Here is a 56657-nt window from a genome sequence, read left to right as displayed (position 1 = left end):
CCCTGCAGAAAAAGGACGAGCGGCAACGCCCGCGAGTTTTTCTCAGCGTAAGCGATAAATAACCGTAGTGAAAAATCGAAGGGAGACAAAGCAGGATGGCGAATGCGCTAGTAGGGGTCATCATGGGAAGCACCTCCGACTGGGAAACGATGAAAGAGACGTGTGCGATTCTCGATGAACTGGAAGTTCCTTACGAAAAAAAGGTTGTGTCCGCACACCGGACGCCGGATCTTATGTTCGAATATGCCGAATCGGCGCAGGGTCGCGGGCTTGAAGTGATTGTCGCGGGAGCGGGAGGGGCTGCTCATCTGCCAGGGATGGTGGCGGCTAAAACATCACTTCCCGTTATCGGAGTGCCGGTTAAGTCCGCCGCCTTAAACGGTCTGGACTCGCTTCTGTCCATCGTCCAAATGCCTGGAGGTGTGCCGGTCGCAACCGTTGCGATTGGTAAAGCGGGGGCGATTAACGCCGGATTATTGGCGGCCCAAATTCTCGGGATTAAGCACCCGGACATCCGTGAAAATTTTGAGCGCAGGCGGGAAACTATCAAGCGTCAAGTGGTGGAGGCGAGCCCGCTCTTATGAATGATATAATGAACGAAAAAATCAAAGGAAAACATACGGTGATAAAACCAGGTGCGACGATTGGGATTCTCGGCGGCGGTCAGTTGGGCCGGATGATTGCCTTAGCCGGCCGGGAGATGGGATACCGGTTCGCTACTCTGGACCCGGTCGAAGACGCGCCGAGCGCACAGGTTTCGGACCGGCAGATTACAGCAGTGTATACGGATGAAGCCGGCGTACGCGAACTGGCCCGTATCAGTGATGTGATTACGTACGAATTTGAGAACGTGGATGCACGCGTAGCGGCCGTGCTGGAGGAAGAGGCGTTTGTTCCCCAGGGGAGCGAACTGCTCCGCATGACGCAAAACCGGATTCGTGAGAAGTCGACCCTTGCTTCCCATGGAATTCCCGTCGCTCCGTTTCGCATCATATCGAGCGAACAAGAAGCAGAGCAGGCCATTGATGAACTTGGGCTGCCCGCTGTGATGAAGACAGCGACGGGGGGGTATGACGGGAAAGGCCAGCGCGTGATTCGCAGGGCCGAAGAAGCTGCGACCGCTTTTATTGCACTGCAGGAGTTTCAGACAGAAATCATCATTGAGCAATTTATTCCTTTTACCAAAGAAATATCGGTTATTGCGGCACGCAGCCTGTCCGGTGAAATCCGCACGTTCCCTGCCGCCGAGAACATTCACAAAGAAAATATTCTTCACCTTTCCATCGTTCCGGCGCGGATTTCTTCTTTCCTTGCGGAGAAGGCGGCCGACTTGGCTGAAACGATCGCCGATAAACTCGATGTCACCGGTCTGATTGCAGTGGAAATGTTCGTCACGAAAAATGAGGAACTTGTCGTTAACGAACTGGCACCCCGCCCGCACAATTCCGGCCATTATACAATGGACGCGTGTGTAACGTCGCAGTTTGAACAGCATGTCAGGGCCATATGCAATCTTCCGTTAGGTTCAACCCGGCTGCTTACACCGGTAGTGATGGTCAATATATTGGGAGAACACCTTGACCCGCTGATGGAGCAGGTCGCAAATCTCCCGGACTCGGTTAAACTACACTTGTATGGAAAAAAAGAGAGCAAACCGAAGCGGAAGATGGGCCACCTGAACGTGGCGGCCGAATCCGTTGACGACGCTTTAAAAATTATAGATAAAATAGGAATTTGGAAATAGACGGAGGGAATTCGCATGATTGAACGCTATACCCGCCCCGAAATGGCGGCCATCTGGACCGAAGAGAATAAATTTAATGCATGGTTAAAGGTCGAAATTCTCGCCTGTGAAGCCTGGTCCGAACTTGGAGTCATCCCTAAAGAAGATGTAAAAAAACTGTGGGAGAATGCAAGTTTTTCGATTGACCGAATCTATCAAATCGAACAGGAAACGCGCCATGATGTAGTCGCCTTTACCCGCGCCGTATCGGAAACGATTGAAGGCGATGAGAAGAAATGGGTGCATTACGGCTTAACATCCACGGACGTTGTGGACACGGCGCTGTCTTATCTGCTGCTGCAGGCGAATGAAATTATTGAAAAAGACCTTGAACGCTTTATTGCTATCCTGAAGGCGAAAGCGCAGGAACACAAATACACGGTAATGATGGGCCGCACACACGGCGTTCATGCGGAACCGACGACGTTTGGTTTAAAAATGGCGCTCTGGTACGAGGAAATGAAGCGCAACCTCGATCGCTTCCGCCATGCGAAGAAAAACATCGCTTTTGGCAAAATTTCCGGGGCGGTTGGAACATACGCAAACATTGACCCGTTCGTTGAAGAATATGTGTGCAAAAAGCTGGGACTTGAGCCTGCGCCTATCTCCACACAGACGCTGCAGCGTGACCGCCATGCGGAATATATGGCCATACTTGCTCTCATTGCCACTTCCCTTGATAAGTTTGCTGTTGAAATCCGCGGACTTCAGAAAAGTGAAACTCGGGAAGTGGAAGAGGCGTTTGCGAAAGGTCAGAAGGGTTCGTCCGCCATGCCGCATAAACGCAACCCGATCGGTAGCGAGAACATTTCCGGCCTTGCCCGCGTACTCCGGGGCCACATGCTGTCGGCTTATGAAAATGTACCGCTGTGGCATGAACGGGATATTTCCCACTCTTCAGTAGAACGCGTCATTTTGCCGGATGCCACCCAGTTGATTAACTACATGCTGAACCGGTTCGGCAGCATCGTAAAAAACCTGACCATTTTCCCGGAAAATATGAAGCGCAACATGGACCGCACCTTTGGCCTGATTTACTCACAGCGCGTGCTGCTTAAGCTCATCGACAAAGGATTAAGCCGGGAAGCCGCCTATGATACCGTTCAGCCGCGTGCGATGCAGGCATGGGAAGAACAGCGCTCCTTCCGCGGCATTATTGAAGCGGACCCGAAAGTACAGGAACTGTTAACCCCGGAAGAGATTGCGGATTGCTTTGATTATAGCTGGCATTTAAAGCATGTCGATACGATTTTTGATCGTCTTGGTTTGTAAATAAAATAAAAGAACGACCGACAAGCGGGGAGGAAATCAAGGTGAATAAACAAGAAATGTTGTATGAAGGAAAGGCTAAACGAATTTATCGTACGGATGAGCCCGGTATTTTGTGGGTGGAATACAAAGATGATGCCACGGCGTTCAATGGAGAGAAGCGGGCGCAGATCACGGGAAAAGGGAAATTAAACAACCGCATTACCTCGATTTTCTTCCGCATGCTGAAAGAGAAAGGCATCGCCAATCACTTTGTTGAAGAATTGTCAGCCACGGAGCAGCTTGTGCGCCAGGTGGAAATTGTACCGCTTGAAGTCGTCGTCCGCAACATCGCCGCCGGGTCTCTTGCAAAGCGTCTTGGGATGGAAGAAGGAACGCCCCTTTCCCACCCGGTGGTTGAGTTTTACTACAAAAATGATGCGCTGGGAGATCCGCTTATTAACGACTCACACATCGATGTGCTTGGCATCGCAACGGGGGAGGAGCGCAATTCCCTCCGCAGCATGGCTCTCCAGGTTAATGACGTGCTTGTGGAATATATGAAAGAACGCCGCGTGATTCTCGTTGATTTTAAACTGGAATTTGGCCGGCTGGATGATGGAACGCTGCTGCTTGCTGATGAAATCTCTCCGGATACATGCCGTTTCTGGGACGCGGACACAAAAGAAAAACTTGATAAAGACCGTTTCCGTCGCGATCTCGGTTCAGTAGAGGATGCTTACAAAGAAATCTTAACTCGCTTAGGAGGAGACATCCATGTTTAAGGCGATTGTCTATGTTACGTTGAAAGAGTCTGTCCTTGATCCACAGGGGAATGCGGTTAAAAGTTCCCTTCATTCGCTAGGTTTTGATGAAGTTTCCGATACTCGAATCGGGAAGTATATGGAAATGGAACTCAACGCTCCAAGCCTTGAGGCAGCGCAGGAACGCCTGAAAGAAATGTGTGAAAAACTTCTCGCCAATACGGTCATCGAAGATTATCGTTTTGAAGTGACGGAGGGATAAGCAATGAAATGTGCGGTAATCGTATTCCCTGGTTCGAACTGCGATATTGATATGTACAAAGCGGTAGAAGATTGCCTGGAACAGCCTGTCGAATATGTGTGGTATACGCAGACGGATCTGGATGCCTATGATTGCATTCTCCTTCCCGGCGGATTCTCGTACGGCGACTATTTGCGCCCCGGTGCGATGGCCGGGATGGCGCCAGTGATGGAAGCCATCAAAAAGGCGGCACAGGACGGAAAGCTAATCATGGGGATTTGCAACGGGTTCCAGGTGTTAACCGAGGCACGCTTGCTCCCGGGAGCGCTGCGCCGCAATCAAAGTCTAAAATTCCGCTGTGGGATCGTCCCGCTTCGCGTGGAAAACGCCGACACCGCTTTTACTTCTGAATATGAAGCGGGAGAAGTGATTCAAATTCCAATCGCGCACGGGGATGGCAACTACTTCTGTGATGAGGCTGCTCTGGCTGAAATGAAAGCAAACCGGCAAATCGTTTTTCGCTATGAAGGAAACAATCCTAACGGATCGGTTGACGCAATTGCCGGAATAATTAATAAAGAAGGCAATGTACTTGGCATGATGCCCCATCCGGAGCGGGCGATTCATAAGTGGCTCGGCTCAGAAGACGGAAAACGTATGTTTACTTCGATTCTATCCAACTGGAGGGAGAAACACGGTGCAGCACAAAGAGCCTAATCCACAGCAGATTGCAGATGAAAAAATTTATCGTGAGATGGGACTGACGGATGAGGAATTCGCTCAGGTTGTCCGCATACTTGGACGCCAGCCTAACTATACGGAAACCGGGCTGTTTAGCGTGATGTGGTCTGAGCACTGCAGCTACAAAAACTCAAAGCCCGTGCTGCGTCGTTTTCCGACGAAAGGGCCGCGCGTCCTGCAGGGACCTGGCGAAGGAGCCGGCATCGTTGATATCGGTGATAATCAGGCAGTTGTGTTTAAAGTCGAAAGCCATAACCATCCGTCTGCCATTGAACCGTACCAGGGCGCCGCAACGGGAGTCGGCGGTATCATCCGCGATGTGTTTTCCATGGGCGCCCGCCCAATCGCGATGTTAAACTCGCTGCGTTTCGGAGAACTTACGACGCCGCGCATGAAGTACCTTTTTGAAAATGTGGTAGCCGGCATCGCGGGATACGGGAACTGTATGGGAATTCCGACTGTGGGCGGCGAGGTTGTATTTGACCCCTGCTACGACGGGAATCCGCTCGTCAATGCCATGTGTGTCGGATTAATCGACCATGATAAAATTCAAAAAGGAGTCGCGCAAGGAATCGGGAACCCGGTGATGTATGTCGGCGCCGCAACGGGACGTGACGGAATCCACGGGGCGACATTCGCCTCGGAAGAACTGAGTGACGCGTCGGAAGCGAAGCGTCCGGCCGTCCAGGTGGGCGACCCGTTTATGGAGAAGCTTCTTCTCGAAGCGTGCCTTGAGCTGATTAATACCGACGCTGTAGTCGGGATACAGGATATGGGCGCCGCAGGGCTGACCTCGTCCAGTGCCGAGATGGCAAGTAAAGCGGGCAACGGGGTTGAGCTTGACCTTGACCTTGTGCCGCAGCGGGAAAAAGGCATGACCCCTTATGAAATGATGCTTTCTGAATCACAGGAGCGGATGCTCGTCGTCGTTAAAAAAGGACGGGAGCCGGAAGTGGAAGCCATATTTGAAAAATGGGGCCTTCACTCTGTTGTCATCGGACGTGTAACGGACGACGGAAAACTTCGTCTTCTCCATAAAGGGAAAGTCGCGGCGGAAGTGCCGGTTGACAGCCTGGCCGAAGATGCACCGGTCTACCATAAGCCAAGTACCGAACCGGCTTATTACAGGGAAAACGCGTCCGCTGATACCGTTTTAATCGATGAACCGGCGGACTACAGCGAAGCGCTGCGTGCGGTGCTTGCGGCTCCGACGGTGGCAAGCAAAGAATGGGTCTATTCCCAATACGATTATATGGTTCGTACCGATACGGCCGTACGACCCGGTTCGGACGCGGCGGTGGTTGCTATCCGCGGCACCCGCAAAGCGCTGGCGATGAGCATCGACTGCAACGGGCGCTACGTTTATCTTGATCCGCAGGCGGGCGGTGCGATTGCCGTAGCCGAAGCGGCGCGCAACGTTGTCTGTTCCGGTGCCGAACCGCTTGCGATTACAGACTGCCTCAATTTCGGCAGCCCGGAGAAACCGGAAATCTTCTGGCAGTTTGAAAAAGCGGTCGACGGGATGAGTGAAGCGTGCCGCGTTTTGGACACGCCGGTTATCGGAGGGAATGTAAGTTTATATAATGAAACGCTTGGAGAAGCAATTTACCCGACACCAGTTGTCGGCATGGTAGGACTTGTACATGACACGGACCATATTACAACTCAATCTTTTAAAAGCGAAGGCGATGTGATCCTTCTGCTCGGTGAGACAAAGGATGAACTCGGCGGTTCCGAATACCAGAAGATGGTGAACGGGAGCATCGCGGGACGCCCGCCGGCTATTGACCTCGAAGTGGAGAAAAGGCTGCAGCAAACGGTTCTGACTTCTATCCAAAAAGGGCTGGTTGCTTCCGCCCACGATCTGGCGGAAGGCGGGCTGGCTGTCGCCCTCGTTGAATCGGCTGAACCTGGGCTTGGCGTAAGAGTCGAGTGGAATATTGATTTGCGCCCCGATGCGGCCTTGTTTAGCGAATCACAATCCCGCATTCTGCTTAGCGTAAAGCCTGATCACGAAGCTGAAGTGCGGAAGATTGCGGAAAAGAACGGCATTGTCTGTACACGAATCGGCACGGTTGGCGGAAACGATGTCCGGATCACAATAAACCGGCGGGAAATTATGAATACACCGCTCTCAGACCTGAAGGCGGCCTGGAAGGATGCGATTGCATGTCTGATGGCGTAATCATAGAGAATCAGGAGCACGATGATCTCTGGGATAAATTGAACGAAGAGTGCGGTGTTTTCGGGGTGTATAATCACCCCGATGCCCCGCAAATTACGTATTACGGGATTCATGCCCTGCAGCACCGTGGGCAGGAAAGCGCGGGAATCTGCGCATCAGACGGCGAAAGATTCACGAATCACCGCGGGATGGGCCTGGTCACTGAGGCTTTTAATAACAATGAACTCAGCAAAATTCATGGCCGGATAGCGATCGGCCATGTGCGATATACGACGGCAGGCGAAAGCAAAATTGAAAACGCCCAGCCGCTTATTTTCAAGTACAGCAAGGGCAATCTCGCGCTTGCGCACAACGGCAACCTCGTGAACGCCGATCAAATTCGCCACCAGCTGGAACGTCAGGGGTCTATTTTTCAAACGACAAGTGATACGGAAGTAGTGGCTCACCTGATTGCGCGCTCCGGTTATGACATTGAGCAGGCTGTGCGGGAATCGCTCCGCATGATTAAAGGCGCGTATGCCCTTGTGATGATGACGGAGAATAAGCTGATCGCCGCCCTCGATCCGAATGGGCTGCGTCCTCTTTCGATAGGTACGATTGGTGACGGGTATGTCGTTGCTTCCGAGACGTGCGCGTTTGAAGCCGTGGGGGCGACGTACCTGCGGGAAGTCGAGCCGGGAGAAATGATTATTATCGATGAAGAGGGTCTGCGCTCCGAGCGGTTTACCGGCCAGACCCAGCGGGCCATTTGCTCGTTTGAATACATTTATTTTGCGCGCCCTGACAGCGATATAGATGGTATTAACGTTCACCTTGCCCGCAAGAAGCTCGGACGCAAGCTCCAGGAAGAGGCGCCTGTGGCAGCGGACGTTGTTACGGGTGTGCCGGATTCCAGTATTTCCGCCGCCATCGGATATGCGGAAGCGGCGGGTATCCCCTATGAGCTCGGACTTGTGAAAAATCGCTACGTCGGCCGGACCTTTATTCAGCCAACGCAGGAAATGCGGGCGCGCGGCGTGCGAATGAAGCTCAGCGCGGTGCGTAAAGTCGTAGAAGGGAAGCGCGTCGTCATGATCGATGATTCGATTGTGCGGGGCACCACGAGCGGCCGCATTGTCAGCATGCTGCGCGAAGCCGGCGCAACCGAGGTGCATGTCCGCATCAGTTCGCCGCCGGTTAAAAACCCCTGTTTTTACGGGATCGATACGTCCAGCAGGGAAGAATTGATTGCCGCGAGAAAATCACTGGAGGAAATCCGGGAAACGATTGGGGCGGACTCTTTGTACTTCCTTTCGCCGGAAGGGCTGGTGGATGCAATCGGGCGCCCGGACATTGGGCCGAACCGCGGCCACTGTCTGGCTTGCTTTAACGGATGTTACCCGACCGAGATTTATGAAGATACGAAAAATTGTACCGATAAATAGCTGGAGGGAAGAGCAGATGAGCGAAGCATACAAGCAGGCGGGTGTTGATATTGACGCGGGGAATGAAGCAGTAGAACGAATGAAAAAACACGTAAAACGAACGTTTCGCCCGGAAGTCCTCACTGACTTAGGCGGGTTTGGCGCGCTGTTCGGGCTCGATATTCAAAAATACAAAAATCCCGTCCTTGTTTCCGGAACGGACGGAGTCGGGACGAAGCTGAAACTCGCTTTTAGCATGGATAAACATGATACAATCGGAATTGATGCGGTGGCCATGTGCGTGAATGATATTGTCGTGCAGGGAGCCGAGCCCCTGTTTTTTCTCGACTATCTGGCCTGTGGAAAAGTAGTACCTGAGCGCATTGAAGCGATTGTCAAAGGAATTGCAGATGGATGCGAGCAGTCAGGATGCGCTTTAATCGGCGGTGAAACGGCTGAAATGCCGGGGATGTATCAGAATGAGGAATACGATATTGCCGGCTTCAGTGTCGGGGTAGTGGATAAAGACCGCATCATTGATGGGAAAAGTATTGAACCGGGTGATGTCTTAATCGGTATGGTATCAAGCGGGTTCCACAGCAACGGATTCTCGCTTGTGCGCAAAGTGCTGCTGGAAGAAGGCGGGTATTCTTTACAGGATGAAGTGGCGGAACTCGGGACAACGCTGGGAGAAGCCTTGCTGACTCCTACCCGGATTTATGTGAAGCCCTGCCTTACACTGATTGATTCGCTGAAGGTCAAGGGGCTTGTGCATATCACGGGCGGCGGTTTTTATGATAACATTCCGCGCGTGCTGCCGGAAGGGACATCCGCTATCGTCGAATACGGGTCATGGCCGGTTCCCCCTGTATTTTCTCTCGTAGAAGAAAAAGGAAACGTTTCGAAAAAGGATATGTTCCGCACGTTTAATATGGGAATCGGCATGATTGCCGTTGTGCGAAACGAAGACGCAATCGAAGCGATCCGGATCGTGGAAGAAGCCGGAGAAAAAGCGTTTCTCATCGGACGCATTGCCGCCGGAAGCCGTGACGTCCAGTTTGGCGGGGTGAGCTGGGAATGAGGATCGCGGTATTTGCCTCAGGGAGCGGCTCGAACTTCGCAGCGATTCTACAGGCAATTCGGGAAGATTGGCTAACCGATACGGAGGTTGCGCTGCTTGTCTGCGATAAGCCCGGTGCGCATGTCATTGACCGGGCGGACGCGTATGGAGTCCCGACTTTTGTCTTTCAGCCGAAGCAGTATGCGGACAAGGCTGAATTTGAAAAAGAAATTCTTGCACGCTTGCGTGAGGCCGGTGTGGAGCTGATTGTTCTGGCGGGATATATGCGGCTGATCGGCGAGACGCTGCTTCAGGCGTACGGAGGGAGAATCATTAATATTCACCCATCGCTGCTACCGTCTTTTGCCGGCAAGGATGCGATCGGACAGGCTTTTCGCTATGGGGTAAAAATAACGGGCATTACTGTTCATTTCGTCGATGAAGGCATGGACACAGGACCGATTATCGCCCAGTGTGCGCTTCCTATCCATGAGGATGATACGGAGCAGTCGTTAGCCGAACGCATCCATGAGGAGGAGCATATCCTTCTGCCGCAGGTGATTCAGGCCATTGTCAATCGTACCGTACGAATTGAGAGCCGAAAGGTTACAATTATATAGAAGCAAAGTATGCCTTAAATAACGGAGGAGTGGAAAAAACGTGAGTGTCATTAAACGTGCTTTAATCAGTGTTTCGGATAAAACAGGGGTCGTTGAATTCGCCAGGGAACTCGAAAAACTCGGTGTTGAAATCATCTCTACCGGCGGAACATCCGCCCTGTTAAAAGAAGCCGGCGTGAACGTAATCGGTATTTCCGAAGTCACCGGGTTTCCGGAAATTCTCGACGGGCGTGTTAAAACGCTGCATCCGAATATCCACGGCGGGCTTCTCGCCGTTCGCACGAGTGAAAAGCACCAGCAGCAGTTGGCGGAGCATCATATTACGCCGATCGATCTCGTGGTAGTGAACCTTTATCCATTTAAAGAAACAATTAGCAAGCCCAATGTTGCGTTTGAAGATGCGATTGAAAATATTGATATCGGCGGACCGACGATGCTTCGTTCTGCGGCCAAGAACCATGCCTTCGTTACCGTTGTCGTGGATGCGGCCGACTATGGCCGCGTGATTGAAGAAATAAAATCGGGGAACATCAGGGAAGAAACGAACCGGAAGCTTGCCGCAAAGGTGTTCCGCCATACGGCTGCCTATGACGCGTTAATCTCCCAGTATTTGTCCGAACAGGTCGATGAAGAAATGCCGGAAACGTATACGGTGACGTATGAAAAAGTCCAGGACCTCCGCTACGGGGAAAATCCGCACCAGGAAGCGGCGTTCTATCGCGCCCCGCTCGCCCCGAAAGGGAATATTGCAACCGCGAAACAACTGCACGGAAAAGAACTATCGTACAACAATATTAACGATGGAAATGCGGCCCTCGGCATCGTAAAGGAATTCTCCGAACCCGCGGTCGTCGCTGTGAAGCATACGAATCCGTGCGGGGTAGGCACCGGGGCGACGATTTTCGAAGCATTCCAGAAAGCGTACGAATCCGACCCTGTTTCTATTTTTGGCGGGATTATTGCAGCAAACCGCACGATTGATAAGGATACGGCGCTGGCGTTAAAAGAAATTTTCCTTGAGATTATCATGGCACCCGATTTTACGGACGAAGCGCTCGAAATTCTGCAATCGAAGAAAAACCTGCGTTTGCTTGAACTCGGTGAAGTAAAGGCAAAAGACAGCGTGGAATGGAAAATGGCCACGGTAGAAGGCGGGATGCTCATCCAGAGTGAGGACGCCAAGCAGGTAACCGAACACGACCTTGAAGTCGTGACCGACCGGAAGCCAACGCCCGAAGAAGTGAAACAGCTGCTTTTTGCCTGGAAAATTGTGAAGCATGTAAAATCTAATGCGATCGTTCTATGCAAAGACCATATGACAATTGGCGTTGGCGCCGGGCAGATGAACCGCGTGGGTTCGGCGCGCATTGCCATTGAACAGGCAGGGGACAAGGCAAAAGGAAGCGTGATGGCTTCTGATGCGTTCTTCCCGATGCCTGATACACTTGAAGAAGCGGTAAAGGCCGGTGTAACCGCCATTATCCAACCGGGCGGCTCCATCCGGGATGAGGATTCCATTAAAGTCGCGAATGAATACGGCATCGCCATGGTGTTCACAGGCGTTCGTCATTTCAAGCATTAATCGAGGGAGGACACAATATGAAGCTGCTTGTTGTCGGAAGTGGCGGGCGTGAGCATGCGCTGGTGTGGAAGCTGGCGCAAAGCCCCCGTGTTACAAAAGTATACTGTGCCCCGGGAAATCCGGGAATAGCTAAACTGGCGGAGTGTGTGTCAATTGGTGTCAATGATTTTGCAGCGCTGGCTGAACTGGTCCAGAGGGAAGGCATCGACCTGACGGTGATTGGGCCTGAAGATCCGCTTTTACAGGGAATTGTAGACGACTTCGAGGAGCGGGGACTTGCCGTGTTCGGGCCGAGAAAGGCTGCCGCGATCATTGAAGGAAGCAAAACGTTTGCCAAGGATTTGATGGAGAAGTACGGGATTCCAACCGGTGCATACCGCTCATTTACCGACTATGAACAGGCGCTGGATTATGTGAGACAGCAGGGAGCCCCCATCGTAATAAAAGCGGACGGACTTGCGGCGGGCAAAGGTGTGACGGTGGCCTTTTCACTGGAGGAAGCGGAAGACGCCCTCAAATCGATGATGCTGGAAGGTGTATTCGGTGAGGCCGGTGCCCGGGTTGTGGTCGAAGAATACCTCGAAGGGGAAGAGATGACGATTCTCTCCTTTGTGGATGGGGAAACAGTCGTTCCGATGGTTCCGTCGCAGGATCATAAGCCGGTGTTTGACGGCGACAAAGGGCCCAATACCGGTGGCATGGGAACGTACTCGCCGGTGCCCCATATGGATGATGCACTGATTCAGCAAGCGATTGAGACGATTATAAAACCTACGGCCCGTGCCATGGTAAAAGAGGGCCGTCCTTTTCGCGGGATTCTGTATACGGGACTGATCATAACGGATAAAGGGCCGAAGGTGATTGAATATAATGCGCGTTTTGGAGATCCGGAAACACAGGTTGTGCTGCCGCGCCTTGAGAGTGACCTGGCTGATATTTTTCAGGCCGTACTGGAAGGCCGGCTCGCGGATTGCGCAGTGGAATGGAAAAAGGAAGCCGCTGTTTGTGTTATCATGGCTTCACAAGGCTATCCGGGTTCCTATCCAAAAGGCAAAGTGATCAAAGGATTGCCTGAAAATACGGAAGAACTGATGGTCTTTCATGCAGGAACAGCTGAAAAAGACGGGGAAATCGTAACAGCCGGCGGACGGGTACTTGGCGTAACCTCCATTGGAGAAAATCTGTACGAAGCCCAGGATAAAGCGTATGACGCCATCCTGACCATTTCCTTCGAAGGCGCTCACTACCGCAAGGATATCGGCGACAAAGCCCTGCGCCAGGCTGCCAGTCGGGCAAAACGTTAATGCTAAAACGCTAACGCTTTTATTCAAGCCTTACAGATAAACCTTGCACGTAATCTTTCCCTATTGGTTACGACTTATAGCGGCTTTTCGATTTGTCGTTCACCTTCACCCACATATAAACGACAACCGCAACGGCCCCGATAATAGATAAAGTAACGTATAAACGATCACTAAACACTTCCCAAAGTAATCGACCCATTAAACTTCCTCCTATTTTACCCGGCATACTCACAGCGTGAGCATGCCGGTTTCTTGTAACTAAGCAAGCGCCAGCGGCTTAGCGTAAGGGAAATTTTATCAACGGAAAAATAACCAAGATCAAGCGGATAAGGGAATTCACCGTTAGAGAAAAGTATGAGAGATGCATCGAGAATAGTTTATTTTTGCTTTTTTCCCGCTACCCAGTGCTTCTCTTCCGTTTGGAGGTGCCTTTAGGCCCCCAATTCGCTTACCGCTCACTGCGCGGATACTTTTTAATACGATACGGCATCCCGCTCTTGTCCGCGTCACACGATTGCATCGTAGTTATGCGCATGGCGGCCAGCATAGGGCAGAACCGGACAATTCCTTCCGCCACTTTCATTCCAAACATCAGCGACATGATAACAGGGGTTCTCCGGTTGGGACGGCGTACCATATACGCTGTGCTCCAGGATAAGCCAGCCAGTCCGATCATGATTCGTATAAGAGCATCGATGGTTCCAACATTTTTTCTCATTCGTTGACTGCCTCCTTATGAACTCTTTTAGACATGACAAAATATTTTTACAATGATACGATTTAAAAAAAAGGAGGTCGCTCATGATACAGAAACCGCTTCGCCCGCTTTCCAAAGAAGGGCTTGTTCACCTGATTGAAACGTCCCGCCGTATTCGCCCGGCAACCACATGGATTAAAAATGCAAACGTATTAAACGTTTACACCGGGGAAATTCAACGCCAGCACGTAGCGCTGTGTCGGGATCGCATCGCTTACGCAGGAAGTAAAGAGCCGCTTATAGATCAGAATACCTTCATTATCGAAGCGGACGATTATACGCTTGTTCCTGGCTACATAGAGCCTCACTCGCATCCCTTTCAGTTTTATAATGTCAAAACGCTTGGAGAATATGCATTAACCCGCGGCACAACGACCTTGCTCATGGACAATCTTACGTTTTTTAATAACCTTCCGCTGGAAAATGTGCTGGAGTTATTTGATTACAGCATGGAACTCCCGGTCAAAATATTCTGGTGGGCCAGGCTTGATGCCCAATCCAGGCATCCTGATTTAGTAAACCAATATACGGTGGAGCGCATTCGCACAATTATGGAACACCCGCGTGCCATTCAGGCGGGCGAATTGACGGACTGGGTGAATCTGTTAGCCGGGGATGAGGTACAGGTGGAAGGTATGCGGATGGCCAAAGAGCTTCACTTGCGGGTGGAAGGACACAATCCGGGAGCTTCATTCGAAACATTAAACTCGATAGCCGCTGCCGGCGTAACGGCCTGCCACGAGGCAATAACCGGGGATGAAGTCATACAGCGTTTGCGGCTTGGTTTGTATGCCCATTTGCGCCATTCCTCCATTCGGCCGGACGTTCCCGATTTGATTTCTCAATTGCTGGCGAAAGGACACACGGCGTGGGATCGCATCATGCTGACGACCGATGGGTCTACTCCGCCGTATCTGGAAAACGGACTGGTTGATGACCTTTTGTCTCTTGCCATGCGGGAAGGGCTGGAGCCTGCTATTGCTTACCGGCTGGCCACATTGAATCCGGCCGTTTATTATGGTCTGGACGATGAAATCGGAGGCATTGCACCCGGTAGAATCGCCGACATTCTTTTCCTGGAAGACATTGAAAACCCAACCCCGGTCAGGGTGATGGTGAACGGTAAAATTCTCGCGGAAAGCGGGCGGATCCTGCAGCCGTTTCCTGATGGCCAATGGAAAAAATGGGGGATGAAGCCGCTGACAATTGATTGGGAGGCATCAGCAGACTGGTTTTCTATGGACGATCCCGGGAAGGAGATTCCGGTGATCACCATGCCAAACGCCGTTATCACAAAAAAATCGGACGAAAGACTTCCTGCGGCCAATGGAAAGATCGATTTGCGTGAGCTTACGGATTATCAATTTGTTGCCGCGATAGATAAAAAGGGAAATCGCGTGACACAGGGCATTGTTAAGGGATTCACGAACATGCCCGGTGCCCTTGCCAGCACGTATACCGCTTCGGGAGACATTCTCGTTATCGGCAAAGATGACGAACAAATGGCTTTTACTGTTAATCAGGTGATCAACATGGGGGGCGGGATTGTTTTAACGGAAAATCAATGCACCTTGTTCTCACTTCCTCTTCCACTAAACGGATTTATGTCCATGGACCCGATGAATACCCTGATCCGCGAGGCTAAACAGCTTGTTGCATTGCTTGAGGAACGGGGATACCGCCACCTTGATCCGATTTATTCTCTGCTGTTTTTAACCGCCTTCCATCTCCCGTCGATTCGACTCGCAGCTGAAGGAATCGTGGACGTCAAAACAGGGGACGTATTATATCCGTCGAGGCGTTTGTAGAGTATCGCTTTTTCGCTTTTTAGTAGTACAGTAAAGAAGTAATATATTTTTTATAACATAATAATAGAATTGTTTTGAAAATAAATACGTGAATGACTAGACGCAGAAAGAATAATCCATTAAAATTATTTTCAGAGAAATACCGTTATTCACAATGTTACTTAAATTATGTAATCAAACAACTATATAGGGGGTGAGTTTTGCTTAACAATAAAGGAAAGTCGTACCATTATTTTTACTGTTTTAAAAATTGTTGAAGCACAGGGGGTTAAAAAGTGAAGAAAAAAATAACAGGTCTTTTACTTACTTCTTTTCTTATGACAGGGGTGCTTGCCGGCTGCGGCGGAGCCAAGCAAACCGGGGCCTCGTCAGATAGCCAGCCAGCAAGTAGCGCCTCTGCCGGAAGCACCATTAAAGTAGGGGAAAACCTTGAATTGTCCGGTGCCGTTGCTTCTTATGGTCAATCCATTGCCGAGGGTGTGGATTTAGCCATTGATGAAATTAACGGCAAAGGCGGCGTAGACGGGAAAAAATTCGAGGTTGTGAAAGTGGATAACAAATCCGATGCCGCTGAAGCGACCAGTGCCGCTCTTAAACTGACAAGTCAGAATAAAGTTAACGCGATTATCGGTTCTGCAACGAGCGGCAATACGATTGCACAGATTCAGGTTGCCACAGATAATAAGACCGTGGTGATCAGCCCTTCCGGAACGAATCCTAAGATTACCGTGGGAGCGGATGGCAAGGTCAATGAATATATGTTCCGCACATGCTTTATCGATCCGTTCCAGGGAACCGTAGCCGCTAACTTTGCCGCCAAGAAATTGAACGTGAAAAAAGCGGCTGTGTTTGCGGACAGTTCCAGCGACTATGCAAAAGGATTAGCTTCTGCATTTAAAGACCAGTTCAAGAAAAACGGCGGCCAGATTGTCGATGAAGAAGCGTATGTTGCAAAGGATACCGATTTCCGTGCGACGCTTACACGTATCAAAGCAGCCAATCCGGAATTTATCTTCCTCCCGGGCTATTATGAAGAAGTGGGCCTCATCGTAAAACAGGCCCGTGAATTGGGAATTACCGTACCGATCATGGGTGGAGACGGCTGGGATTCGCCTAAGCTCGTTCAGCTCGCCGGTAAAGACGCGCTTAACAATACGTACATTACGAACCACTATTCCTCCGGCGATAAGGATCCGAAAATCCAAAAATTCGTATCAGACTTTAAAGCCAAGTACGGCGGAAAAACACCGGACGGCTTTAATGCGTTGGGCTACGATTCCGTTTATTTCCTCGCGGATGCCATCAAGCGGGCCGGCGGTTTGGACCCTGTAAAAGTGAAAGATGCCCTGGCTCAGACGAAAGATTTATCTCTCGTTTCAGGAACGTTCTCGCTTGACAAAAACCACGACCCGATTAAATCCGCCACAGTCCTTAAGTATGAAAACGGAGAACAAAAATTCGAAACAAAAGTGAATCCGTAACTCATAGTGTTTATCAAAGAATGGGGGGCAACCCCCATTCCGAATTTATCAAGATACATTCCCGCATTATAACGTGGAGTGCGGCACAGAGGGAGTGCGAACGATGGAACTGGTACAGCAGCTTATCAACGGTATCTCACTGGGAAGTATATACGCTTTAATTGCTCTTGGTTACACCATGGTATACGGAATTATTAAGTTAATTAATTTTGCCCACGGCGACGTTTTTATGGTCGGGGCCTTTGTTGGGTTTTATGCCATTACCGGCATGGGGTTAAGCTTTTTTCCGGCACTGCTGCTTGCGATGGTCGTTTGCGCCGCCTTTGGGGTGTTAATCGAACGAATCGCGTACAAGCCCCTGCGCAACGCCACAAGAATCGCCGCGTTAATTACGGCCATCGGTGTTTCCCTGTTTATTGAATACGGCACGATTTATCTCCGTGGAGCCCAACCGGAAGCCTATCCCGGAGACGCGCTTCCTTCCAGGAACTTTCAAATTTTTGGCGCTACGGTCAGCAGCCAATCCCTGCTTATTCTAGGAGTATCGCTGGCGCTTATGGTTATTCTGCAATTTATTGTCCATCGTACGAAAATAGGAAAAGCAATGAGAGCGGTTTCATATGATGCGGATGCAGCTCGCTTGATGGGAATCAATGTAGATAATACGATTTCCGCTACTTTTGCCATCGGGTCGGCGCTGGCAGGTGCGGCCGGAGTTATCTTTGGCGTTTATTATATAAAAATCGAACCGCTGATGGGTATTATCCCGGGCTTAAAAGCGTTCGTAGCAGCTGTTCTCGGCGGAATTGGCATTATTCCGGGCGCGATGGTTGGAGGTCTTGCTCTCGGGGTTATTGAATCCCTGGTAAGTGCTGCCGGCTATTCGCTGTGGAGAGATGGCGTCGCCTTTGTTGTCCTTATTTTAATTCTTGTTTTTAAACCATCCGGCCTCTTCGGAAAAAATATGAAAGAGAAAGTGTAGGTGAGCCAGATGAAAAAGACAAAAGGCTTTTGGCTATCGATTTTCCTGGCTTTCGTTTTCTACGGAATTATGGAATACTTAATATCTTCTTCTACTCTGAATCCTTTTTATGTGAATACCCTGTTTTATATGGCAATAAACATCATTCTGGCGGTAAGTTTGCACCTGATCATCGGGATTACAGGGCAATTCTCCATTGGACACGCCGGGTTTTTAGCGGTCGGAGCTTATATTTCCGCTATCTTTACGATGAAACTTCAGCTTCCTTTTGTCTTGGCTCTTCTCGCGGGTGGAATTGTGGCCGCGCTTGCCGGCCTTGTAATTGGAATCCCGAGCTTGCGCCTGAAAGGTGACTATTTGGCGATTGCTACGCTCGGATTTGGGGAAATTATCCGGATTGTCTTTTTAAATGTCGACTACGTTGGGGGAGCCAGCGGAATGCAGGTGTCCCATATGACAGACTGGACCTCCGTATTTATCTGCATGCTTGTTACGATCATCGTCATCGTCAACTTTACGAATTCGACTCATGGAAGAGCATGCATCTCGATCCGGGAAGATGAGATTGCCGCCGATGCGATGGGGATTAACACAACGTTATATAAAGTTCTGGCCTTTGCTATCGGTTCTTTTTTTGCGGGAATTGCCGGGGGGCTTTACGCTCATAACTTCTATATTATTCAGCCAACCAATTTCGGCTTTCTTAAGTCGTTTGATATTTTAATATTTGTGGTACTGGGTGGGCTTGGCAGTATGTCCGGCTCTGTTATTTCCGCGATTCTGTTAACGATCATCTCTACCTACCTGCAGGATTATCCGGAAACACGGATGGTTATTTACAGTCTGGTTTTGATCGTGATGATGCTGTACCGCCCTCAAGGGTTGATGGGCACGAAGGAACTGACCCAATTATTTATCAAGCGACCGGGTGCACAAGGAGGCAAGTCGAATGGCAAACACACCGCTGCTTAAAGTCGATCAGGTAGGAATACAATTCGGTGGCCTGAAGGCTGTTTCCGGGGTGAACGTTGAAATTAACAAGGGAGAACTTATCGGCTTAATCGGTCCGAATGGAGCGGGGAAAACCACATTTTTTAACCTGTTAACCGGTGTCTATGTACCTACCGAGGGCAACATCATGTTTAATAACGATAAACTTAACGGGCTGCCGCCCTATCAGATTACCAGAAAAGGGATCAGCCGGACCTTCCAGAATATCCGGCTCTTTGGGGAGCTTTCGGTTCTCGATAACGTGAAGGTGGCGTACCATTCGCTGGCTAAACATTCCGTCCTCAGTTCCATCCTCCGCCTGCCTGTTTTTTTCAAAGGAGAAAAAGAAATGGAAGAAAAGGCGCTCCAGTTTCTGCGAATTTTCAATTTGGATCCCTTTAAAGACGAGAAGGCGAAGAATCTTCCATACGGGCAGCAGCGGCGCCTGGAAATCGCCCGGGCCCTTGCCGCAGGACCTGATCTGCTCCTGCTCGATGAGCCGGCAGCCGGGATGAATCCTCAGGAAACGAATCAATTAATGGAACTGATTGCATTTGTCCGGAAGGAATTCAATCTGACCATTTTGTTAATCGAGCACGACATGTCATTAGTAATGGGGATTTGTGAACGCATTTACGTACTGGATCACGGCCAGCTGATCGCCCATGGATCACCGGAAGAAATCCGCAACAATCCAAAAGTCATTGAAGCCTATCTGGGCGAGGAGGTTTCCTGATGCTTAACGTTGACCAAATCGATGTCTACTACGGTAATATTCACGCGTTAAAAGGGGTATCTCTTGAAGTCAATCAAGGTGAAATTGTCACCCTGATAGGGGCAAACGGCGCCGGAAAAAGCACGCTGCTCAAATCGATTTCGGGTTTACTGAAGCCGAAGCAAGGCGCCATATCTTATATGGGGAACCCGATTGGCGGCAAACCCGCGCAAACGATTGTCAAACAGGGAATTTCCCATGTTCCCGAAGGGCGAAGGGTGTTTGCCAATATGACGGTAGAGGAAAATTTGGAACTCGGTGCATTTTTAAGAAAAGACGGGGATGGAATCCGTAGTGATTTTGAAAAAGTTTATGAGCTGTTCCCGCGGCTGCTTGAGCGCAGAAAACAGCTGTCCGGCACGCTGTCCGGGGGCGAACAGCAAATGCTAGCAATGGGGCGGGCGCTCATGGCGCGTCCTAAACTATTGCTGCTGGATGAACCTTCGATGGGACTTGCCCCACTCCTTGTAAAAACCATTTTTAAAATTATTCAGGAAATTAACAAAGACGGTACAACAATTCTGCTGGTGGAACAGAATGCCCATATGGCTCTGTCCATCGCAAGCCGCGCATACGTCATCGAAACAGGGCGTGTGGTGCTTTCGGGTACGCCTGAAGAATTAAATGCCAGTGACCAAATTAAAATGGCATACCTCGGTGGACACTAATCAGATGCATAAGTCTGCCTTGGACAGGCAAAGAGCCTGCTTCTCGGTTGAATAGACGGGGAGCAGGCTTTTCGCATTTTTATATTTCAATTATCAACTTTCACACTAATAATATAGTTTTTTATGACTATCTATTATAAAGCAACAATAAAAAGATTGGGTAATGTTTAGGTAAAAAGTATCAACATAAATAGAAAATTACGATAATATGAAAAGAGGAGGTGATCCTGTGAAGAAAAATACTCATATACATGTGACGAGTGAAGCGAGACAGCAGCAATTGGACTATTCCGGTGTAAATGAAGAAAAATTACAATTGCTAAACAAATATAGTACGATTCTGATGCCCTATGTGGATCGAGTGGTAGAGTCGTTATATAACGAGATTTATCAGGTGCAAGAGTTGCGGAATATCATTAATCGACGTAGTACATTAGAGCAATTAAAATTGACTCAAAAGCAGTACCTACTAGAAATTCTGGCCGCAAAAATCGATGACCGTTATATTCAGAATCGCTATTTAATAGGGAAAGTGCATTTTACCATCGGCTTAGGACTACAGTGGTATATTGCGACGTATGCCAAATATTTAGAGATTCTGTCGAAAGTCATTGAACGCGAGATTCCGGAAGAATCGATTCTATTAATTAACGCGCTGCAAGCTGTTTTTTCCTTTGATACGCAAATTGTTTTAGAATCGTATAATCGTGTAGAAATGGAACACGCGGTCCATCCCCTGCGTTATGAAATGGATCGAATTCGCCATCTGATCGGATTTACCGATGAAGATTTGCGGCTGATTGATGAATTCAGCGGGTTTATTTCTTTCAGGGTCTCCAAAATTATTGAACGTTTCTGGGAACTGTTTAGCGTCCATGCGGAGAAAAGTGCTCCTCTCCTAATGAAAGGCTCCTTTGACTATACGAAGTTCCGGGACTTTGCTTTTAATTTTCTTCTCCAATTTTTCCAGGATAAAATTTATATGGATTTAGAAGCGTATCATCGTGTGATTCGCGACTGGTCGCGCCTCGTATTGGATGGAACCGTACAATATCCGTTCTATTTTGTACTAGGGGAATGCCTGAATCAAACGATGCGGGACATTTTCCTGAATTCGGAAGCGGATACAAAAATGTACCGCTTCGTAACTGCCTTTGAAAAACTGATGAAATTCACGATTTCTCTGCTGCAGGATATTCTTAAACCTTATCAATCCTTTCAGCATTTTAAATTTCTTGATATTTATGCGTGTGAAATCAGTGTTTCCGACTTCGGGAGAATTACGTGGGTAGATGAATCGATGCAGAAATCCCCTTATGGAGCGGCGGGGGACGAAGAGCGGAGTTTGGTTGGCAAACGCTGTTACCAGGTGATACGGCAGCGGAACTTTCCCTGCACCGACTGCGCAATTCTAACCAAATCAACCCATGCGACAATGTTTCTGTGCACCGAGCATACGACCAAAGCGCTTCATACCCCACAGAATGAAATCTTTGGGTTATCCCATGCGCTGTTAATTATCCAGGATAAAACACGGGAGCGAAAGATGATATTTGATACGCTAGACGGGTTGCTGCAGCTGGCGGAGTTCCGGGATGACGACACCGGTGCCCACGTGTACCGGATCGGAATGTTGTCGGAGGAACTGGCACGCCTCGCGGGGTGTGATGAAAGTTTTGTAAAGAACATTCGTACAGCCGCTCAGTTCCATGACATCGGAAAAGTCGGAATTCCCGATTCGATCTTGAATAAACCGGGAAAATTAACGCCTGAAGAAAGGGAGTACATGCAGACCCATGCACAGATCGGTTACCAAATATTAGCCAACATGGATTTGCCCATTATCCAGATGGCCGCCCGGATTGCGCAAACCCATCACGAATGGTGGAATGGAAAGGGCTATCCCAGTCGGCTTAAAGGAGAGGACATTCCGCTGGAAGGGAGAATTGTCGCGATTGTCGATGTGTTTGATGCCCTTTTATCGAAAAGGGTCTATAAGGAACCGTTCTCTCTGGAACAGGTGAGAGAAACATTACTTGAAGGCAAAGGAACACAATTTGATCCGCGGTTAATTGATTTATTTCTCGAGATGTGGGACGACTTTGTGGAATTTCGTTTTAAGGAAATCACGTGAAGACTTTTTCGCAAATAAACAATAGTATTGGATAAAGGTTTTTAAAATGGAGATAATTAACAAGAATGATAGGAGGACGCAAATACCGTATGTAAAAGAGGCGAAAAAATATGGGTTCAAAAACCGTCATGATGTTACTGATAGCTACCGTTGTTATCAACATAACCGCCTGCAATAATAACGCGGCCACTTCTCCGGCCGCCCATATACAAAGCCCCGCAAAGCCCGCACCAGAAGCCGATCCTCCCGGAGTATCTATGGCAGAAGGATTCCGCCCCGGTTCGGGTCTGACCGCTCCTTTAACAGGACTGCCGGAAACGCGTGAAAATAGCGATCGGGTGATTGCTGTGATGGTCAATAACCATTCAAAAGCCAGGCCCCAGTCGGGCTTGGATAAAGCGGACATGGTGTATGAACTCCTGGAAGAAGGGTTGATTACCCGCTTTATGGCCTTCTATCAAAGCGAGGCGCCCAGAGTCGTGGGACCTGTGCGAAGTGTGCGCCCGTACAACGTTGATATTAGCAATGGATTTGACGCCATCATTTCCCACGCGGGCGGGAGTGTGGAAGCGCTCGGTATGCTCCGCAGCGGCGGCAGATCTTCCGATATGGACGAGATTTATTCGTACCCCAAGGCATACTGGCGAGATTCTTCCCGTAAAGCGCCGCACAACTTATATACAAGCGTTGAAAAACTGCGCAGAGGCGCTCTAAAAAAGGGATATAAACTGGATGGAACGGCACCGGCGTTTCCGTTCATGAACGAAACAGACCAGGTGCAGGGACAGACTGCATCTACGATTACCGTCCACTACTCCAAGCAAAATACGGCAGGCTATGTGTATGATCCTGAAAAAAAACTGTATATGAGATGGACAGCGGGCAAACCGCATTTGGACCGGGAGACAGGAAAACAGTTATCGGCGGTAAACGTGCTGGTCGTAGGGGCACAGCACAGAATTATCGACAGTGAAGGAAGGCTGGAAATTGATATCAACGGACCGGGTGACGGGTACTTATTCCAGCACGGCAAAGTGATGAAAATTACCTGGGAACGCAGGGATGGGGCAATCCGGGCGTACCGAAGTGGCAAGGAAATGCCTCTCTACCCCGGACATACGTGGGTAAATGTTGTGCCGAATCAGCCAACGTTAACTGCACACCTGTTATTCCACTAAAAGAAAACGATTTCCTTGTCAAAATGTCACCTATCCCCTATGATAGAAGGAAGAAACACTTTAGTTCGTGAAAATTGTAAAGTATCACTCGGATAAAGAATCTTTATAGCGTTATGGGGAGGGGACAAACCTGATGCAGCTTGATAAAATTAAGGGAAAAGAATTGGAGCAGTTGTTTGAAGCTGTGCTGTCATTAAGTTCAATGGAAGAATGCTACTTGTTTTTCGATGACCTGTGTACGGTCAATGAGATGAAATCAATGGCCCAGCGCCTGGAAGTTGCCCGTATGCTGCGGGAAAAGCAAACGTACAGCAAGATAGAAGAAGAAACAGGCGCCAGCACGGCGACCATTTCCCGGGTAAAGCGCTGCTTAAACTATGGCAACGGCGGGTACCTCATGGCGCTGGAACGGGTACATACACCACAAAAAAAGCAGGAATAACGGCAGCGACAGAAGAATAGCTTTACTAAAATCAGACGAGGGAGCTTCCATGGGGGCTTCCTTTTCATTTTGTATCCCCCTCGTATTTTTGTTTATAATGTAGGCAGGATATAAGGATGATGAGAGGAGCAGTCATATTGGAGATTCAAAAATGGCGTCATGTGTTTAAACTCGACCCGGCTAAAGAAATCGATGAAGCAACGCTCGAAGCGGTGTGTGAATCGGGAACGGATGCTATCATCGTTGGCGGTACGATGAATGTTACGTTTGACAATACCATCGATTTACTGGGAAGAATTCGCCGGTATGCCGTCCCCTGTACGCTGGAAGTGTCAAACATCGAAGCGGTCGTGACCGGTTTTGACGCCTACTTTATCCCGTTGGTCTTAAACGCCCGGGACCCGGAGTGGATTTTAGGTGCGCATGTGAAAGGGTTGGAAGAGTATGGGCCGTTTATCCGCTGGGACGAAGTTTTTGTCGAAGGGTATGTGATTGGCAACCCGGATGCATCAGCGGCCCGCCTCACAGGCAGCGAGACGGACCTCTCCGAGAATCGTGTCAAAGCGTATGCGAGGTTGGCGGATCAGATGCTGAAGCTGCCGATTTTTTATATGGAATACAGCGGAGTCTACGGCGACCCGGAGAAAGTAAAAGCCGCGCAGAAAGTAATACATAACAGCCGCATTTTTTACGGCGGAGGAATTTCTACACCCGAACAGGCGGCGGAGATGGCCCAATGGGCTGACACGATTGTCGTCGGAAATATCATATATGATGATGTGGCTGCCGCCCTCTCGACAGTGGCAGCCGTTAAGGGAAGCCCGGTCTGATAAGAGCAGCATGGGCTGATTTTTACTAAGGCTATCGCCGGTGCCGTTGGCTTGGCGTTAGCCAAGTTTTCTTTGCGAAAAAGCCATACGTTTGTTCGCTTTTTATTATATAATAGTGTAGTAAAGGGCAAGTCCGGCTAGCGGTGAGAAACTATAGTCTCACCGGCACAGAGGCAACAGCCATGTTTTTTAGAAAGGAGCCCTTGAGATGAATACGTTTTTAAATAAAGACGATGTTGTAAAAGATTTAAACCCGCAGCAAAAGGAAGCGGTGCTCACAACGGAAGGCCCGTTGCTTATTCTTGCCGGCGCCGGAAGTGGAAAAACCCGGGTGCTGACCCAGCGAATTGCCTATTTGCTAACCGAAAAGAGAGTTGCCCCGTGGAGCATTCTGGCTCTCACGTTCACAAATAAAGCCGCCCGCGAAATGAAAGACAGGGTGGCAGCCATCGTTGGTCCGGATGCCGAGGACATCTGGATATCCACGTTTCACTCGATGTGTGTGCGTATTCTGCGTCGTGATATCGACCGGATTGGCTACAGTCGCAACTTCACCATTCTTGATTCGGGCGACCAGCTTACTGTGGTGAAGCAGGGGTTAAAAGAGCTCAATATCGACCCGAAAAAGTTTGACCCGAAAATGATCCTCAACATCATTAGCAGTGCAAAAAATGAGCTGAAAGGCCCGGAGCAGTTCGGACAGGCGCTGATGGGGCCGATCGAGCAGGTCGCTTATGATGTGTATGTGTATTACCAGAAAAAGCTTAAAAGCAACAACTCGCTTGATTTTGACGATTTAATTATGAATACGATCCAACTGTTCAAGCAGATGCCTGAGGTGCTGGAATTCTACCGAAAGAAATTTAAGTATATTCATGTGGATGAGTACCAGGATACAAACCGCGCCCAGTACCTGCTCGTCCAGATGCTGGCTGCCGGCTCGGAAAATATCTGTGTCGTAGGGGACTCGGACCAGTCGATTTACAGCTGGCGCGGGGCCGACATTACGAACATCTTAAACTTTGAGAAGGACTACCCGACGGCGAAGGTGATTCTTCTTGAACAAAATTACCGCTCCACGAAGAAAATCCTGGAGGCGGCCAACCATGTCATCGCCAATAATATAAATCGGAAGGCAAAAAATCTCTGGACGGACAACGATGAAGGCTCCCAGATTCGCGTCTATACGGCGGACAGTGAACATAAGGAATCGTATTTTATTGTCGAAGAAATTCAGAAAGCGGTCCGCACAGGCCGGAGATACCGTGATTTTGCCGTTCTCTACCGCACGAACGCCCAATCCCGGGTGGTGGAGGAAGTGTTCGTGAAGTCCGGAATTCCGTACACGATGGTCGGCGGCACGAAGTTCTATGACCGCAAAGAGATTAAAGATATGCTCGCTTACCTGCGATTAATTTCCAATCCGGATGATGATTTGAGTCTGACCCGCATCATTAATGTACCGAAGCGCAGCATTGGCGCCGCTACGGTGGATAAAATTGTGGCATATGCGGCGTCGCAGGGGATTTCGATGTACCGGGCGATTCAGGAAGTCGAGCAAATCGGATTGCCCGCGCGGACAACCGGGTATGTGCGTGATTTTGCTACGCTGATTCGCAACCTCGAACAGATGCAGGAATTCGTGAGCGTAACGGAATTGGCTGAGGAAGTGCTCAGCCGGACAGGCTATAAAGAGGAACTGCACAAAGAAGGCACGATTGAAGCCCGCTCGCGTTTGGAAAACTTAGATGAATTTTTATCCGTTACGATTGAATTCGAGCGGAAAAATGAAGATAAATCGCTCGTTGCATTTTTGACTGACCTCGCGCTTGTCGCGGACATCGATACGCTCGATGAAGAAGAGGACAAAGGGAACGCCGTTGTGCTTATGACGCTGCACAGCGCGAAGGGACTGGAGTTTCCCGTTGTCTTCCTGATCGGCATGGAGGACGGAATTTTCCCGCATACGCGGGCGCTTCTTGAAGAGGTTGAAATGGAAGAGGAACGCCGTCTCGCTTACGTAGGAATCACGCGGGCGGAGCATGACTTGTTTTTAACCCGGGCGAGAATGCGCACCCTGTACGGCCAGACGAAAATGAATCCTCCTTCCCGCTTTATCGAGGAAATTCCGCCCCACCTTATTCAGATAGAAGGAACAGTCGAGGAAAGATGGGGAACAGGTTCCCGGGGAATGTCAGCAGGCGGGATATCCGCCGACATGTCCGCTGGCGGCGCGTCCGCCTTTTCCGCAGGGCGAGCCGGTTTTTCTGTTTCGGCAGCGAAAACATCCGCCTACGGCTCCCGTCCGGCCGTACAGCAGCAGGCGGCACAGGGTGCGGATTTGACGCAGGAGTGGAAAGCGGGCGAGAAAGTGGCTCATAAGAAGTGGGGGAAAGGCACGGTCGTGATGGCAAAAGGCGATGGGGTGGATCTCGAACTCACTATTGCTTTTCCTGACCCGGTTGGCGTGAAAAAGCTGCTCGCCAAATTTGCCCCGATTGAGAAAGTTTAACGAATAGGAGCGAACGTGAATGGATCGGACGCAGGCCACTCAGCGAATCCAAGAGCTGCGTGAAACCATTGAAGAGCAGAACTACTGGTATTATGTAAAAGATGAACCGAAAATGACAGACCACGAGTATGACCTTCTGATGAAGGAGTTAATCGCGCTGGAAGGAGAGTTTCCGGAACTGCTTACCCCGGACTCTCCATCACAGCGGGTCGGCGGTACACCGCTGGATGCTTTTGAAAAAGTTCAGCATACGACCCCGATGCTGAGTCTGGGCAACGCGTTTGACGAACAGGATCTGCGGGACTTTGACCGGCGTGTCCGGCAGGCAATCGGGACGGAGGAGCCGATTCGCTATGTGTGCGAACTCAAAATAGACGGTCTGGCCGTTTCGCTGCGCTATGAAAATGGCCGCTTTGTGCAGGGGGCGACCCGCGGGGACGGTACAACCGGGGAGGATATTACCCAGAATCTAAAAACGATCCGGGCCCTGCCGCTCGTTCTAAAGGAGCCGTACAGTTTTGAAGTGCGGGGAGAGGCGTATATGCCGCGCCGCGCGTTTGAAAAGCTGAATGCTATCCGCGCAGAACAGGGTGAACCGCTGTTTGCCAACCCGCGCAACGCGGCAGCCGGGTCGCTGCGGCAGCTGGACCCGAAGATAGCTGCTGAGCGTTCGTTAAGCATTTTCCTGTATTCCCTGGTGGGGGACGATCTGCCCGTTGCTTCCCACAGCGCCGCGCTGCACCTGCTGGAAGGCCTCGGGTTTAAAGTTAATCCTGAACGCCGGGAATTTACCGGAATCGAAGATGTAATTACGTTTGTGCAAAGCTGGACGGAAAAACGGAACACTCTCGGGTATGATATTGACGGGATGGTCATTAAGGTAGACAGCTTTGCCTACCAGGAACAGCTTGGCTTCACCGCGAAAACCCCGCGCTGGGCTATCGCTTATAAATTCCCGGCGGAAGAAGCGGTAACCATTCTGCGGGACATTGAAGTCAACGTGGGGCGAACCGGTGCCGTAACGCCGACCGCCGTACTCGACGCAGTAAGCTTGGCGGGAACAACGGTCAAGCGCGCCTCCCTCCACAATGAGGACATTATTCGCGGCAAAGGCATTATGCTTGGGGACCACGTTGTCGTAAAAAAGGCCGGGGACATCATTCCGGAAGTCGTGGAAGTAAAAACCAACATGCGCACCGGTGAAGAGAAGCCGTATGAAATGCCGACCCACTGCCCCGCCTGCGGCAGCGAACTGGTCCGGCTGGATGAAGAAGTGGCGCTGCGCTGTATCAACCCGAAGTGCCCGGCGCAAATCCGCGAAGGCATCATCCACTTTGTTTCCCGCAATGCGATGAACATTGAAGGCATCGGGGAGCGTGTCGTCACCCAGTTTCATGAACAGGGCTTAATTCACAGTGTGGCCGACCTTTATTACCTTAACCGGGAAGAACTGCTGGCTCTCGAACGTATGGGCGAAAAATCGGTCGATAATATTCTGGCCGCGATTGAGAAAAGCAAGGAAAACTCGTTGGAACGCCTGCTGTTTGGCCTCGGGATTCGCTTTGTCGGAGAGAAAGCCGCAAAGCTGCTTGCCCAGCGTTTCGGGACGATGGATGAGCTGAAAAATGCACCGGTCAATGACATTGTTGCCATCCACGAAATCGGGACGAAAATTGCGGAAAGCGTCAGCAAATATTTTGCGATGCCTGAAGTGGGAGATACGTTGAACCGGCTCAAAGATGCTGGCGTTAATATGGAATATAAAGGCCTGCGCCCGCAGGAAGTCGATCAGGATTCTCCGTTTAGCGGAAAAATCGTTGTCCTTACCGGCACGCTGGAAAAGTTAACGCGCAAAGAAGCACAGGAAATGATCGAGGCGCGCGGTGGAAAGGTATCCGGCAGCGTCAGCAAGAAAACCGACTTCGTCATCGCCGGTGAAGAAGCCGGGTCCAAACTGGAAAAAGCAGAGCAGCTCGGCGTTCAGGTGATTGATGAACAAACCTTCCTGGAGTGGATCGGGGAGCAGGAGAGGCAGTGGCCTTAAAAACACCAGCAGGTTAAGTCGTACGGGAAGTCACGTTTCATGGATAGAGGATATAAGCGCACAGAACGTTTATTTGGATTGAAGATATAAAAGAACATCGAGCCCATTGAAGCGGCTTGATGTTCTTTTTTTTTTGCAAATACATCTTGTTTTAGTGTCGAAATTTCCCGTTTCTTCTAAACAGTTAAGTAACCAGGTGAATTAGCCGTTCCTTTTTTACGCACGTTGAATTTATTAAATTTGTATACAAAAGCAATGGAGGGAACGATATGGAAGGAAACCATTCTCATTCGCATGATATTGAGTTTATCAATTGGCAGGTCAAAGCGGGGCCTCCGCACAGACATCCGTATGCGACCTATACCACCATCACCCGTGGACACAGGCACTTTATGGAAGGGTATACTTCTGTCAATCCAGGCGGCATAGATAACCACGTTCATTATTATTCAGGTACAACGACATTTGCAGATGGTCACGTACATGCTTACCGGGGTACAACGGGACCTGCCATTCCTCTGCCAGGTGGAGGGCATGTACATGCATTTTATGGTGAAACCTCGGTTGCAGATGGACATGTACACTATTATCAAGGAAGAACAGGCAGAGGAGTATAACGTAGTTATTCAATTAGTACTATTTTTACTGTAAAAATAAAGCAAGTAATAATCATGTAAAAACGCTGCCCCTAATCGGGGCAGCGTTTGCCGCTTTTGCTATGACGAAGTATGATGAAACAGGAAAGGTTACTTTCCGGTAGAGGCAGCGACCTTTTTGTTTTGGAAGGAAATCATCTGTGAAACCGTAGCAAACCGGTATCCTTCTTTCGATAACTTATCTAAAATGATTTCCAGGGCTTTGACTGTTTGAGATCGATCTCCACCTGAATCGTGAAACAAGACAATGTTTCCGGGTTTAGCGTTCTTACATACTTTGTCTACGATTTTTTGAACACCGGGACTTCGCCAGTCCTTCGTATCCTGTGTCCATGACCACATCACCACCAAATGATTTCCGGTTTTTGCGGCTTCGACTACTTTATCATTGTATGTCCCGCCTGGTGGGCGGAAGAGAGCGGGATAGGTACCGATAATGGCATGAATAGTATTATCAGTATCATTGATTTCTCTTAGTAAAGTAAATTGCTTAATGGTGCGCATATTCGGATGATGGTACGTATGATTGGCAATTTCGTGCCCTTTTTGTTTCATTTCTTTAATAAGTGAAGCATTGCTTTCGGCCTTGCTGCCGATCACAAAAAAAGTCCCTTTCGCCTCATATTTATCTAATAAATCCAGTATTTGTTGGGTGTATTGAGGATCAGGCCCATCGTCAAACGTCAGAGCGATCACTTTATCCTTTGTATTTATTTCCCAAATAATATCTCCCTTTGCTTCCCAATATGCCCGGTTTTTAATGGCCGCCTCTGCAACTTTCTGGTTCATCCCAAAAGAGTGCAGTAAAAGACCGATTAGAATAGCGTGTTTAATCAACTTAGTCATGTCTATCTCCTCCGTCAATTCCACCATGCCCTACATCAATATCGATAGGTGTATTTACTTGAGGCCAAGCGTTAACGGTGTTATCCTCATAAACAGTCACCATACCGTATGTAGGAATAAGTTATGTGTTTAGTTTGAACGTGTTGGTTTGTTTTTACTATAGAATTTTTATATTTGACGCGGTTCACCTTAGATTCCTCAAGTTGCGAGGCCTTTGCTTCTTTGGTATCATGTTATTTATATTGACATAAATCTGTCTGTGATGAAGGAAACAGGAGGTGTAAAACGATGAGTGCAATTTCCCGCACGGAAGTGGAGTATGTAGCGAAGCTTGCCCGCTTGAATCTGACGGAAGAGGAAGCGGTGAAATATACGGAACAATTGAACGCGATTCTCGAATTTGCCGGAAAGCTGAATGAACTGGATACATCGAATATCGCGCCGACCAGCCATGTGCTGGATGTGTACAACGTGGTGCGCGAGGACGAGGCACGCCCGTCTGTCAATCGCGAGCTTGCCCTGCGCAATGCGCCGGATGAAGAAGACGGGCAATTTAAAGTGCCGGCGGTAATGGAGTAGAAAGGAGGATACATCGTGTCTTTATTTGATAAACGTTTAATGGATATACATACTGATATCGATAAGGGAGAAATTACTGTAACCGACCTGGTTGACGCTTCGTTTGAGCGAATCAAGCAGGTGGATGAGAAGGTAAAATCCTTTATTACGCTTGATGAAGAGAATGCCCGGAAGCGGGCCAAAGAATTGGACGAGCAGCAATCCCGCGGCGAGGAGAAAGGATTGCTTTTTGGCCTGCCCGCGGGAATTAAGGATAACATCGTCACGGAGAATCTGCGCACAACCTGTGCGAGCAAGCTGCTGTCCAATTACAATCCGATTTACAACGCGTCCGTTATGGACAGGCTGCACGCTTCCCAATCCGTGATGATAGGTAAAATGAACATGGATGAATTTGCGATGGGCGGCTCAACCGAAAACTCCGGCTTTTTTAATACATATAATCCGTGGAACCTTGACTACGTGCCCGGTGGATCCAGCGGTGGTTCTGCCGCATCCGTTGCGGCGGGCGAAGTTTACTTTTCGCTTGGTTCGGATACAGGCGGGTCCATTCGCCAGCCTGCCGCGTATTGCGGCGTTGTTGGCTTGAAGCCGACATACGGGCTTGTGTCGCGTTTCGGTCTGGTGGCGTTTGCGTCATCGCTTGACCAGATCGGGCCGATTACGAAAAATGTGGAGGACGCCGCGTATGTGCTGCAGGCGATTGCCGCCCACGACCCGTTTGACTCCACTTCGGCCGATGTAGACGTGCCGGATTACATTTCCATGTTGACAGGCGATGTGAAAGGTTTGCGCATTGGCGTTCCAAAAGAATTAATGGGCGAAGGCATTGACGCGGAGGTAAAAGAAAAAGTTACAGCTGCACTTAAGGTGCTGGAAGGGCTTGGCGCGGTTGTTGAGGAAGTTACGCTGCCCCATACGGAATACGCCGTGCCAACGTACTACCTGATCGCTCCGTCTGAAGCGTCTTCAAACCTTGCCCGGTATGATGGGGTACGCTACGGTGTGCGCGCCGACAATGCGGACAATCTCATTGAAATGTATCGCGAAACCCGCAGCCAGGGCCTCGGACCGGAAGTGAAGCGGCGCATCATGCTTGGTACGTATGCATTAAGTTCCGGCTATTATGATGCCTACTACAAAAAGGCGCAGCAGGTTCGCACGCTGATTAAGCGGGACTTTGATGAAGTATTCAGTAAGTACGATGTGATTATCGGACCGACCACACCGACAACCGCCTTTAAAATCGGCGAAAAAGTAAATGACCCGTTAACGATGTATTTGGAAGACATTTGTACCATTCCTGTCAACCTGGCGGGGATTCCGGCTATCAGCGTTCCGTGCGGATTTGCAGGCAACGGGATGCCTGTTGGCCTTCAAATCATAGGGAAGGCCTTCGATGAAGCGACTGTCCTTCGTGTTGCCCATGCGTATGAGCAAAATACGGAGCATCACCAGGCTCGTCCTAAGCTGTAAGGGGGTAAGAAACGATGGAATTCGAAACCGTTATCGGTCTGGAGGTTCACTCCGAACTATCTACCGAAAGTAAAATTTTCTGCGGCTGCTCAACCGAATTTGGCGCGCCGCCGAATACACATACATGCCCGATCTGTCTCGGTCACCCAGGCGTACTGCCGGTGCTGAATAAAAAGGCCGTTGAATATGCCATGAAAGCGGCTCTCGCATTAAACTGCGAAATTGCCCATGAGAGCAAATTCGACCGGAAAAACTATTTCTATCCGGATCTGCCGAAAGCCTATCAGATTTCACAGTACGACCAGCCAATCGGCGAGAACGGCTGGATTGAAATCGAAGTCAATGGAAAAACAAAGCGGATCGGGATTACCCGCCTCCACTTGGAAGAAGACGCCGGCAAGCTGATTCACGCGGAGAGCGGTTATGCTTCCCTCGTTGACTTCAACCGTGTGGGAACGCCGCTGATTGAGATTGTATCCGAACCGGACCTTCGCTCGCCTGAGGAAGCGCGCGCGTACCTGGAAAAGCTTAAAGCGATTTTACAGTACTGCGAAGTATCCGATGTAAAAATGGAAGAAGGCTCGCTGCGCTGTGATGCCAACATTAGTTTGCGCCCGGCAGGACAGGAGAAATTCGGGACACGTGCCGAGCTGAAAAACATGAACTCTTTCCGCAACGTACAGCGGGGGCTTGAATATGAAGAATACCGCCAGGCGGAAATTTTGCGCGGCGGCGGGGAAGTCGTACAGGAAACGCGGCGCTGGGATGATGCCAACAGCAAGACGGTATCGATGCGCGGTAAAGAAGAAGCGCATGACTACCGTTATTTCCCGGATCCGGACCTGGTCAGGCTGAAAATCAGCCGCGAATGGGTCGACGAGATTCGCAGTACGATCCCGGAACTGCCGGATGCACGGAAAGCCCGCTACGTTTCCGAATATGGGCTGCCTGACTATGATGCCGGTGTGATCACCATGTCTAAAGACGTTTCCGATTTCTTCGATGCCGCGGTAAAAACGGGCGCCGATGCCAAAGCTGTTTCCAATTGGATCATGGGTGAATTAATGGCTTACCTCAACGCTAACCAGTTGGAGATTAAAGAGATCAAAATGACGCCGGAAGGTCTTGGCGAGATGATCAAGCTGATCGATAAAGGCACGATCAGCAGCAAAATCGCAAAAACAGTCTTTAAGGAAATGATTGAAACCGGGAAGTCACCGGAGAAAATCGTTGAAGAAAAAGGCCTTGTGCAGATTAGCGATGAGGGCGAACTTAAGAAAATCGTTGACGAAATTGTGGATGCGAACCCGCAATCGGTTGCCGATTTCAAAGCGGGGAAAGATCGCGCCCTTGGCTTCCTCGTCGGTCAAATTATGAAAGCCACCAAAGGGAAAGCGAACCCGGGGCTTGTCAATCAGCTGCTTAAAGATAAGCTTGCCCAGCTGTAATCGGCGAAAAGGATGTACCAATTGTAACGGTTGTAAAAGAAATGCTGAGAAGCCGATTTGTTTTGTCATAGCAAATCGGCTTTTATGATATATAGACTTTTTCAATTTTTCGAATACACAGCAGGCAGGCAAACCCTCAACGTTGGACGCATGCGATTCGGATATAAAGGAGGCAAGGAGGATGCAGACAGGCGAATGGCTGACGATTTCCGATATTTCTAAACAGCTCGGTTTGGAAGAAAGCACGATCCGGTTTTACCGCAATAAATTTGAGAAATATATTCCTTTTGTAGGGCAGGGTTCGTCCAGACGTTACTATGCCGCATCGGTTGAGATTTTCCGCTTTATTAATCAGGCCTTTAAAAAGGACTTAAATGTACTTGAGATTGAAGAAGCATTAAACAAATCCAGCAGAAAAGAAAGTCAGAAAGACATACTGGAACAGCAAAAGTCGCTGCTCGCGTCTGTCTCCGCTGTGTTTGAACAGGTGCAGATGATCATGGAGGAAATGGCGGATGTGATTGACGAATTGAATCGCTACCGTCTTTCTTTTGAAAAAAAGGAACAAGATTTAACCGCACGCATCGAAAGGCTGGAGCAGAAAGCCCGCCTTCCTTTCTGGAAAAGATGGTTAGGCCTTTCGTAGGCCTTTCACAAAAGGAGGAACCACGAATTATCATGAAACAAGGGGTGCTTGTCATCAGCCATGGCTCACGTAAACAGGGCTGGGTAGACGGGATTGAACATGTGATTGGACAGGTAAACACCGGGCTCCCGCTAGAGGCAGTCTATCTGGAGTTAGTGGAGGGAAAGGCCATCTATGACGGCATCCGGCACCTGGAAGAGAAGGGTGTCGAAGAAATCATCGCGGTCCCGCTTTTTGTCTGCAGCGGAAGCACCCATTTAGCTGAAATCAGGTACGCGCTGGGCGTGAGCCCCAGGCCTTCGTTTGAAACGGATTTAGAGCCGCTGCCGCTTCGGGCACGCGTGACGTGGGCGGAGCCAATGGATGATCACCCGCTTATCCTTGAGATTCTTAAAGAGCGGATTAGCAGGCTATCCACCAGGCCAGAGGAGGAAGTACTCATGGTCGCCGCTCATGGGAGCGAGCTGCCCGGATACCGGGAAACATGGGAGGCTGTTGTTGGGAGGATGACCGCTTCTTTGCGGCGGGAGCTTGGCTTTAAGGGCGCCACGTATGGGATGATTCACCCGGATACGATCCGGCAGCGGGCGGAAGCGGTCGCGCGGAAAAACCGCCTCATTGTTCTCCCGCTTTTTTTAAGTGGAGGCTATTTTACGGAACGTCTTATTCCGCAGAAACTCGCCGGCATTCCACACCAATACGATGGAAGCACCTATCTGCCCGATGAAAAAGTCGCCAGGTGGATCGAGCAAGTGGTTGCCAGGTACAAGCCTGATGGATCGAGCAAGTAATTGCCAGATACAACGTTTGACGTTTAACTGTTCAAGTGCAGCTATGAGCTAAACTTTTACGTACAAATTTCAGGTACCCCTCACCGTTAACTATCCGCCAGCGCATGCTCCACCCGCAGCAAATGCTTGGTAATCAGCCGTTTCGCCTTCGCAGCGTCCCGCTCTTTAATCGCAGCGTAAATCTCATAATGTTCCTGATACAGGCGGGTAGCTGACTCATCCTTGCTGTACAGCCACAAATTGCGCGTATCGCGAATCGTATGGTTCATCGCTTCCGAAATCCCTTCCATCATACTGATCAGGAAAGGGTTTTTTGTTGCGGCCGCGATCCCCATATGAAAATGAATATCGTAAATCCGGCTGATCTCCTCATTTTCGAGCGAAACCGACATCTTCTTTAAAATGTCCTCCAGTTTCTCCAGGTCCGATGAGTCACGCTGCTGTGCAGCCAGTTCCGCACAACCGGTCTCAATAATTTTGCGCACCTGCAGCAAATACGTAAGTTCTTCCCGGTTGCCGATGATGAGCGGATGCATCGATGTGAGCGCAAACTGCGCACTTTTCTGTACGTACGTCCCTTCCCCCTGCCGGGATTCCACCAGGCCGCGCGCTTTTAGTTGGCTTAGCGCCTCACGAATTGTCGATTTTCCAACCCCGTACTGCTCTGCCAGCCGGTCGATGGTGGCGATTTTCATTCCAGGCTTTAGAACGCCTTCATGAATCATTTTTTCTAAATCTTCCGCTACAACTTGATAACTTTTTTTGAGTAAACTCATGTCCAAGAGAAACCCTTTCTAATGAATCCGATAATTTATTTTTTCCTCCCTTTACTCTACACAATTTTCCGATTATATGATAGAGTGAGGATAAATTCATCTGATGACCTGCTGAATAAATACGAGGAGGGTTTCCATTTTTATGGATAAGGAAATAAAAGGCCAGCTGCGGGCGATTGTCGGAGATGGCTGGTTTCTCGATACACCGAATGAATTGTATGCGTATTCATACGACGCAACCCCGCTGTACCAGTCGATGCCCGATGCGGTGGTAATGCCGTCGTCAGTGGAGGAGATTGCGGCTATTTTAAAAGTAGCCAATGAATACCGGATTCCGATTACCTCGCGCGGCTCCGGAACGAACCTGAGCGGAGGGACGGTTCCTGTGGACGGCGGAATTGTTCTGCTGACGACTCGCTTGAATCAATTGCGTGAAATCGACCAGGAGAACCTGACGGCGACGTTCGGACCGGGAATGATAACCGCCGATCTGCATAAAGCGGTTGAATCGATGGGTCTTTTTTATCCGCCCGATCCGGGAAGTATGCGCATTTCCACGATGGGGGGGAATGTCGCTGAATGTGCCGGCGGCATGCGCGGCTTAAAATACGGAGTGACAAAAGATTATATTATGGGTCTGAAGGCCGTGCTGCCGACAGGGGAAGTGATTCGCGTCGGAGGGAAAAATGCGAAAGACGTGGCAGGCTATGATGTGACAAAATTGCTCGTCGGCTCCGAGGGAACGTTGGCCGTCGTGACAGAGATTACCGCCAAACTTCTGCCACTGCCGCCGGCGAAGCAAACGCTGGTCGCGTATTACAACGATCTGACAGATGCGGCGCGCACGGTGCAGCGAGTGATCACGGAAAAAATTATCCCGGCCACGATGGAATTCCTGGACCAGGCGACGATGATCGTTGTCGAGGATTTCGCGAAAATCGGGCTGCCGCTTGATGTGCAGGCAATGCTCATCATTGAGCAGGACGGGACGCAGTTGCAGGTGGAACAGGATATCGAAAGAATCGCTGAAATTTGCCGCGCAGAAGGGGCGATTGATGTACGGACGGCGCAGACCGCGGAAGAAGGCGCGAGCCTTATGGCGGCGCGGCGGGCAGCCCTCTCGGCGCTGGCGCGGGTGAAACCGACGACGATTCTCGAAGATGCAACAGTGCCGCGGGCCCGCCTGGCGGAGATGGTCGAACAGGTAAACCGGATTGCGAAGAAATACAGCGTGCATATCTGCACATTCGGGCATGCGGGGGACGGCAACCTGCACCCGACGTGCCTGACGGACGAGCGGGATCAGGAAGAAATCCACCGGGTGGAGCAGGCGTTTGAAGAAATTTTTCATAGCGCGATCGCACTCGGCGGAACGATCACGGGGGAACACGGGGTCGGCATGGCCAAAGCCGGGTTTCTTGAGTTAAAAGTCGGAGCGTCAGGCATTGAGCTGATGAAGCGAATTAAAGAAGCGTTTGACCCCCACGGCATAATGAATCCGGGAAAAATTTTTGCGAAAAGCGACCGACGAAGGGTGGTAGTGAAGACGAATGCGTGCGGATGCCAACACGAACACAACCATGCCTGAGGGAATAGAATTTACGGAGCGAAAAGAACGAACGGAGCGGATAGAACAAACAGAAGGAATGGAACGAATAGAACAAGTAGATCGCATAGAATCAGTAGACAGAATTGAACCAAAAAAGCAAATAAAACAAACAAAACAAGCAGAACAGCAGCCGGCATGCGCGACGACGAACATGAGCCTGCTGGCCAAGTTTGATATGGACGAAATGATGAACTGTATGCAGTGCGGGTTCTGTTTGCCTGCCTGCCCGACCTACCGGCAGACGGGGAAAGAATATGCCAGCCCCCGTGGGCGAATTGCCCTGATGAAGGGGGTTGCCCAGCAGGATCTCGACATCGATAACGAGTTTGAGAGCAATATGTACCTTTGCCTTGGCTGCCGCGCCTGTGAGACGGCGTGCCCGGCGGGTGTGCCGTACGGCAGCCTCGTGGAGACCGCGCGTGAGGTCGTGGAAACGAATAAGAAGAAGCAGAAGACATCTCCTTTTATCCGGGATATTATCTTTAACAAGGTGTTTCCGCACCCGAAACGGGTCGAAAAGCTCGGCGCCGCGCTCTGGGCAGCTCAGACAGCCGGCCTGCAGACGCTGGCAAACAAGACCGGCCTCATTAACATGCTCCCCCGTCCGATGGCGGAAATGCAGCAGGCGGTGGAAAAAATAGCCTCGCCCGCCGAGAGGAAGAAGCGCCAGCCGGTGATGAAGCCGGAAAAAGTGGAACAGGAAATAATGACCTCCGAAAAAACGGAGACGGAAACCGCAACCCGGCCGCTAAAAATTGGGTTGTTTACCGGCTGTATTATGGATGTCATGTTTTACGAGACGAATCAGGCGACGGCGCGCGTTCTCGTCAAAGCCGGCTGTGAAGTTGTGTTTGTGGAAAATCAGGCCTGCTGCGGAGCGCTGCATGCGCACTCCGGAGAAAAAAGCGGTGCGGTTGAGCTCGCCAAGCGCAATATTGAGGCGTTTGAAAAAGCCGGGGTGGACTTTATCGTGAACAACGCCGGTGGATGCGGCGCTGCGCTCAAGGAGTACCACCACTGGTTCCACGATGAGCCGGAGTGGAAAGAGCGCGCGATGGCGTTCGTCGCCAAGATGCGGGATGCGAATGAACTGCTGGCGGAACTTCCGCCGCTCGAATTCAGCAAAGAACTGCCGCTGCGCGTGACGTACCAGGATTCGTGCCACCTCGCGCACGGCCAGGGGATTCGCAACCAGCCGCGCCAGCTCATCCGCAGCATTCCCGGCGTGGACTATATTGAATTGGCCAATGCCGACAGCTGCTGCGGCTCGGCTGGCATTTACAACATCACCAATTTTGATATGTCAATGAAAATCCTTGACGGCAAGATGGAGGATGTGAAGAAAACCAAGGCCGTCGTCATCGTCACCTCCAACCCCGGCTGCCTGCTGCAGATGAAGCAGGGGATTATCCGGGCGGGGATGAAAGACCGTATGGAAGCGGTTCATATTATGGATTTGCTGGACCGTGCGCTGTAAGTGATAAAAGTAAGGTAAAAGTAAGGTAAAAGCAAGGGAGAGCAAGGGAGAGAAAGGTAAAAGACGGATGAAAGTACGGTACTACTATTTTGTGGATTCCTGCGGTTCACAAAGCAGTTGTAAACGCATATAATAAAAAGATAAGACTCCTGCCATTGGTTTTGTGGTAGGAGTTTTATTGTGATAGGATAAATAATGAACAAATAGTTAAATTTTTCATAGGGATGATGATGCGTATGAAACGCGCGCGTTTAATATATAACCCGTCCGCCGGGCGGGAAGAAGTCCGCAAAAGAATACCCGATATCCTGAACAAGCTGGAAATGGCCGGATATGAAACCTCATGCCATGCGACGAAAAGCGATGGGGACGCAACAAGGGCAGCCCGCAGAGCAGTTGATAGCCGGTTTGATTTAGTGATCGCGGCAGGTGGGGACGGAACCATCTATGAGGTGGTCAATGGCCTTGCCGAACAGAGCTATCGTCCGGCACTTGGCATTATCCCTGCCGGCACAACGAATGACTTCGCCCGGGCGATCGGACTGCCCCGCTCCATAATGAAGGCGGTTGAGGTGATTGCCAAGGGAAAACCATACCCTGTTGATATCGGAAAAATGAACGATCGCTATTTTATTAACATCGCCGGGGGTGGCGCACTCACGACCCTTACGTACGAGGTGCCGAGCAAGCTGAAAACGGTGCTCGGCCAGCTTGCGTATTATATGAAGGGAATGGAGAAGCTCCCGTTCCTCTCTCCGATGCCCATCCGGATTGAAACGGATGACCATATCATTGACGAAGAAATCATGCTGTTTCTCATCGCCAACAGCAATTCGGTCGGTGGCATGGTCAGAATGGCCCCGAATGCCAAGCTCGATGACGGGCTGTTTGATGTCTTAATCCTGAAGAAAATATCTCTCGCTGATTTCATCCGGATTGCCACCATGGCCATTAAAGGGGAACATATCAAAGACCCGGCTGTCATGTATTTTCAGACGAAGAGTTTTAAAGCAACCTCGCCAAAAGAGGTTAAACTAAACCTTGACGGTGAACTCGGGGGCATGCTCCCGTGTACGTTTACGGCTCTGCCGGGGCATATTCAGTTGATACGGTGAGTTGAACCGGTAAGGGGGGCTTAGTTGCTCCACGCTACGTTCTTACATTCGTTTAAAAAACATTGATTAAAACATATTGATTAAATTCGTAAATCACATCCGTTAAAAAATCTCTACAGATTTCAGGTGAACAAGTTTGGCCCACAAACAACAAAAGAAACGCACGTCAATCCCGGTATATGATTTGCCGGTCGAGAAAAATCAACGAATTGAACTCACGATTGAGGACCTGTCGCATGAGGGGAACGGCGTTGGGCGGTACGAAGGCTACACGATTTTTATCCCCGGTGTGCTTCCCGGCGAGCGGGTCGCAGTGTCTATGACAAAGCTAAAAAAGCAGTACGGCTATGCCCGGCTGCTTGACATTATAGATCAAAGCCCGGCCCGGCAGGAACCGCCCTGTCCGATCTATAAACGGTGCGGCGGGTGTACCCTGCAGCATTTTGATTATGCGGCACAGCTTGAATTTAAGCGGAAGCTGGTGGAGGATAACCTCAGGCGGATTGGAAAAATCGAGGGCGTACCCGTACATCCGACGATCGGGATGGAAAATCCGTGGCGCTACCGGAACAAGGCCCAGGTGCCGATTGGTGAAGAGGAAGGCGGCCTGATTGGCGGGTTCTATGCCCAGCGCACGCACGAAATCATCGATATGGAAAGCTGCCTGATCCAGCACGAGCACAACGATAGGCTCGTTCAGCAGGTGAAAAGGATTGCGAGTAAATACGGAATCCCCGCTTACTTTGAAGGAACGCACCGGGGCGTGCTGCGCCATGTGGTAACGAAAGTAGGCTTTGCGACGGGTGAACTTATGCTCGTGCTTGTCACGAACGGGGACAGGCTGCCGCATAAAGATGCGCTGGTGGAAGAGCTTGTACAGGAAATCCCCGGCCTGAAAAGCATCGTCCAAAACGTCAATACGAAGCGGACGAATGTGATTTTCGGCGACACCACGCGCGTGCTGTGGGGTCAGGAGTATATCTACGACACAATCGGCAGCGTAAAATTCGCCATATCCGCCCGCTCCTTCTACCAGGTAAACCCGGTGCAAACGGAGCGGCTGTACAGCAAGGCGCTCGAATACGCGGCTTTAAGCGGCAGCGAGAATGTGATTGATGCTTACTGCGGAATCGGGACGATTTCTTTGTTTCTCGCGCAGAAAGCCAAGCATGTATTCGGCGTGGAAATCGTGCCGGATGCGATAGAGGATGCAAAGCGGAACGCCCGGTTGAATGGAATGAAGAACGTAACGTTTGAGGTAGGGGAAGCCGAAGTCGTCATCCCCCGCTGGTATGAAGAAGGAAACAGGGCGGATGTGATCGTCGTTGATCCCCCGCGCAAAGGATGCGATGAGGCATTGCTGCGAACGATTGTAGAGATGAAACCGGAACGTGTGGTGTATGTATCGTGCAACCCTGCGACCTTGGCGAGGGATTTGCGGATGCTGGAGGATGGCGGGTATAGGACGGTGCAGGTTCAGCCGGTGGATATGTTCCCTCATACGGTGCATGTGGAGTGCTGTGCGTTGATAGTGAGAAGTATTGTGAAGAAACAATAAACTCTTGCAAGTACAATAAACCCCTGAAATCGGAATAATAAAGTCCTGAAAAAAGCGGGATTCAAAGCGGGATAAAAAAAGGGGAAATCCTTTTGTATCAAGCCTTGACCCAGTTTTTCTTTCAGGACTTTTTTTGTATACAAATAATGTTTTGCAAAAAAAACGTGAGTGGAAAATCGAGAAAATGCGGGATTTGTGCAGGACTTTATTGTCACAGCGAACGGTGGAATGCGGGTTGGAGGGGGGAGAAATTGCAGGAGATTATTATGCCGTAACATAGTAGCAGTGAAAAAACAGAAACAAATTTTTGTGTTTTGTTTCTGTTTTTTTAGGGGTAAGGGGATAGGGGAAAACAAGTATTGATATCCAGTTTCAATGCGGGTATCATAAACGTATAATAAGGAACAAACGTAAATGAAGTAAGGACGGGGAAAAAATGCAGGTATTGAGGATTCCCAACAAAAGTCCATATTATATAAATTAACGCTCAGTCATAGGACTGGGCGTTTTTCATTGTGTTTGTTTTCTAACTGTATAGAAAGGAGCGGAGAACATGTTACTGAATAAAATTTGCGACAAAAATTTTCTAATAAACTCCTTGATTGAATTTATTGGGGACTTTCTTATGATTGTAATGGCTCTTGTTGCAGGCTATTACCTTAAACTTATGTTGATGTAATGGATAAGGGTACGGTTGTTCTTCTTTGCAAATTGTGTAGAACTGTATAGGAAAGCGAAGAGTCCTAAGGAGGAGTAAAAAGTGAATCCCTCGGTTGAAGTAGAAAATGGCATAGTTCAAAAAATAATGCATGATGAAATAGCATCCGACATGGACATTTTTCAAGTTGAAATATCAGAGTGGCTACGAATATTACCGAATCAATACAAAGTATTTGAGTTGATAGTGGATGGAATCGAAAGGGAAGAAGCATTTTTTGCAAAACTGAATGAAGTTTCAGAGTATTTAATGGAACGGTAGCGAAAAAGCGGAAAATGAGATTAGCAAAATGAGAGTTACTGATTGAAAAAGGAGTGTAGTAACATGCTAATGAAAAGTCCTCTTATACCTGTACGAGAACCTCAACCCTTAAACGCTAAGATATGGGATGAACACACGTCAGAAGAGCACAAATGGGAGCTGTGGGATGGAATCCCCTTCTTTAAAGATGGAATCGAAAGAGACCGTCTTACGATTTGTCTCATTCACAGTATGGGATTGAAACACTTAGTACAATTGTTACCTGAACAATCCAGAAATGACTTACGGCAGTTACTTATGGATGCTGAAAAATAGGTTGGAGAATTTAATTGAACAAATCAAACATGACAATGTTCACCTTGAAAAAAGGAGTCAGACAAGGAGGTAAGTACGGTACAAGAAATAACGTTTTGCTCTTTAAGGGTCAATAGTTGAATGATTCATTATGATTTGGGCAGTATATCCTTTGTAAAAACCATATGGGAGGTATTTTTCTATGTCTCTTATTCCTTATGAACCCTTTCGTCATCTTGAAAATATGAGAAGGGAGATTGACCGTTTCTTCCCTACGGATTTTCCTTTTTCTGCATTTCGCTCAACCCTCGGAAATCATTTTGGAAATCCCAGTATAGATATTCATGAAACGGAAACAGAAATCGTAGCAACGTGTGACATTCCAGGGTTAGAAAAGAAGGAAGATGTGAATATTGACGTTGATAACAATATGCTGACGATTAGCGGAAGCATAAATCGGACAAACGAAATAAAGGAAGAACATATGCATCGGCAAGAACGCTTCTGTGGTCGTTTTCAACGTTCGGTTGCCTTGCCAAGCCGAGTCAATTCCGAAGGGGTGAAAGCAACTTACAAAAATGGCGTTTTGGAAATTCATATGCCGAAATTAAAAGCAGATACCAAGAAACGAATTGATGTTGAGTTCCATTAAGAATGACACAATTACGTAATTTTTTCTTAGCGAATGGTAGGAGGTATACTTCCCCCTGCCATTTTAATGTACAAATAAAACAATGGGATGTGTTTTTTACGTAGAAAAATTTAAAATAAGTAAGTGAGAACAATCAATTTATTTCAACGAAATCTTTTGAGGTTGGAAAAGGGAGGAAATATACAATGTTCAAGAGTGGTAATGTGAGTGTCATGGTAGTTGATTTTAAAAAAGCAGTACAATTTTACGTTGAAACCCTTGGATTAAAGTTGACTCACCAAGTTGAAGGGCATTTAGCTCAGGTCGAAGCACCTGGATTAACAATTTGGCTACTACGTCCTGCAGGAGAACAAGGTTCTCAAGTGGGAAAATCAGAGAGAATTTCTATTGGATTTGAAGTACAAGAATTAGAGTCAGCAGTTGAAACACTGAAATCTCGTGGTGTTGATTTCCTGCATTTTATGGAAGAAAATGCGACTCGGCTCGCGCACTTCATTGACCCTGAAGGTAATCCCCTTTACTTGATTGAGCTTAAGTAATTGTACGTTTTATATAAGGAACGGGAACCGAGAGGTAAATACCACGCAAATCAATTTTCCAAATAAAGGAAGCTGTTTTTATTGTTCTATTATCAAATTTTTATTCCGTGTTGACGATGTAAACACTCTGTGCTCAGCCTGTAAAAATCCCCCAAGGTCTTATAGACATCTACAGGCAGAGCGGGATGACCAGAGGTGAAAAGAAAAAGAACAATATAACCACCTCGTACAATTGATTATGTTATACGTTTTCCCACAGTGATACCTTTCGGCTTTTTATAAGCATATTATATTCTTTTACTCGTTAAGCAAATGATGTAACAAACTGTTTTTGTCCTCAAAAAATTGTTTCATGATACTGTAATGATTCGTTTCCTCAAGTGAGACTTCTTTTATCCCCTCTTCTGTAAGCTCTACAATCTTAGCATTTGGGTACGACATAACGATAGGAGAATGGGTAGCAATGATAAATTGTGAATTTCGACAGACCAATTCATGTATTCGTGCTAACATGGACAGTTGCCGTAAAGGGGACAGGGCGGCCTCTGGTTCATCCAATATGTATATGCCATTCCCTCGAAAACGATTTGTAAAGGTCGCCCAGAACGACTCACCGTGGGATTGCTGATGCAGAGAGGTGCCACCGAATGAATCAATGATTCTTAGTGCGGGAACTGGTTCACGGTCTAATTCTTCGATGTTTGTGGCTACATTGTAAAACGTTTCTGCACGAAGAAAAAAACCGTCTTTGGGTTTTTTGATTCCTTTTACCAGCCTAAGATATTTGTCTAAAGATGAATGCGAATCGTAGGTGGAAAAGTTAAAATTAAATGAACCTCCTTCTGGATTAAATCCAATAGCAACAGCAATAGCTTCCAACAACGTTGATTTTCCCATCCCGTTTTCTCCAACAAAAAATGTTACATTCGGATGAAAGGAAAGTTCATCTAAAGTCCTTATACTCGGTAGATGAAACGGAAATGTATTGAAGGAAGGAATACTGTCTCGTTTCAGCACGATACTTCTTATATATTGGTTTTCATTGAGCTTCTTCATGACGAATCCCTCAAATGTCCTGTGATTTGATACCTAATCATAAGTTTAACAAATAATGTGGGAAACAATCTGTAGTGGGTTTTCTACAAAAAAGAGAACGGGTGGAGGTTCCCCCTATATCCCTTCCCCCTTTACCCTTTTATGTATCCGTCAAAAATAAATGTACTCCAGTAAAATATAATCCTTCCCTGGGTAAATAAAACTGTTCCCTGAACACGAGTGAAAATCGGGTTAAAATCCTGAATTTTGCTCGTGTCTTTTATTTTAAAGCGGGAGAAAAAGCAGGGGTAAATGCAGGATTAAGGAGTAAGGGAATGGGGGCGAAAGCCCGATACAGCAGGGATGTAGAGGGGGTCAAGGGGAAGGGAAATGGGAGGAAAAGATTGAGAATAGCGGGAGAAAAAGCATGAAAATGGACCCGAATCCCCTTAACCCTCGCCCCTGTTTTCCTGCCTTCCAGGGAACAACTTTATTTTCCTAAAAAAGCAGGGAGTAGGGTAAAACAGGGGTAAGGGAGGGGGGATACAGGGAAGGATTCTATTTGGCGACAAAAAATGGAAAAATCAGAGAATGCAGGGACAAGGGATGGAGGGGTGTGGGGGAAGAGAAGGCAGGGAACGATTTAATTTTGCTAATACACTAAGCCCTTATAAATCCCGCCATATCAAGCTTTTTCCCGATTTTTTCCCCCGATTTTCCCCGTTCTGCTCCTGGTTGTCCCCTGATTCTTAGGCACACTTTACTTATTTAGAGCGAGAAAGTGGATAAGGTGTAGAGAGCGGAGAAGCCATGTGGGACAAGGCGTGAGAGAGATCGTGGGAATGGGGCGGTTTTAGGCAGACTTTTTTTGCAATGCACATAGTAGGGATTTCAAAAGTTGATTCTGCGATATTTGATAAATGAATGGCATTGGGAAAAGGGGATAGGTATATAGTGATTTGTTGCCTTAATTTATCATGTGGTTAAATTTTTCGGATGAAAGTATATAAGCTAATGATTGACCATGTACTATGGTACAGGGTTTATAATGAGAATGGGTGATCACCACATGATGTATCGAATTAGTCAATTGGCGAAAGAATGCAATGTCAATAAAGAAACCATTCGTTATTACGAAAGGTTGGGGTTGATTCCCGAACCGACTCGTACTGATTCTGGATACCGTATGTATCCAGAGAATATGGTGCAACGGATCGGTTTTATTAAACGGATGCAAGACTTGGGGTTTACACTTCAAGAAATTGATAAGTTGTTGGGTGTTGTAGATCGGGATGAAGTCAAATGCAAGGATATGTACGATTTCACTGATTTAAAACTTCGGGAGATTCAAAGTAAAATTGACGATCTCAAAAAAATTGAACGAATGCTCATTAGCTTAAAGGAAAAGTGTCCTGAAAACAAAGAGATGTTTGAATGTCCTATCATCGAAACGTTAATGGAAAAATAGAGGTGATGATGAAAGAGACAATGAAAGGTGTTGGCTGGTTTCTTGTTGCTTTGGTAACCTGTCCTTGTCATTTGGTTTTACTGATTCCATTGTTGGCAGGAACAGCAATTGGTTCATATATCGCACAGTTTCAAACGGCTACTTTTGTCATTTTGGCTATGTTATTTGCTTTATCTCTGTATATGGGATGGAGAAAAATGTTTCGGGAACAAACCGACCATTGTTGTGATGTAAAGGGGAAAGAATCATGAAGGGGGACTTCGCTTGAAAAGGTATCGACTAATCGTTCAAGGCATGACGTGTACGGGATGCGAAGAACATATTGCCACGGCATTAAGGAATATAGGAGCCGTCCATATCAACGCAAGTTACCGGCATGGGGAGGCAACATTCGAACTTCCGGATGACGTTGACGTAACAAAAGCACAAGAAGCGATTCGTGAAGCAAAGTATCAGCCTGGAGAAGTACAAGAGATCCAACCGCTACAAAAAGTGGTTTTAGGCGATGAAGGCGAATACGATTACCTGATCATTGGGTCGGGAGGGGCGGCTTTTGCTTCTGCGATTAAAGCGGTCGAATATGGTGCAAAAGTCGCCATGATTGAACGTGGAACCGTTGGCGGAACCTGTGTCAATATTGGCTGTGTCCCATCGAAAACCCTTTTGCGGGCGGGAGAGATTCATCATCTGGCGAAAACAAATCCGTTTATCGGATTACATACATCCGCTGGTGATGTGGATTTGGCTTCGTTGATCAAGTACAAAAATGAACTTGTTAGCCAACTTCGTGAGCAAAAATATGTAGATCTCATTGAGGACTATGGTTTTGAGTTGATCCGTGGCGAGGCAAAGTTTATCGATGAGAAAACAGTAGAGGTCGGTGGTCGCCAACTGACCGCAAAACGCTTTTTGATTGCTACGGGAGCTTCACCTGACATTCCGGATATCCCAGGGTTAAAGGATGTCGACTATGTAACAAGCACCACATTGCTTGAACGAAAGAGGCTTCCGAAGCGTCTTGTCGTGATTGGTGCAGGTTTTATCGGACTGGAGTTAGGAAACCTTTTTAACAACTTGGGAACGGAAGTGACCATTTTACAACGAGGAGATACCTTTTTACGCAAATATGATCCCGAAATTGCAGATGTAGTCAAGCAAGCATTAAACGAACAAGGGATCAACCTGGTGACCGGGGCAACATACGAACGCATTGAACAACATGGGGACATCAAACAAGTTTATGTAACGGTAAATGGAAAACATAAAGTGATTGAAGCCGATGAATTACTTATTGCAACGGGGCGAAAACCAAATACCGAAGCTCTCCATCTGGAAGCGGCGGGCATTCAGGTGGGTTCTCGTGGTGAAGTTGTCGTTGACGAGTATTTGTGTACAAGCAATCCAAGGGTGTATGCCGCAGGAGATGTTACATTAGGTCCGCAATTTGTTTATGTCGCCGCTTATGAAGGCGGGATTGCGGCAGATAACGCCGTCGGAGGAGCTAACCGAAAGGCAAACCTCGAATCCGTTCCGGGTGTCACATTTACAAATCCTTCGATTGCAACCGTAGGTCTTACCGAAACACAGGCAAAAGAAAAAGGGTTGGAGGTAATAACATCGGTTCTTCCGTTAAGTGCTGTGCCAAGAGCCATCGTAAATCGGGAAACCACCGGTATTTTCAAACTGGTTGCGGATGCCCGCACCTTGAAAGTTTTAGGGGTTCATGTGGTTGCTGAAAATGCAGGTGATGTTATTTACGCAGGCACATTGGCAGTGAAATTCGGATTAACCATTGAAGATATAAGAGAAAGTTTTGCACCGTATTTGACCATGGCGGAAGGGTTGAAATTGGCGGCGTTAACTTTTAATAAAGATGTATCAAAACTATCCTGCTGTGCAGGATAAGACGGATGTGTAATAAGCGGAGTTGACCCGAACAGTAAAAAAGCATCGAACCAATGGGTTCGATGCGTTCACTTTAAAGATTGTCGTACCAGTCATCATTGACAGGTTCAAACCAATCCGTTTGTCCGGGTGTAATGGCTAAGTGTACAAACCAACTGTCTTTTGTCGCACCATGCCAATGTTTCACGTTTGGCGGAATATTTACCACATCTCCCGTTTTGAGCAATTGAGCCGGTTTTCCTTCATCCTGATACCAGCCCTCACCACCTGTAACTAACAAAACTTGTCCAACTTTATGAGAGTGCCAGTGATTGCGAGCCCCCGGAGCAAAGGTAACATTCCCGATTGATGCGTTAAGAGGTGTTGGATCCGTAAACACCGTGTGTAAGTAAGCATCCCCGGTAAAATTGGCTTCAACTTTTTGTCCTAACGGAAAAATTGTGCTATTTGCTAATTGTTCATTTTTCATATTTGATTCCCACTTTCTTTTGGCTTAATTCAATTCTCGAAGTTGCCAAATGAAATCCTTGTAAAGAAACGCCCTAATGTAGCATGACATCAGGGCTACTGTTGGGCGAAAAATCATGTCATTTTTAGTTACGGCTATTAAATCACTTGTTTTGTTGGACGAATCATGATTTCGCTTATCGCAACCGTTTCAGGCGTGCTAATGGCATATGCCACCGCATCGGCAACATCGCTTGGATTCAATCCAACACCTGGTATTTTTGCGTTATTCTTTAACCATTCACGATTGACTGGATCGTTAACCGTTGTATAAAGTTCAGTATCCACTAATCCTGGGGAAATAATCGTTGAACGAATATTATTTTCTCTTTCTTCTTGACGGAGTCCCTCCATGATCGCTCGAACAGCAAATTTTGTGCCGCAGTAAACTGCAGAACCGGGATATACTACATGCCCTGCAATGGAGTCGGTCGCAATAATATGACCGGATTGTTGTTTTTTCATGATGGGTAAAACCGAAGCGATCCCATTCAAAACCCCCATGATATTGATGTCCAGCATAAGTCTCCATTCATCAAAGCGTTTTTCAGATAGTGCAGCAGTCGGCATGACTCCGGCGTTGTTGTAAAGTACATCTACACGACCATATTTTTCAATTGCCAAATCTACTACAGCTTGAACTTCCTCTTTATTCCTTACATCTGCAACAGCATATGAAAATTCTGCATTTGGTAATGATTCCACAAGCGATTTCAAGCGGTCTTCACGACGTGCCGCAATGACCAATTTTGCTCCTTCTTGTGCCAATTTCTTGGTCGTTGCCTCACCAATCCCGCTTGATGCACCCATGATCACAACAACTTTATCTTGAATATTTGACATAATAAATAACACCCTTTCTTAATTTTCAGGAAAAATTTCATTAATGCAAGCTAATGCGTTCAGTGTTCTCGGAAAGCCCATATATGGGAGGCAGTGGGTGATGGCGGTGATCAATGTTTCCTTGTCATTGCCCACATTTTTGTTACCTTGCACATGTGCCTTCACTTGCCCTTCAGCACCGCCCAGGCTACTCACGATACAGAGTGTCAGCAACTCCCTTGTCTTTAAATCGAGACCGGAACGGGTGTAGAAGTCTCCAAAACAAAAAGAGGAAAGATAATCCTGTATATGCTTTTGATTTGATGGAGCACTCTCCTGCATTTTTTTAATCACATCTCCAAAAATCTCTACTTGAGTTGCAAGACCTTTTTGAAAACGACTATCTTCATCTACAGTCTTCTGACTTTCAATCGGTAAAGGGATATTCTTTGTTTTGAAAACATCGTTGACTTCATTGATTGCACTTAACGTTTTTGGGAATCCAATGTATGGAGCACACTGGTAAACAGCTTCTTTGATTTCTACAGGTGTTAGACCAACATTCAGTGCCGCACCAACGTGTGCTTTAAGTTGAGGCAACGTCTGGGTGGTAGTAAGCACGACCAGAGTAATCAACTCACGTTGCTTATCGTCCAGATTACCTTGATAAAATACTTCCCCAAAAATGAAACGGCTCAGGATGTCCTGAAAATCAGGGTCGGTAGCGTATGCGGCAGGTACTCCATCGCCGAATAGCTGTTTGTATTTTTCCTTGCTCTTTTCAACACGGTTCATACGTTCACCTCCAAAAAATGAATATTGATTGATTTATCAACACCTGTTTATAATTATAAAAAGAAACAGGATGCTTTCAATGGTTAAATGAACGCAATTTGTTGACTATTCAACAAATCAATTGAAATTGTTGATTATCTATAGAAAGATTGGTGAGATTCAATTGTCTAAAGTAGATCGAAGAATAGCCAAAAGCCAAGAAGCGATAAAAAATGCCGTAACTGAACTGATGTCTGAAAAAAATTTTGACGACATTACGATTCAGGATATTGCAGACAGAGCAAATGTTAATCGAGGAACCATCTATCTTCATTACACGGATAAATATGATCTGCTGGATAAGATGATTGAAGAACATATAAACAATCTCCGAGAACTTTGCCGATCAGCTTCTGAAATGACGTTTCAAGAAGGAAATTACGTATGGTTCGAATATTTTGAACGTCATTATTTATTCTTTTCAACAATGTTGGCAAGTAAGGGGGCTCCTTATTTTCGTAGTCGGTTTCTTGATTTGATCATCGAAGAGTATAAAGCTGAAGTGGATGTAACAAAAGGAAAAAATGGCGGTTTTAATGAAGATGTGATTCTTCAATTTTTTGGCTCAGCGATCGTAGGTGCAGTGGAATGGTGGTTTAAAAATGGTATGCCTTTGCCGGCTCGTGTCATAGCAGAACAAACAGGGGCGTTATTAGATAGGAATTTGGAGTAAAAGAAATGATTGCTTTAGATTGTGAAGAAATGTTCTTAAAGTAACCCGAAGCGTTTATTGAACAAGACTGACTAAAATAATATCCAAATTTTTTTAATTCTAAATGTCTCAACTTTCGCAGCTTACATTCGGCAAATAAGCCTTGATGTAGCTAGGTAAACCAGAAATCCATTGCTGGAGTTGACTTTGAATTAATTTCGCGATTTTCTTATTTGACTTTCTCGCAATATCAGTGTGATGTAACGCAATCGCCCAATCCAGTTCGCAAACTTCATCGCAAAGCGCAAGAAATAAACCGCCCAACGAACGCTGATCCGTACTTTGACGATGCTGCCAGGCCAGTAGAATGTAGCGGGAAAATACAATCGTTGTATGACTAATGAGCAGGTCGTAAGAACGCCCCTGAAACTCCTTTTGTAGACGAAGCAAGGATTTTGTGCACTTAAAGAAAACCTCAATATCCCAACGGATACCGTAGGTTTGAATGATTTCTTCTTCCGTTAAGGAAAGATCTGTGCACAAAATAGCCAGCCATTCTTTTTTCTTTGAACGATGGCGGACAAACACCATCGTAATCGGGACCCCTGCTAATGTAGTACGGATGGAACGGAGGAACCCTTTCGTTTTCCCTTTAATCGGCGTTGCCGCGTAGTAGAGCTCCTGTAACGAAAGACTTTTGATCCCTACCTGGTAACGTTTATTGTCCGCTTTGACCATGCCGATGACATGGAGTCCTCTTTCGACGACTTCCTTCACGAGGGGGGCATGCGTAAACCAACTGTCCATGAGTACGTGGGAAGCAGTCATGCCTGCTTTCATGGCACGATCAAGCATCTCAGGGATCAATTCTGGAGCGGGTCGTAAGGCCTCCTCTCGCCGTTTGTAGCCGGATGTTCGCTTATCGATCCCTTCGGTAATGCCATTGATTTGTGACTTGAGGGAACTGAGTAAAGAGAAATCCACAGGGGATGAAGGTATGGCCGTCGGACCAACCTAGCGTCAACATGCGATACCCCTTGTAGTAACAGCCCGTCGCATGATCCTTGAACCGCGCAAGCAGTTCGACCGCCTTGCTTCGATTCCGTTCAAACATGGAATCATCGACAATAAAAGCCGTTACACGTTGGGTTGAAGTCAAAGGGCGAACCTTCTCCACCGTAAAAGTGCTTAACAAAGTGAGAAAGCGACGCCATGGATGTCTCGCCTGGTTCAAAAATCGATAGACAGCATCTTTGCCAGGAAAAGAGTCTCCCCGGTCACTTTCCAGCATACGAAACCAGTTTTTATGGTGAAACAAGAGCACAAAGACAAGTTGAAATAGATACGAATAAGAAAAGCCAAATCGCTTTTTAAAACCTGCGGTTTTCAAGTGTTGTAGTACTTTCAACTGCGTAAAAGCTGGCTGAATTTCTTTAGGGAGTTGATTCTTTTGTTGTTTATGTTCTATCATATAGAGGACACCTCTTCTGTGTGGTAGTGATTGCTCATCACAATTACTTTACCAAACAAAGTGGTGTTTTTCTATTTTTGTTGTATCTAGTTTACAATGTAGTCAACCTATGTTTCTGAATGGCTATTAGGCCTTATATAGTAAGGATCTGCATAGCTTATCGCTCTGCGAAAGTTGAGATAGTTACATAACTAAATTTGCTTTTTATAGATATACAAAACCAAGATTTGTCCTTTGTGCATAAAAGAAAAATAATATTTGAAAAAGGTATGGGATTATTCAGTTTATTTGAAGATTGACCATTAAACTTTTATGAATTTTTAAATGAATATATAAAAATATCAAAAACTAGTAACCGCAGTGGGCTAAGAAAAGAATTTGGTCAGTTATACAGGATAATTACTGAAAATTTAATTAAAAATAAAGATTATAGCTTCTTGACTCAAGCTTTTCAACAATATTCTTAACTGTAACAGTATGTCGCCGCCGAAATTTACCAGATTTTAAATAACTTATAACTATCATATAATATAGTAAAAAATATTTTTAATCTATAAATAATAGTGATACACTATGGTAGGGTTATCATTGATCCAGAAAAGGTGTGTGATTAGGTCGCGCCTGGCTTGCTGTAGCGCCTAAGCAGGAGCGCCTACATCCTTTCTGCAAATCTTAGGGTATAAGGACGGTAAAAATGAGTAACAGACAAACTAGAACAGACGTTATCTTAATTGGTGCCGGAATCATGAGTGCGACTTTGGGGACACTCTTGAAAGAATTAGTACCGGACTGGGAAATTACAGTGTTTGAGAGGCTCGCAAACGCAGGAGAGGAAAGCTCTAACGAATGGAATAATGCGGGAACGGGGCATTCTGCACTGTGCGAGCTTAACTACACCGTCGAAAAACCGGACGGATCCATAGATATTAGCAAAGCTATAAAAATTAATGAACAGTTTCAGCTTTCAAGACAGTTTTGGTCTTATCTTGTAAACAGCAATCTGATACGTAATCCGCAGGACTTTATCATGCCATTGCCTCATATGAGTTTAGTACAAGGGGAAAAAGATGTAACGTTTTTAAAAAAACGTTTTGAAGCGCTGTCAAACAATCCCCTGTTCCAAGGGATGGAATTTTCCGATGACCCTCGAAAACTGATGGAATGGATTCCGCTTATTATGAAAGACCGTAAATCGAATGAACCTATAGCGGCAACAAAAATCGATTCTGGAACTGATGTCAACTTTGGCGCTTTAACACGCATGTTGTTTGACCACTTAAAGAGTAAAAACGTCGAAATAAAATTCAAACATAATGTTGATGATATTAAACGTACTAGCGACGGCTCGTGGGAATTGAAAGTGCGGAATGTCGATAGCGGTACCGTCGAACGCCATACTGCAAAATTCGTCTTTATCGGCGGCGGTGGAGGAAGCCTGCCTTTACTGCAAAAATCCGGTATTCCTGAAGGAAAACATGTTGGAGGATTCCCGGTAAGCGGACTATTTATGGTGTGTAATAATCCGGATGTTGTAGCGCAGCATCATGCAAAAGTATACGGTAAAGCTAAGGTTGGTGCTCCGCCAATGTCTGTTCCGCATCTTGACACAAGATTTATCGACAATAAAAAATCGTTGCTCTTTGGACCGTTTGCCGGCTTCTCACCAAAGTTTTTAAAAACCGGTTCAATGTTTGATTTGTTAGGTTCCGTAAAACCGGATAATGTCTTAACTATGTTGGCAGCAGGAGCAAAAAACGTTCCATTGACAAAATACCTGATCCAGCAAGTTATGTTATCGAAAGAACAACGCATGGAAGAGTTACGCGAGTTTATCCCGAATGCCAAAAGCGAGGATTGGGATATAGTGGTAGCGGGCCAACGTGTGCAAGTTATCAAAGATACTGCTGCCGGCGGCAAAGGAACGCTTCAATTTGGTACGGAAGTTATTAGTGCCGCTGATGGCTCGATAGCTGCATTGCTAGGCGCTTCTCCGGGTGCTTCTACCGCCGTTTTCGTCATGCTTGAGTTAATAAAAAAATGCTTCCCGCAACATCTAAAAGCGTGGGAACCGAAAATAAAAGAAATGATTCCTTCTTATGGCGTGTCACTATTGAAAAACCCAGAGCTTATCCACGAAATTCATACTTCAACAGCGCGGACGCTTGGCTTAGCGGGTAAAAAACAGTACGCATACGCATACGCATAGAGACGGTCCTTATTTGTCACGACCATGCCGGATACAGGGGGACGGTTCTACTGTATGTTCAGACATTTCCTTACGCTTATATTTATTACGGAAACACTATTGTCCACCCCCTGTGTCACAATAGTTGTCCGTACCCCTCATGAATACGTATAGTAAAAAAAGAGAGGTTGAGGTGACGGACGATGGCTAGATACAGTGATGAATTAAAGCAGAAAATGCAACTTCGAATGATACCCCCAAATAATGAACCTGTAAGTCAGATTGCTAGAGACAGTGGCCTGTCAGAAGGAACGTTATATAAGTGGCAGAAGTAGGCCAGAGCCAATGGGTTCGTTGTTCCCGGAGGCGGTTTAGAGCCAGACAGATGGAGTAGTCGGGATAAGTTTTCTATCGTGGTGGAGACCGCTACGTTAAGCGAAATCGAGTTGTCCGAGTACTGTCGTGCTAAAGGGTTGTTTGCCGAGCAGATTGAAGCTTGGCGTGATGCATGTATGCAAGCCAATGGCGGGATTGCCCAGCAGGCGTCTCAACTGCAAAAGGAACTTCGGAATAAAGAGCGGGAAATGAAGACGCTAACCCGTGAGTTGAAGCGGAAGGAAGCCGCATTAGCGGAGACAGCAGCCCTACTCGTGCTGCGAAAAAAGGCCCAGTCGATTTGGGGGGACCAAGAGGACGCATGATCAGTGCCTCAGATCGACAGCATGCCATTACACTGATCCAAGAAGCGGTACAAGCTGGTGCCAAGGAACGACTGGCCTGCTTAGAGTTAGGACTGACCCAACGG

Annotated in this window: 52 protein-coding genes and 1 pseudogene; 44 read left to right on the top strand and 9 right to left on the bottom strand. The window is 47.9% G+C overall.

The window, feature by feature from the left end:
• Positions 1 to 95 precede the first annotated feature (95 nt).
• The 12 genes from purE to purD are packed head-to-tail and all read left to right on the top strand — an operon-like array spanning position 96 to position 12931.
• Positions 96 to 584, top strand: coding sequence for a 5-(carboxyamino)imidazole ribonucleotide mutase (gene purE, locus H525_RS0118765; protein ID WP_027417442.1), 489 nt, complete (start codon positions 96 to 98; stop codon positions 582 to 584).
• A complete protein-coding gene (purK, locus tag H525_RS0118760) occupies positions 581 to 1744 on the top strand; it encodes a 5-(carboxyamino)imidazole ribonucleotide synthase (RefSeq protein ID WP_245590532.1) in 1164 nt (387 codons plus the stop codon). The genes purE and purK overlap by 4 nt, the downstream gene beginning before the upstream one ends.
• A 15-nt stretch (positions 1745 to 1759) precedes the next feature.
• Positions 1760 to 3055: an adenylosuccinate lyase gene (gene purB, locus H525_RS0118755; protein ID WP_027417440.1), complete on the top strand. Its 1296-nt coding sequence runs from the start codon at positions 1760 to 1762 to the stop codon at positions 3053 to 3055.
• Between the two features lie 41 nt (positions 3056 to 3096).
• Positions 3097 to 3816, top strand: a complete 720-nt coding sequence (gene purC / locus H525_RS0118750) for a phosphoribosylaminoimidazolesuccinocarboxamide synthase (protein WP_027417439.1) — start codon at positions 3097 to 3099, stop codon at positions 3814 to 3816.
• Entirely contained in the window at positions 3809 to 4057 is a 249-nt protein-coding gene (gene purS, locus H525_RS0118745; protein ID WP_027417438.1) for a phosphoribosylformylglycinamidine synthase subunit PurS, read from the top strand. The genes purC and purS overlap by 8 nt, the downstream gene beginning before the upstream one ends.
• A gap of 3 nt (positions 4058 to 4060) precedes the next feature.
• On the top strand, positions 4061 to 4753 hold the full coding sequence (gene purQ / locus H525_RS0118740; protein ID WP_027417437.1) for a phosphoribosylformylglycinamidine synthase subunit PurQ: 693 nt from the start codon (positions 4061 to 4063) through the stop codon (positions 4751 to 4753).
• A gap of 37 nt (positions 4754 to 4790) precedes the next feature.
• A complete protein-coding gene (gene purL / locus H525_RS0118735) occupies positions 4791 to 6962 on the top strand; it encodes a phosphoribosylformylglycinamidine synthase subunit PurL (RefSeq protein WP_081413505.1) in 2172 nt (723 codons plus the stop codon).
• On the top strand, positions 6947 to 8386 hold the full coding sequence (purF, locus tag H525_RS0118730; protein WP_051331162.1) for an amidophosphoribosyltransferase: 1440 nt from the start codon (positions 6947 to 6949) through the stop codon (positions 8384 to 8386). The genes purL and purF overlap by 16 nt, the downstream gene beginning before the upstream one ends.
• A gap of 16 nt (positions 8387 to 8402) precedes the next feature.
• Positions 8403 to 9446 (top strand): phosphoribosylformylglycinamidine cyclo-ligase, encoded by a 1044-nt coding sequence (gene purM, locus H525_RS0118725; protein WP_027417434.1) that lies wholly within the window; start codon positions 8403 to 8405, stop codon positions 9444 to 9446.
• Positions 9443 to 10045, top strand: a complete 603-nt coding sequence (gene purN / locus H525_RS0118720) for a phosphoribosylglycinamide formyltransferase (protein ID WP_027417433.1) — start codon at positions 9443 to 9445, stop codon at positions 10043 to 10045. Before purM ends, purN begins: the two co-directional genes overlap by 4 nt.
• Positions 10046 to 10085: 40 nt before the next feature.
• Positions 10086 to 11627 carry a bifunctional phosphoribosylaminoimidazolecarboxamide formyltransferase/IMP cyclohydrolase gene (gene purH / locus H525_RS0118715; RefSeq protein ID WP_027417432.1) on the top strand — a complete coding sequence of 514 codons (1542 nt, stop codon included), beginning with the start codon at positions 10086 to 10088 and terminating at the stop codon, positions 11625 to 11627.
• A 17-nt stretch (positions 11628 to 11644) separates the two neighbouring features.
• Positions 11645 to 12931, top strand: coding sequence for a phosphoribosylamine--glycine ligase (gene purD, locus H525_RS0118710; protein ID WP_027417431.1), 1287 nt, complete (start codon positions 11645 to 11647; stop codon positions 12929 to 12931).
• 67 nt (positions 12932 to 12998) lie between these two features.
• Here purD and H525_RS29090 read toward each other — a convergent pair whose 3' ends face one another.
• Together H525_RS29090 and H525_RS24810 are read right to left on the bottom strand one after the other, a co-directional pair.
• Complete coding sequence (locus H525_RS29090) at positions 12999 to 13130, bottom strand: EYxxD motif small membrane protein (RefSeq protein ID WP_281172647.1); 132 nt, start codon at positions 13128 to 13130, stop codon at positions 12999 to 13001.
• Between the two features lie 249 nt (positions 13131 to 13379).
• Positions 13380 to 13649 carry a YgaP family membrane protein gene (locus H525_RS24810; protein WP_081413500.1) on the bottom strand — a complete coding sequence of 90 codons (270 nt, stop codon included), beginning with the start codon at positions 13647 to 13649 and terminating at the stop codon, positions 13380 to 13382.
• Positions 13650 to 13732: 83 nt separating this feature from the next.
• Between H525_RS24810 and H525_RS0118695 the strand changes: the two genes are divergently transcribed.
• From H525_RS0118695 to H525_RS0118635, 13 genes are all read left to right on the top strand, one after another.
• Positions 13733 to 15496 carry an adenine deaminase C-terminal domain-containing protein gene (locus H525_RS0118695; RefSeq protein WP_027417430.1) on the top strand — a complete coding sequence of 588 codons (1764 nt, stop codon included), beginning with the start codon at positions 13733 to 13735 and terminating at the stop codon, positions 15494 to 15496.
• A gap of 317 nt (positions 15497 to 15813) precedes the next feature.
• Positions 15814 to 16977: an ABC transporter substrate-binding protein gene (locus H525_RS0118690; RefSeq protein ID WP_051331166.1), complete on the top strand. Its 1164-nt coding sequence runs from the start codon at positions 15814 to 15816 to the stop codon at positions 16975 to 16977.
• Positions 16978 to 17080: 103 nt separating this feature from the next.
• Positions 17081 to 17959 (top strand): branched-chain amino acid ABC transporter permease, encoded by an 879-nt coding sequence (locus H525_RS0118685; protein ID WP_027417428.1) that lies wholly within the window; start codon positions 17081 to 17083, stop codon positions 17957 to 17959.
• A complete protein-coding gene (locus tag H525_RS0118680) occupies positions 17960 to 18931 on the top strand; it encodes a branched-chain amino acid ABC transporter permease (RefSeq protein ID WP_027417427.1) in 972 nt (323 codons plus the stop codon). It begins immediately after the preceding gene.
• Complete coding sequence (locus H525_RS0118675; RefSeq protein WP_027417426.1) at positions 18909 to 19685, top strand: ABC transporter ATP-binding protein; 777 nt, start codon at positions 18909 to 18911, stop codon at positions 19683 to 19685. The genes H525_RS0118680 and H525_RS0118675 overlap by 23 nt, the downstream gene beginning before the upstream one ends.
• Positions 19685 to 20392: an ABC transporter ATP-binding protein gene (locus H525_RS0118670; protein ID WP_027417425.1), complete on the top strand. Its 708-nt coding sequence runs from the start codon at positions 19685 to 19687 to the stop codon at positions 20390 to 20392. Before H525_RS0118675 ends, H525_RS0118670 begins: the two co-directional genes overlap by 1 nt.
• Positions 20393 to 20621: 229 nt before the next feature.
• A complete protein-coding gene (locus H525_RS0118665; RefSeq protein WP_027417424.1) occupies positions 20622 to 22526 on the top strand; it encodes a protoglobin domain-containing protein in 1905 nt (634 codons plus the stop codon).
• Positions 22527 to 22636: 110 nt separating this feature from the next.
• Positions 22637 to 23704, top strand: coding sequence for a DUF3048 domain-containing protein (locus H525_RS0118660; protein WP_027417423.1), 1068 nt, complete (start codon positions 22637 to 22639; stop codon positions 23702 to 23704).
• A 133-nt stretch (positions 23705 to 23837) separates the two neighbouring features.
• Positions 23838 to 24146 carry a YerC/YecD family TrpR-related protein gene (locus H525_RS0118655; RefSeq protein WP_027417422.1) on the top strand — a complete coding sequence of 103 codons (309 nt, stop codon included), beginning with the start codon at positions 23838 to 23840 and terminating at the stop codon, positions 24144 to 24146.
• Positions 24147 to 24280: 134 nt separating this feature from the next.
• A complete protein-coding gene (gene pcrB / locus H525_RS0118650; RefSeq protein WP_027417421.1) occupies positions 24281 to 24976 on the top strand; it encodes a heptaprenylglyceryl phosphate synthase in 696 nt (231 codons plus the stop codon).
• A 208-nt stretch (positions 24977 to 25184) separates the two neighbouring features.
• The gene (gene pcrA, locus H525_RS0118645; protein ID WP_027417420.1) at positions 25185 to 27488 is read left to right on the top strand and encodes a DNA helicase PcrA; all 2304 of its coding nucleotides are present in this window, start codon (positions 25185 to 25187) and stop codon (positions 27486 to 27488) included.
• Positions 27489 to 27507: 19 nt separating this feature from the next.
• Entirely contained in the window at positions 27508 to 29532 is a 2025-nt protein-coding gene (ligA, locus tag H525_RS0118640) for an NAD-dependent DNA ligase LigA (protein ID WP_027417419.1), read from the top strand.
• Between the two features lie 269 nt (positions 29533 to 29801).
• A complete protein-coding gene (locus H525_RS0118635; RefSeq protein ID WP_035101908.1) occupies positions 29802 to 30149 on the top strand; it encodes a YmaF family protein in 348 nt (115 codons plus the stop codon).
• Between the two features lie 129 nt (positions 30150 to 30278).
• Here the strand turns inward: H525_RS0118635 and H525_RS0118630 are convergent, their stop codons facing one another.
• Positions 30279 to 31034: a polysaccharide deacetylase family protein gene (locus H525_RS0118630; RefSeq protein ID WP_027417417.1), complete on the bottom strand. Its 756-nt coding sequence runs from the start codon at positions 31032 to 31034 to the stop codon at positions 30279 to 30281.
• Between the two features lie 288 nt (positions 31035 to 31322).
• Between H525_RS0118630 and gatC the strand changes: the two genes are divergently transcribed.
• The 5 genes from gatC (at position 31323) to H525_RS0118605 (ending at position 35974) form a co-directional block, all read left to right on the top strand.
• Positions 31323 to 31613, top strand: a complete 291-nt coding sequence (gatC, locus tag H525_RS0118625) for an Asp-tRNA(Asn)/Glu-tRNA(Gln) amidotransferase subunit GatC (RefSeq protein ID WP_027417416.1) — start codon at positions 31323 to 31325, stop codon at positions 31611 to 31613.
• A 15-nt stretch (positions 31614 to 31628) separates the two neighbouring features.
• Positions 31629 to 33089, top strand: coding sequence for an Asp-tRNA(Asn)/Glu-tRNA(Gln) amidotransferase subunit GatA (gatA, locus tag H525_RS0118620; protein WP_027417415.1), 1461 nt, complete (start codon positions 31629 to 31631; stop codon positions 33087 to 33089).
• 14 nt (positions 33090 to 33103) lie between these two features.
• A complete protein-coding gene (gatB, locus tag H525_RS0118615) occupies positions 33104 to 34537 on the top strand; it encodes an Asp-tRNA(Asn)/Glu-tRNA(Gln) amidotransferase subunit GatB (protein ID WP_027417414.1) in 1434 nt (477 codons plus the stop codon).
• A gap of 181 nt (positions 34538 to 34718) precedes the next feature.
• Positions 34719 to 35183, top strand: a complete 465-nt coding sequence (locus H525_RS0118610) for a MerR family transcriptional regulator (protein WP_027417413.1) — start codon at positions 34719 to 34721, stop codon at positions 35181 to 35183.
• 32 nt (positions 35184 to 35215) lie between these two features.
• Positions 35216 to 35974 (top strand): sirohydrochlorin chelatase, encoded by a 759-nt coding sequence (locus tag H525_RS0118605; protein ID WP_027417412.1) that lies wholly within the window; start codon positions 35216 to 35218, stop codon positions 35972 to 35974.
• Between the two features lie 86 nt (positions 35975 to 36060).
• Here the strand turns inward: H525_RS0118605 and H525_RS0118600 are convergent, their stop codons facing one another.
• Positions 36061 to 36750, bottom strand: coding sequence for a FadR/GntR family transcriptional regulator (locus tag H525_RS0118600; RefSeq protein ID WP_035101904.1), 690 nt, complete (start codon positions 36748 to 36750; stop codon positions 36061 to 36063).
• Positions 36751 to 36892: 142 nt separating this feature from the next.
• Here H525_RS0118600 and H525_RS24805 point away from each other — a divergent pair, with 142 nt between their 5' ends.
• The 7 genes from H525_RS24805 to H525_RS0118550 all read left to right on the top strand — a co-directional run bounded on the left by H525_RS24805 (position 36893) and on the right by H525_RS0118550 (position 44973).
• Positions 36893 to 38338 carry an FAD-binding oxidoreductase gene (locus tag H525_RS24805; RefSeq protein WP_051331160.1) on the top strand — a complete coding sequence of 482 codons (1446 nt, stop codon included), beginning with the start codon at positions 36893 to 36895 and terminating at the stop codon, positions 38336 to 38338.
• Between the two features lie 172 nt (positions 38339 to 38510).
• On the top strand, positions 38511 to 39836 hold the full coding sequence (locus H525_RS0118590) for a (Fe-S)-binding protein (protein ID WP_027417410.1): 1326 nt from the start codon (positions 38511 to 38513) through the stop codon (positions 39834 to 39836).
• 236 nt (positions 39837 to 40072) lie between these two features.
• Positions 40073 to 40951, top strand: coding sequence for a diacylglycerol kinase (locus H525_RS0118585; protein ID WP_027417409.1), 879 nt, complete (start codon positions 40073 to 40075; stop codon positions 40949 to 40951).
• A gap of 136 nt (positions 40952 to 41087) precedes the next feature.
• Positions 41088 to 42509: a 23S rRNA (uracil(1939)-C(5))-methyltransferase RlmD gene (rlmD, locus tag H525_RS0118580; protein WP_425387746.1), complete on the top strand. Its 1422-nt coding sequence runs from the start codon at positions 41088 to 41090 to the stop codon at positions 42507 to 42509.
• A 760-nt stretch (positions 42510 to 43269) separates the two neighbouring features.
• The gene (locus H525_RS0118565; RefSeq protein WP_027417406.1) at positions 43270 to 43488 is read left to right on the top strand and encodes a hypothetical protein; all 219 of its coding nucleotides are present in this window, start codon (positions 43270 to 43272) and stop codon (positions 43486 to 43488) included.
• Positions 43489 to 43984: 496 nt separating this feature from the next.
• Positions 43985 to 44434 carry an Hsp20/alpha crystallin family protein gene (locus H525_RS0118555; RefSeq protein ID WP_027417404.1) on the top strand — a complete coding sequence of 150 codons (450 nt, stop codon included), beginning with the start codon at positions 43985 to 43987 and terminating at the stop codon, positions 44432 to 44434.
• 185 nt (positions 44435 to 44619) lie between these two features.
• Positions 44620 to 44973, top strand: a complete 354-nt coding sequence (locus H525_RS0118550) for a VOC family protein (RefSeq protein ID WP_027417403.1) — start codon at positions 44620 to 44622, stop codon at positions 44971 to 44973.
• Between the two features lie 297 nt (positions 44974 to 45270).
• Here the strand turns inward: H525_RS0118550 and H525_RS0118545 are convergent, their stop codons facing one another.
• Positions 45271 to 46029, bottom strand: a complete 759-nt coding sequence (locus H525_RS0118545) for an AAA family ATPase (RefSeq protein ID WP_027417402.1) — start codon at positions 46027 to 46029, stop codon at positions 45271 to 45273.
• Positions 46030 to 47077: 1048 nt separating this feature from the next.
• Between H525_RS0118545 and merR the strand changes: the two genes are divergently transcribed.
• Genes merR through merA form a run of 3 tightly spaced genes read left to right on the top strand, consistent with a single transcriptional unit; the run spans position 47078 to position 49381 of the window.
• A complete protein-coding gene (gene merR, locus H525_RS0118535) occupies positions 47078 to 47476 on the top strand; it encodes a mercury resistance transcriptional regulator MerR (protein ID WP_027417401.1) in 399 nt (132 codons plus the stop codon).
• Complete coding sequence (locus tag H525_RS24800) at positions 47443 to 47727, top strand: hypothetical protein (RefSeq protein ID WP_081413498.1); 285 nt, start codon at positions 47443 to 47445, stop codon at positions 47725 to 47727. The genes merR and H525_RS24800 overlap by 34 nt, the downstream gene beginning before the upstream one ends.
• A 13-nt stretch (positions 47728 to 47740) precedes the next feature.
• Positions 47741 to 49381 (top strand): mercury(II) reductase, encoded by a 1641-nt coding sequence (merA, locus tag H525_RS0118525; protein ID WP_027417400.1) that lies wholly within the window; start codon positions 47741 to 47743, stop codon positions 49379 to 49381.
• Positions 49382 to 49454: 73 nt separating this feature from the next.
• On the opposite strand, the gene H525_RS0118520 is transcribed toward merA, so the two are convergent.
• From H525_RS0118520 to H525_RS0118510, 3 genes are all read right to left on the bottom strand, one after another.
• On the bottom strand, positions 49455 to 49850 hold the full coding sequence (locus H525_RS0118520) for a cupin domain-containing protein (protein WP_027417399.1): 396 nt from the start codon (positions 49848 to 49850) through the stop codon (positions 49455 to 49457).
• 137 nt (positions 49851 to 49987) lie between these two features.
• Positions 49988 to 50731 carry an SDR family oxidoreductase gene (locus tag H525_RS0118515; protein ID WP_027417398.1) on the bottom strand — a complete coding sequence of 248 codons (744 nt, stop codon included), beginning with the start codon at positions 50729 to 50731 and terminating at the stop codon, positions 49988 to 49990.
• Between the two features lie 18 nt (positions 50732 to 50749).
• Positions 50750 to 51505, bottom strand: coding sequence for a carboxymuconolactone decarboxylase family protein (locus H525_RS0118510; protein ID WP_027417397.1), 756 nt, complete (start codon positions 51503 to 51505; stop codon positions 50750 to 50752).
• A 163-nt stretch (positions 51506 to 51668) separates the two neighbouring features.
• Between H525_RS0118510 and H525_RS0118505 the strand changes: the two genes are divergently transcribed.
• Positions 51669 to 52217 (top strand): TetR/AcrR family transcriptional regulator, encoded by a 549-nt coding sequence (locus H525_RS0118505; protein WP_027417396.1) that lies wholly within the window; start codon positions 51669 to 51671, stop codon positions 52215 to 52217.
• 108 nt (positions 52218 to 52325) lie between these two features.
• Here H525_RS0118505 and H525_RS24795 read toward each other — a convergent pair.
• Positions 52326 to 53667: pseudogene (locus H525_RS24795) on the bottom strand (IS4 family transposase).
• Between the two features lie 694 nt (positions 53668 to 54361).
• On the opposite strand from H525_RS24795, the gene H525_RS0118495 reads away from it, so the two are divergent.
• From H525_RS0118495 to H525_RS27605, 3 genes are all read left to right on the top strand, one after another.
• Entirely contained in the window at positions 54362 to 55873 is a 1512-nt protein-coding gene (locus H525_RS0118495) for a malate:quinone oxidoreductase (RefSeq protein WP_027417395.1), read from the top strand.
• A 182-nt stretch (positions 55874 to 56055) separates the two neighbouring features.
• Positions 56056 to 56187: a transposase gene (locus H525_RS29745; RefSeq protein WP_155837430.1), complete on the top strand. Its 132-nt coding sequence runs from the start codon at positions 56056 to 56058 to the stop codon at positions 56185 to 56187.
• A gap of 78 nt (positions 56188 to 56265) precedes the next feature.
• Positions 56266 to 56553: a transposase gene (locus tag H525_RS27605; RefSeq protein WP_245590531.1), complete on the top strand. Its 288-nt coding sequence runs from the start codon at positions 56266 to 56268 to the stop codon at positions 56551 to 56553.
• Positions 56554 to 56657 lie beyond the last annotated feature (104 nt).

The sequence above is a fragment of the Aneurinibacillus terranovensis DSM 18919 genome (genome assembly GCF_000430625.1).
GTDB lineage: Bacteria > Bacillota > Bacilli > Aneurinibacillales > Aneurinibacillaceae > Aneurinibacillus_B > Aneurinibacillus_B terranovensis.
The sequence above is the reverse complement of the archived record's forward strand: the minus strand, read 5'-3'. Positions and strand labels throughout refer to the sequence as shown.

Coding starts and splice junctions, on each gene's coding strand:
- purE (WP_027417442.1), top strand. CDS start 96: ATGGCGAATGCGCTAGTAGGGGTCATCATGGGAAGCACCTCCGACTGG.
- purK (WP_245590532.1), top strand. CDS start 581: ATGAATGATATAATGAACGAAAAAATCAAAGGAAAACATACGGTGATA.
- purB (WP_027417440.1), top strand. CDS start 1,760: ATGATTGAACGCTATACCCGCCCCGAAATGGCGGCCATCTGGACCGAA.
- purS (WP_027417438.1), top strand. CDS start 3,809: ATGTTTAAGGCGATTGTCTATGTTACGTTGAAAGAGTCTGTCCTTGAT.
- purQ (WP_027417437.1), top strand. CDS start 4,061: ATGAAATGTGCGGTAATCGTATTCCCTGGTTCGAACTGCGATATTGAT.
- purL (WP_081413505.1), top strand. CDS start 4,791: ATGGGACTGACGGATGAGGAATTCGCTCAGGTTGTCCGCATACTTGGA.
- purF (WP_051331162.1), top strand. CDS start 6,947: ATGTCTGATGGCGTAATCATAGAGAATCAGGAGCACGATGATCTCTGG.
- purM (WP_027417434.1), top strand. CDS start 8,403: ATGAGCGAAGCATACAAGCAGGCGGGTGTTGATATTGACGCGGGGAAT.
- purN (WP_027417433.1), top strand. CDS start 9,443: ATGAGGATCGCGGTATTTGCCTCAGGGAGCGGCTCGAACTTCGCAGCG.
- purD (WP_027417431.1), top strand. CDS start 11,645: ATGAAGCTGCTTGTTGTCGGAAGTGGCGGGCGTGAGCATGCGCTGGTG.
- H525_RS29090 (WP_281172647.1), bottom strand. CDS start 13,130: ATGGGTCGATTACTTTGGGAAGTGTTTAGTGATCGTTTATACGTTACT.
- H525_RS24810 (WP_081413500.1), bottom strand. CDS start 13,649: ATGAGAAAAAATGTTGGAACCATCGATGCTCTTATACGAATCATGATC.
- H525_RS0118695 (WP_027417430.1), top strand. CDS start 13,733: ATGATACAGAAACCGCTTCGCCCGCTTTCCAAAGAAGGGCTTGTTCAC.
- H525_RS0118690 (WP_051331166.1), top strand. CDS start 15,814: ATGACAGGGGTGCTTGCCGGCTGCGGCGGAGCCAAGCAAACCGGGGCC.
- H525_RS0118685 (WP_027417428.1), top strand. CDS start 17,081: ATGGAACTGGTACAGCAGCTTATCAACGGTATCTCACTGGGAAGTATA.
- H525_RS0118675 (WP_027417426.1), top strand. CDS start 18,909: ATGGCAAACACACCGCTGCTTAAAGTCGATCAGGTAGGAATACAATTC.
- H525_RS0118670 (WP_027417425.1), top strand. CDS start 19,685: ATGCTTAACGTTGACCAAATCGATGTCTACTACGGTAATATTCACGCG.
- H525_RS0118660 (WP_027417423.1), top strand. CDS start 22,637: ATGGGTTCAAAAACCGTCATGATGTTACTGATAGCTACCGTTGTTATC.
- H525_RS0118655 (WP_027417422.1), top strand. CDS start 23,838: ATGCAGCTTGATAAAATTAAGGGAAAAGAATTGGAGCAGTTGTTTGAA.
- pcrA (WP_027417420.1), top strand. CDS start 25,185: ATGAATACGTTTTTAAATAAAGACGATGTTGTAAAAGATTTAAACCCG.
- ligA (WP_027417419.1), top strand. CDS start 27,508: ATGGATCGGACGCAGGCCACTCAGCGAATCCAAGAGCTGCGTGAAACC.
- H525_RS0118635 (WP_035101908.1), top strand. CDS start 29,802: ATGGAAGGAAACCATTCTCATTCGCATGATATTGAGTTTATCAATTGG.
- H525_RS0118630 (WP_027417417.1), bottom strand. CDS start 31,034: ATGACTAAGTTGATTAAACACGCTATTCTAATCGGTCTTTTACTGCAC.
- gatC (WP_027417416.1), top strand. CDS start 31,323: ATGAGTGCAATTTCCCGCACGGAAGTGGAGTATGTAGCGAAGCTTGCC.
- gatB (WP_027417414.1), top strand. CDS start 33,104: ATGGAATTCGAAACCGTTATCGGTCTGGAGGTTCACTCCGAACTATCT.
- H525_RS0118610 (WP_027417413.1), top strand. CDS start 34,719: ATGCAGACAGGCGAATGGCTGACGATTTCCGATATTTCTAAACAGCTC.
- H525_RS0118605 (WP_027417412.1), top strand. CDS start 35,216: ATGAAACAAGGGGTGCTTGTCATCAGCCATGGCTCACGTAAACAGGGC.
- H525_RS0118600 (WP_035101904.1), bottom strand. CDS start 36,750: ATGAGTTTACTCAAAAAAAGTTATCAAGTTGTAGCGGAAGATTTAGAA.
- H525_RS24805 (WP_051331160.1), top strand. CDS start 36,893: ATGGATAAGGAAATAAAAGGCCAGCTGCGGGCGATTGTCGGAGATGGC.
- H525_RS0118590 (WP_027417410.1), top strand. CDS start 38,511: ATGAGCCTGCTGGCCAAGTTTGATATGGACGAAATGATGAACTGTATG.
- H525_RS0118585 (WP_027417409.1), top strand. CDS start 40,073: ATGAAACGCGCGCGTTTAATATATAACCCGTCCGCCGGGCGGGAAGAA.
- H525_RS0118555 (WP_027417404.1), top strand. CDS start 43,985: ATGTCTCTTATTCCTTATGAACCCTTTCGTCATCTTGAAAATATGAGA.
- H525_RS0118550 (WP_027417403.1), top strand. CDS start 44,620: ATGTTCAAGAGTGGTAATGTGAGTGTCATGGTAGTTGATTTTAAAAAA.
- H525_RS0118545 (WP_027417402.1), bottom strand. CDS start 46,029: ATGAAGAAGCTCAATGAAAACCAATATATAAGAAGTATCGTGCTGAAA.
- merR (WP_027417401.1), top strand. CDS start 47,078: ATGATGTATCGAATTAGTCAATTGGCGAAAGAATGCAATGTCAATAAA.
- H525_RS24800 (WP_081413498.1), top strand. CDS start 47,443: ATGTCCTATCATCGAAACGTTAATGGAAAAATAGAGGTGATGATGAAA.
- H525_RS0118520 (WP_027417399.1), bottom strand. CDS start 49,850: ATGAAAAATGAACAATTAGCAAATAGCACAATTTTTCCGTTAGGACAA.
- H525_RS0118515 (WP_027417398.1), bottom strand. CDS start 50,731: ATGTCAAATATTCAAGATAAAGTTGTTGTGATCATGGGTGCATCAAGC.
- H525_RS0118510 (WP_027417397.1), bottom strand. CDS start 51,505: ATGAACCGTGTTGAAAAGAGCAAGGAAAAATACAAACAGCTATTCGGC.
- H525_RS0118495 (WP_027417395.1), top strand. CDS start 54,362: ATGAGTAACAGACAAACTAGAACAGACGTTATCTTAATTGGTGCCGGA.
- H525_RS29745 (WP_155837430.1), top strand. CDS start 56,056: ATGGCTAGATACAGTGATGAATTAAAGCAGAAAATGCAACTTCGAATG.